The sequence below is a fragment of the Mycobacterium sp. NGS40 genome, from assembly GCF_059812735.1.
On the sequence record NZ_JCALDG010000021.1, the window covers coordinates 1 to 57,671 of the forward strand.

General features: G+C 66.7%; 52 protein-coding genes and 1 tRNA gene (1 of these 53 running past the window's edge). 38 read left to right on the top strand and 15 right to left on the bottom strand.

The features are described from left to right. From AC5Y5O_RS25310 to AC5Y5O_RS25320, 3 genes are all read left to right on the top strand, one after another. The coding region (locus AC5Y5O_RS25310) for an acyl carrier protein (protein ID WP_500027910.1) at positions 1 to 771 on the top strand (771 nt) is incomplete at its 5' end. After that, positions 771 to 3,845, top strand: coding sequence for a type I polyketide synthase (locus AC5Y5O_RS25315; protein WP_096287215.1), 3,075 nt, complete (start codon positions 771 to 773; stop codon positions 3,843 to 3,845). The genes AC5Y5O_RS25310 and AC5Y5O_RS25315, both read left to right, overlap by 1 nt. 147 nt (positions 3,846 to 3,992) lie before the next feature. Beyond that, entirely contained in the window at positions 3,993 to 5,063 is a 1,071-nt protein-coding gene (locus AC5Y5O_RS25320) for a type III polyketide synthase (RefSeq protein WP_500027911.1), read from the top strand. Here the strand turns inward: AC5Y5O_RS25320 and AC5Y5O_RS25325 are convergent. The 3 genes from AC5Y5O_RS25325 to AC5Y5O_RS25335 are packed head-to-tail and all read right to left on the bottom strand — an operon-like array spanning position 5,046 to position 8,536. Next, a complete protein-coding gene (locus tag AC5Y5O_RS25325; RefSeq protein WP_500027913.1) occupies positions 5,046 to 6,353 on the bottom strand; it encodes a cytochrome P450 in 1,308 nt (435 codons plus the stop codon). The two genes, AC5Y5O_RS25320 and AC5Y5O_RS25325, sit on opposite strands and share 18 nt — an antisense overlap. A gap of 5 nt (positions 6,354 to 6,358) precedes the next feature. Then, on the bottom strand, positions 6,359 to 8,140 hold the full coding sequence (locus tag AC5Y5O_RS25330) for an ABC-F family ATP-binding cassette domain-containing protein (protein WP_096287221.1): 1,782 nt from the start codon (positions 8,138 to 8,140) through the stop codon (positions 6,359 to 6,361). A 36-nt stretch (positions 8,141 to 8,176) separates the two neighbouring features. Further along, positions 8,177 to 8,536, bottom strand: a complete 360-nt coding sequence (locus AC5Y5O_RS25335; protein WP_096287223.1) for a YbaB/EbfC family nucleoid-associated protein — start codon at positions 8,534 to 8,536, stop codon at positions 8,177 to 8,179. A gap of 238 nt (positions 8,537 to 8,774) precedes the next feature. Here AC5Y5O_RS25335 and AC5Y5O_RS25340 point away from each other — a divergent pair, with 238 nt between their 5' ends. From AC5Y5O_RS25340 to AC5Y5O_RS25355, 4 genes are read left to right on the top strand one after another with little or no spacing between them, the layout of a single operon-like run. After that, positions 8,775 to 10,043 (top strand): EspA/EspE family type VII secretion system effector, encoded by a 1,269-nt coding sequence (locus AC5Y5O_RS25340; protein ID WP_133160847.1) that lies wholly within the window; start codon positions 8,775 to 8,777, stop codon positions 10,041 to 10,043. A gap of 51 nt (positions 10,044 to 10,094) precedes the next feature. Then, a complete protein-coding gene (locus AC5Y5O_RS25345; protein ID WP_096287227.1) occupies positions 10,095 to 10,427 on the top strand; it encodes a type VII secretion target in 333 nt (110 codons plus the stop codon). Between the two features lie 32 nt (positions 10,428 to 10,459). Next, positions 10,460 to 11,011: a secretion protein EspD gene (locus tag AC5Y5O_RS25350; RefSeq protein WP_096287229.1), complete on the top strand. Its 552-nt coding sequence runs from the start codon at positions 10,460 to 10,462 to the stop codon at positions 11,009 to 11,011. 59 nt (positions 11,012 to 11,070) lie between these two features. Beyond that, complete coding sequence (locus AC5Y5O_RS25355) at positions 11,071 to 11,385, top strand: hypothetical protein (RefSeq protein WP_096287231.1); 315 nt, start codon at positions 11,071 to 11,073, stop codon at positions 11,383 to 11,385. A gap of 1 nt (position 11,386) precedes the next feature. Here the strand turns inward: AC5Y5O_RS25355 and AC5Y5O_RS25360 are convergent, their stop codons facing one another. Both AC5Y5O_RS25360 and AC5Y5O_RS25365 read right to left on the bottom strand, forming a co-directional pair. After that, positions 11,387 to 13,258, bottom strand: coding sequence for a PPE domain-containing protein (locus tag AC5Y5O_RS25360; protein ID WP_500027917.1), 1,872 nt, complete (start codon positions 13,256 to 13,258; stop codon positions 11,387 to 11,389). A gap of 279 nt (positions 13,259 to 13,537) precedes the next feature. Further along, complete coding sequence (locus AC5Y5O_RS25365) at positions 13,538 to 15,892, bottom strand: EspK C-terminal domain-containing protein (RefSeq protein ID WP_500027919.1); 2,355 nt, start codon at positions 15,890 to 15,892, stop codon at positions 13,538 to 13,540. Positions 15,893 to 16,199: 307 nt separating this feature from the next. Here AC5Y5O_RS25365 and AC5Y5O_RS25370 point away from each other — a divergent pair, with 307 nt between their 5' ends. Next, the gene (locus AC5Y5O_RS25370) at positions 16,200 to 19,178 is read left to right on the top strand and encodes an acyl-CoA synthetase (RefSeq protein WP_243393979.1); all 2,979 of its coding nucleotides are present in this window, start codon (positions 16,200 to 16,202) and stop codon (positions 19,176 to 19,178) included. After that, positions 19,171 to 19,380 (top strand): Trm112 family protein, encoded by a 210-nt coding sequence (locus tag AC5Y5O_RS25375; RefSeq protein ID WP_096291082.1) that lies wholly within the window; start codon positions 19,171 to 19,173, stop codon positions 19,378 to 19,380. Before AC5Y5O_RS25370 ends, AC5Y5O_RS25375 begins: the two co-directional genes overlap by 8 nt. Here the strand turns inward: AC5Y5O_RS25375 and AC5Y5O_RS25380 are convergent. Next, positions 19,377 to 20,468, bottom strand: a complete 1,092-nt coding sequence (locus AC5Y5O_RS25380; protein ID WP_096287241.1) for a methyltransferase — start codon at positions 20,466 to 20,468, stop codon at positions 19,377 to 19,379. The two genes, AC5Y5O_RS25375 and AC5Y5O_RS25380, sit on opposite strands and share 4 nt — an antisense overlap. Positions 20,469 to 20,637: 169 nt before the next feature. On the opposite strand from AC5Y5O_RS25380, the gene AC5Y5O_RS25385 reads away from it, so the two are divergent. Next, positions 20,638 to 23,958 (top strand): LuxR C-terminal-related transcriptional regulator, encoded by a 3,321-nt coding sequence (locus AC5Y5O_RS25385; protein ID WP_500027922.1) that lies wholly within the window; start codon positions 20,638 to 20,640, stop codon positions 23,956 to 23,958. A gap of 45 nt (positions 23,959 to 24,003) precedes the next feature. Here AC5Y5O_RS25385 and AC5Y5O_RS25390 read toward each other — a convergent pair whose 3' ends face one another. The 4 genes from AC5Y5O_RS25390 to AC5Y5O_RS25405 are packed head-to-tail and all read right to left on the bottom strand — an operon-like array spanning position 24,004 to position 27,461. Further along, positions 24,004 to 24,624, bottom strand: a complete 621-nt coding sequence (locus AC5Y5O_RS25390) for a TetR/AcrR family transcriptional regulator (protein WP_096287244.1) — start codon at positions 24,622 to 24,624, stop codon at positions 24,004 to 24,006. A gap of 1 nt (position 24,625) precedes the next feature. Then, positions 24,626 to 25,444: an ABC transporter permease gene (locus AC5Y5O_RS25395; RefSeq protein WP_096287245.1), complete on the bottom strand. Its 819-nt coding sequence runs from the start codon at positions 25,442 to 25,444 to the stop codon at positions 24,626 to 24,628. Next, on the bottom strand, positions 25,378 to 26,142 hold the full coding sequence (locus AC5Y5O_RS25400; RefSeq protein ID WP_096291083.1) for an ABC transporter ATP-binding protein: 765 nt from the start codon (positions 26,140 to 26,142) through the stop codon (positions 25,378 to 25,380). The genes AC5Y5O_RS25395 and AC5Y5O_RS25400 overlap by 67 nt, the downstream gene beginning before the upstream one ends. A gap of 50 nt (positions 26,143 to 26,192) precedes the next feature. Then, positions 26,193 to 27,461, bottom strand: a complete 1,269-nt coding sequence (locus AC5Y5O_RS25405) for an ammonium transporter (RefSeq protein WP_096287247.1) — start codon at positions 27,459 to 27,461, stop codon at positions 26,193 to 26,195. Positions 27,462 to 27,529: 68 nt separating this feature from the next. Between AC5Y5O_RS25405 and AC5Y5O_RS25410 the strand changes: the two genes are divergently transcribed. The 14 genes from AC5Y5O_RS25410 to xerD all read left to right on the top strand — a co-directional run bounded on the left by AC5Y5O_RS25410 (position 27,530) and on the right by xerD (position 41,695). Further along, a complete protein-coding gene (locus tag AC5Y5O_RS25410) occupies positions 27,530 to 28,141 on the top strand; it encodes a DNA-3-methyladenine glycosylase (RefSeq protein WP_096287249.1) in 612 nt (203 codons plus the stop codon). Positions 28,142 to 28,152: 11 nt separating this feature from the next. Next, positions 28,153 to 29,418, top strand: coding sequence for a tyrosine--tRNA ligase (gene tyrS, locus AC5Y5O_RS25415; RefSeq protein WP_500027925.1), 1,266 nt, complete (start codon positions 28,153 to 28,155; stop codon positions 29,416 to 29,418). A gap of 197 nt (positions 29,419 to 29,615) precedes the next feature. Then, complete coding sequence (locus AC5Y5O_RS25420; protein ID WP_500027927.1) at positions 29,616 to 30,257, top strand: DUF732 domain-containing protein; 642 nt, start codon at positions 29,616 to 29,618, stop codon at positions 30,255 to 30,257. Positions 30,258 to 30,441: 184 nt separating this feature from the next. Next, positions 30,442 to 31,149: a tetratricopeptide repeat protein gene (locus tag AC5Y5O_RS25425; RefSeq protein WP_165796356.1), complete on the top strand. Its 708-nt coding sequence runs from the start codon at positions 30,442 to 30,444 to the stop codon at positions 31,147 to 31,149. Positions 31,150 to 31,168: 19 nt separating this feature from the next. Continuing rightward, complete coding sequence (locus tag AC5Y5O_RS25430) at positions 31,169 to 32,188, top strand: HAD-IIA family hydrolase (RefSeq protein ID WP_096287255.1); 1,020 nt, start codon at positions 31,169 to 31,171, stop codon at positions 32,186 to 32,188. A 23-nt stretch (positions 32,189 to 32,211) separates the two neighbouring features. Next, positions 32,212 to 32,397 (top strand): hypothetical protein, encoded by a 186-nt coding sequence (locus tag AC5Y5O_RS25435; RefSeq protein ID WP_096287257.1) that lies wholly within the window; start codon positions 32,212 to 32,214, stop codon positions 32,395 to 32,397. A gap of 9 nt (positions 32,398 to 32,406) precedes the next feature. Then, entirely contained in the window at positions 32,407 to 33,216 is an 810-nt protein-coding gene (locus tag AC5Y5O_RS25440; protein WP_500027928.1) for a TlyA family RNA methyltransferase, read from the top strand. Continuing rightward, positions 33,213 to 34,136 carry an NAD kinase gene (locus AC5Y5O_RS25445; protein ID WP_096287261.1) on the top strand — a complete coding sequence of 308 codons (924 nt, stop codon included), beginning with the start codon at positions 33,213 to 33,215 and terminating at the stop codon, positions 34,134 to 34,136. The genes AC5Y5O_RS25440 and AC5Y5O_RS25445 overlap by 4 nt, the downstream gene beginning before the upstream one ends. Before the next feature lie 24 nt (positions 34,137 to 34,160). Further along, the gene (gene recN / locus AC5Y5O_RS25450) at positions 34,161 to 35,906 is read left to right on the top strand and encodes a DNA repair protein RecN (protein WP_500027930.1); all 1,746 of its coding nucleotides are present in this window, start codon (positions 34,161 to 34,163) and stop codon (positions 35,904 to 35,906) included. 192 nt (positions 35,907 to 36,098) lie between these two features. Then, on the top strand, positions 36,099 to 37,280 hold the full coding sequence (gene steA / locus AC5Y5O_RS25455; protein ID WP_096287265.1) for a putative cytokinetic ring protein SteA: 1,182 nt from the start codon (positions 36,099 to 36,101) through the stop codon (positions 37,278 to 37,280). Positions 37,281 to 37,302: 22 nt separating this feature from the next. Beyond that, positions 37,303 to 38,247, top strand: coding sequence for a copper transporter (locus AC5Y5O_RS25460; RefSeq protein WP_500027932.1), 945 nt, complete (start codon positions 37,303 to 37,305; stop codon positions 38,245 to 38,247). Between the two features lie 136 nt (positions 38,248 to 38,383). Continuing rightward, positions 38,384 to 40,135, top strand: a complete 1,752-nt coding sequence (gene pyrG, locus AC5Y5O_RS25465) for a CTP synthase (RefSeq protein WP_096287269.1) — start codon at positions 38,384 to 38,386, stop codon at positions 40,133 to 40,135. After that, positions 40,128 to 40,754, top strand: a complete 627-nt coding sequence (locus AC5Y5O_RS25470) for an NUDIX domain-containing protein (protein ID WP_096287271.1) — start codon at positions 40,128 to 40,130, stop codon at positions 40,752 to 40,754. The genes pyrG and AC5Y5O_RS25470 overlap by 8 nt, the downstream gene beginning before the upstream one ends. After that, positions 40,751 to 41,695 carry a site-specific tyrosine recombinase XerD gene (gene xerD / locus AC5Y5O_RS25475; protein WP_096287273.1) on the top strand — a complete coding sequence of 315 codons (945 nt, stop codon included), beginning with the start codon at positions 40,751 to 40,753 and terminating at the stop codon, positions 41,693 to 41,695. The genes AC5Y5O_RS25470 and xerD overlap by 4 nt, the downstream gene beginning before the upstream one ends. A gap of 8 nt (positions 41,696 to 41,703) precedes the next feature. On the opposite strand, the gene AC5Y5O_RS25480 is transcribed toward xerD, so the two are convergent. Further along, positions 41,704 to 42,456, bottom strand: coding sequence for an O-methyltransferase (locus AC5Y5O_RS25480; protein ID WP_500027936.1), 753 nt, complete (start codon positions 42,454 to 42,456; stop codon positions 41,704 to 41,706). A 193-nt stretch (positions 42,457 to 42,649) separates the two neighbouring features. On the opposite strand from AC5Y5O_RS25480, the gene AC5Y5O_RS25485 reads away from it, so the two are divergent. The 10 genes from AC5Y5O_RS25485 (at position 42,650) to AC5Y5O_RS25530 (ending at position 50,656) form a co-directional block, all read left to right on the top strand. Next, positions 42,650 to 43,516 carry a ParA family protein gene (locus AC5Y5O_RS25485; protein WP_500027938.1) on the top strand — a complete coding sequence of 289 codons (867 nt, stop codon included), beginning with the start codon at positions 42,650 to 42,652 and terminating at the stop codon, positions 43,514 to 43,516. After that, positions 43,513 to 44,328, top strand: coding sequence for a segregation/condensation protein A (locus AC5Y5O_RS25490; RefSeq protein WP_500027940.1), 816 nt, complete (start codon positions 43,513 to 43,515; stop codon positions 44,326 to 44,328). Before AC5Y5O_RS25485 ends, AC5Y5O_RS25490 begins: the two co-directional genes overlap by 4 nt. After that, positions 44,329 to 45,033, top strand: coding sequence for an SMC-Scp complex subunit ScpB (scpB, locus tag AC5Y5O_RS25495; protein WP_500027942.1), 705 nt, complete (start codon positions 44,329 to 44,331; stop codon positions 45,031 to 45,033). It begins immediately after the preceding gene. Beyond that, entirely contained in the window at positions 45,033 to 45,776 is a 744-nt protein-coding gene (locus tag AC5Y5O_RS25500; protein ID WP_500027944.1) for a pseudouridine synthase, read from the top strand. The genes scpB and AC5Y5O_RS25500 overlap by 1 nt, the downstream gene beginning before the upstream one ends. Beyond that, entirely contained in the window at positions 45,773 to 46,465 is a 693-nt protein-coding gene (gene cmk / locus AC5Y5O_RS25505; RefSeq protein WP_243393889.1) for a (d)CMP kinase, read from the top strand. Before AC5Y5O_RS25500 ends, cmk begins: the two co-directional genes overlap by 4 nt. After that, positions 46,462 to 47,862 (top strand): ribosome biogenesis GTPase Der, encoded by a 1,401-nt coding sequence (der, locus tag AC5Y5O_RS25510; RefSeq protein WP_500027947.1) that lies wholly within the window; start codon positions 46,462 to 46,464, stop codon positions 47,860 to 47,862. Before cmk ends, der begins: the two co-directional genes overlap by 4 nt. Before the next feature lie 237 nt (positions 47,863 to 48,099). Next, positions 48,100 to 48,876, top strand: a complete 777-nt coding sequence (locus AC5Y5O_RS25515) for an SDR family NAD(P)-dependent oxidoreductase (RefSeq protein ID WP_500027949.1) — start codon at positions 48,100 to 48,102, stop codon at positions 48,874 to 48,876. Positions 48,877 to 48,892: 16 nt separating this feature from the next. After that, positions 48,893 to 49,717: a cyclase family protein gene (locus tag AC5Y5O_RS25520; RefSeq protein ID WP_500027951.1), complete on the top strand. Its 825-nt coding sequence runs from the start codon at positions 48,893 to 48,895 to the stop codon at positions 49,715 to 49,717. A 1-nt stretch (position 49,718) separates the two neighbouring features. Further along, positions 49,719 to 50,519, top strand: a complete 801-nt coding sequence (locus AC5Y5O_RS25525) for an IclR family transcriptional regulator (RefSeq protein WP_500027953.1) — start codon at positions 49,719 to 49,721, stop codon at positions 50,517 to 50,519. Positions 50,520 to 50,579: 60 nt separating this feature from the next. After that, positions 50,580 to 50,656 (top strand) — tRNA-Pro (locus tag AC5Y5O_RS25530). A gap of 96 nt (positions 50,657 to 50,752) precedes the next feature. On the opposite strand, the gene AC5Y5O_RS25535 is transcribed toward AC5Y5O_RS25530, so the two are convergent. After that, complete coding sequence (locus AC5Y5O_RS25535) at positions 50,753 to 51,955, bottom strand: tyrosine-type recombinase/integrase (RefSeq protein ID WP_096287291.1); 1,203 nt, start codon at positions 51,953 to 51,955, stop codon at positions 50,753 to 50,755. 9 nt (positions 51,956 to 51,964) lie between these two features. Further along, on the bottom strand, positions 51,965 to 52,693 hold the full coding sequence (locus AC5Y5O_RS25540; RefSeq protein WP_096287293.1) for a hypothetical protein: 729 nt from the start codon (positions 52,691 to 52,693) through the stop codon (positions 51,965 to 51,967). A 115-nt stretch (positions 52,694 to 52,808) separates the two neighbouring features. Here AC5Y5O_RS25540 and AC5Y5O_RS25545 point away from each other — a divergent pair, with 115 nt between their 5' ends. The 4 genes from AC5Y5O_RS25545 (at position 52,809) to AC5Y5O_RS25560 (ending at position 56,218) form a co-directional block, all read left to right on the top strand. Continuing rightward, positions 52,809 to 53,084 carry a helix-turn-helix domain-containing protein gene (locus tag AC5Y5O_RS25545; protein WP_096287295.1) on the top strand — a complete coding sequence of 92 codons (276 nt, stop codon included), beginning with the start codon at positions 52,809 to 52,811 and terminating at the stop codon, positions 53,082 to 53,084. 164 nt (positions 53,085 to 53,248) lie between these two features. Next, the gene (locus AC5Y5O_RS25550) at positions 53,249 to 53,431 is read left to right on the top strand and encodes a hypothetical protein (RefSeq protein WP_096287297.1); all 183 of its coding nucleotides are present in this window, start codon (positions 53,249 to 53,251) and stop codon (positions 53,429 to 53,431) included. Positions 53,432 to 53,547: 116 nt separating this feature from the next. Then, positions 53,548 to 53,817 (top strand): helix-turn-helix domain-containing protein, encoded by a 270-nt coding sequence (locus tag AC5Y5O_RS25555; RefSeq protein ID WP_165796357.1) that lies wholly within the window; start codon positions 53,548 to 53,550, stop codon positions 53,815 to 53,817. Then, on the top strand, positions 53,804 to 56,218 hold the full coding sequence (locus AC5Y5O_RS25560) for a DNA primase family protein (RefSeq protein WP_096287301.1): 2,415 nt from the start codon (positions 53,804 to 53,806) through the stop codon (positions 56,216 to 56,218). Before AC5Y5O_RS25555 ends, AC5Y5O_RS25560 begins: the two co-directional genes overlap by 14 nt. 735 nt (positions 56,219 to 56,953) lie before the next feature. Here the strand turns inward: AC5Y5O_RS25560 and AC5Y5O_RS25565 are convergent. Next, a complete protein-coding gene (locus AC5Y5O_RS25565; RefSeq protein WP_096287303.1) occupies positions 56,954 to 57,394 on the bottom strand; it encodes a hypothetical protein in 441 nt (146 codons plus the stop codon). Between the two features lie 47 nt (positions 57,395 to 57,441). Then, on the bottom strand, positions 57,442 to 57,671 hold the 3' portion of the coding sequence (locus AC5Y5O_RS25570) for an Rv0964c family protein (RefSeq protein WP_133160851.1). 838 nt of this gene lie beyond the right edge of the window; only the last 230 of its 1,068 coding nucleotides appear in the window; its start codon lies beyond the right edge, outside the window — the gene reads right to left on this strand; it ends in the stop codon at positions 57,442 to 57,444.

A 57,671-nucleotide genomic window follows, 5' to 3' on the forward strand; every position in this document is an offset into this window, starting at 1 on the left:
AGCGATCGCGATAAGGCCCGGATGAGCCGGGCCGGGTTGGCGCCGCTGTCCACCCCGCATGCGCTCCAGCTGTTCGACGAGGCCATGCTCGCCGACCGTCCGCTGCTGGTGGCCGCCCGCATCGACGCGGCCGGGCTGGGCTCGGGTGGCGCCGTCCCGCCGGTGCTGCGTGACCTGGTCAGGCGACCGGGTCGGCGACTGATCAGCGACGCCGACGCGGCGGTGTCGACATCGGGTCTGGCCACCCGGTTGCAGGGACTCAGTCCCGAGCAGCGTCACCACCAGTTGGTGGAACTGGTGTGCACCAACGCCGCCACCGTGCTGGGCAGGTCCAACGCCGACATCGAGGCTCAGCTGCCGTTCCAGGACCTCGGGTTCGACTCGCTGACGGCGGTGGAACTGCGCAACCGCATCAAAATGGCTACCGGACTTACCCTTTCACCGAGCCTGATCTTCGACTTTCCCACTCCCGCGGCGCTTGCCGAACACATCGACGGACAACTCGGCTCGGTGACCACGAGCGCGCACGCGGCCGCGCCGGACCAACTCGCTCGCTTCAATGACATCGCCCGCGAGTTGCAAACACTGGTCAACCAACCCAATTGGACGCCGGACGAAAAAAGCCGCTTGGCCGCCCGCATCCAGGCGATCGCCACCGAGCTGGCATCCCCACCACCGCTGACCAGCGAATCACACGTCATCGACGATGACATCACCACCGCCACCGAACGCGAACTCTTCGCGATCCTCGATGACGATCTCAGCCCCTGATGTCAGCCACTGACGTCGCAGTCATCGGCCTCGCCTGCAGGTTGCCCGGTGCCGCCACCCCGCGGGATTTTTGGCGGCTCGTTCGCGAGGGGTTGGAGGAGAATCGGCTACCCGGCGACATCGCCGAGTTCGACGCCGACTTCTTCAATCTGTCGCCCCGCGAGGCCAGTGCGATGGATCCGCGTCAGCGGGTGGCCCTCGAACTGGCCTGGGAACTGTTCGAGGACGCCTTTCTGGTACCCGAAACCCTGCGTGGCGAACAGGTTTCCGTCTACCTCGGGGCGATGACCGACGATTACGCCGTGCTGACGCTTCGCGACGGCGAGGACAACCTCGACCATTACTCCTTCGGCGGGGTCACGCGCGCCATGATCGCCAACCGGATCTCCTATGCGCTCGGCTTGCAGGGGACCAGCATGATCGTCGATTCCGGCCAGTCGTCCTCGCTGGTCGCGGTGCACCTGGCCTGCGAAAGCCTGCGCGCGGGCGAGTCTGCGCTGGCGATAGCCGGCGGGATCCACCTCAACCTGGCCGACGAAACCGCGATGCTGGAAACGGAATTCGGCGCGATGTCGACATCCGGCCACACCTACGCCTTCGACAGCCGCGCGGACGGCTACGTGCGGTCCGAGGGTGCCGGCGTGGTTCTGTTGAAGCCGCTGGCCGCCGCGCTGAGAGACGGAAACAGAATCCGCGCTGTCATCCGCGCCAGTGCGGTCGGCAATGCCGGCCACAGCTCCGCCGGCCAGACCGTGCCGTCGGTTCCCGGGCAAGCCGACGTCATCCGGCGGGCGCTCGCCCGGGCCGGCCTGGGCGCCGACGACATCGACTATGTCGAGGCGCACGGCACCGGAACGGAAGTCGGTGACCCGGTCGAGGCGCGGGCACTGGGTGAGATTTTCGCCGAGCGCCAGCAGAACCCGGTACGGGTGGGCTCGGTGAAGACCAACATCGGCCACACCGGCAGTGCCGCCGGAATCGCGGGCCTGCTCAAAGCGGTTCTGGTCGTCGAAAACGCGGTGATTCCGCCAAGTCTCAACTACGACCCAAGCGCTGTCGGCAATGACCTGAAAAGCTATGGGCTGCAAGTCAATACCGCACTGACGCCGTGGCCGAACGGGAACCGGCCGCGGCGGGTCGGTGTGTCGTCGTTCGGAATGGGCGGGACGAATGCGCATGTGATCGTCGAGCAGGCGCCCGCGCAGCCGGAAAGTGTTGTCGCCGAACCGCAACAAGTGACCCCGCTGCCCTGGGTGCTGTCGGCGCGCTCGGAGCAAGCCTTGATCAACCAGGCCGGGCGGTTGGCCGCCCACCTCGCCTCCGACGACGCCGCGACCGTGACGGACGTGGCGTGGTCGCTGGCGACCACGCGGACGGCCTTCGAACAGCGGGCGGTACTGGTGGGCAGCGATCGTCCAGCGCTCACCGCGGGCTTGACCCGGTTGGCCACCGGAGAGCGGGCCGCGATCACCGGCCGCGCTCGAGCAGCCAAGACCGCGTTCGTGTTTCCCGGCCAAGGTGCGCAATGGTTGGGGATGGGCCGCCAGCTCTACGACCGCTTTCCGGTCTTCGCCCGGGCATTCGACGAGGCCCTCGACGCGTTGAATGTCCACCTGCGTTCGGGGTTGCGCGACGTGATCTGGGGCGTCGACGCAGAGTTGTTGGCGAATACCGAGTATGCGCAGCCCGCGCTGTTCGCCATCGAGGTGGCGGCGGCGGGATTGCTGCAAAGCTGGGGAATCGAGCCGGATCTGGTGATGGGTCACTCGGTGGGGGAGATCACCGCTGCGCACATCGCCGGCGTGCTCACGCTCGACGACGCCGCACACCTCGTCGCGGCCCGGGGCCGCTTGATGGCGGCGCTGCCGGCCGGTGGCGTGATGATCGCGGTGGCCGCCAGCGAGGACGCCGCAACCCCGTTGCTCACCGACGGCGTGGCCATCGCGGCGGTCAATGCCCAGAACTCCGTGGTGCTGTCGGGCGCCGAAGCCCCGGTGGCCGCCGTGGCCGACCGGCTGGCGCAGCAGGGGGCGCGGGTACATCGCCTCGCGGTCTCGCATGCGTTTCATTCGGCGCTGATGGAGCCGATGATTGACGAATTCGCCCGCTTGATAGCTGACGTCAAAGCCGACGAACCGCGGATTGGCTTGGTGTCCAACGTGACTGGTGAGCTCGCCGGCGCCGACTACGGAACGGCAGAATACTGGGTTGAACACGCGCGCCGGCCGGTCCGCTTCGTCGACGGCGTTCGGTTGGCGGAATCGTTGGGGGCCAACACGTTTGTCGAGGTCGGCCCCGCCGCGGGCCTGAGCGCTGCGGTGGAGCAGTCGCTGAACACCGAGCACGCCGCCGCGGTGGCCACGCTGGTCAAGGAGCAGCCCGAAATTGACGCGCTCATGAGCGCGGCCGGGCGACTCTTCGTCAACGGCGCGGCGGTCGACTGGCCGTCGATCGTGGCCGGTCTGGGTGGACGGCGTATCGATCTGCCGACGTACGGCTTTGCCCGGCAACGGTTTTGGCTGGGGTCACGCGCGGACGCACCGGCGCTGCTAATCGACCGCGCGGCGGATCTGGCCGAGCAGTTGCGCGCGATGGCACCCGAGGACCAGCACCGTCAGCTGGTGGAACTGGTGCGCGCGCATGCGGCAACGGTGCTGGGGCACTCGAGCGCTCGCGACATCGACACCGAGCGCGCCTTTTCCGACATAGGCTTTGAATCGCTCACCGGCGTCGAACTCCGCAACCGTCTGAAAGCCGCCACCGGGTTGGCCTTGTCGCGCACGCTGATCTTCGATTTCCCCACCCCGTCGGCGTTGGCCGATCAGCTGCGTCGGCAACTGCTGCACGGCGAACGCGAAGCGTCCGACGACGAGAAGACGTGGGCGGCGCTGAGGAAAATTCCGTTGGGCGACCTTCGGCGAACGGGCTTGCTCGACAAGCTCTTGCTGCTCGCGGGCGACGCGGAAACCCCGCGTGCCGATCCCCAAGTCAACGAGGACGTCATCGACTTGTTGAGCACCGACGCGTTGATCGCTATGGCGTTGGAGTCCAATAAATCCGATGATGGTGAATGACGAAATCCCTGCTGGGGGGCCTGATTCCGCGCGACTCTCCCGGGCTGTATCCGACACATGTTGAATAGCCGTATCTTTGCGGCCCTGAACCAGACCGCATAAACTTCCGTGCAATGGGGAGGGAACCGTTTTAGGTAGAGGTCAGGTATGAGCGTCATCGCAGGTGTGTTCGGTGCAGTGCCGCCGCACCGTTACAGCCAGGGCGAGATCACCGACCAATTCGTCAAGTTCCCGGTCTTGCAGGAGCACGAAGCGATCGTCCGGCGTCTGCATGCCGGCGCGAAGGTCAACAGCCGCCATCTCGTGCTGCCTCTCGAGCAATACCTGTCCCTGACCGATTTCACCGAAACGAACGAAATCTTCATCGAAAATGCCGTCAACCTCGGCTGCGAGGCGCTACTGGGTGCTCTCGACGAGGCGGGACTGCAACCCCAGGATGTCGACATAATCGCCACCACGACCGTCACCGGCGTCGCGGTGCCGTCGTTGGACGCCCGCATCGCCGGGCGGATCGGCCTGCGCCCGGATGTGCGCAGGATTCCGCTCTTCGGCCTGGGCTGCGCGGGCGGCGCGGCAGGGGTGGCGTCCCTGCATAACTACCTGAGGGGCGCGCCGGACGGCGTCGCGGCCCTGGTGTCCGTCGAGCTGTGCTCGCTGACCTTTCCGACGGTCAAGCCGACCGTATCGGGGCTGGTCTCGACCGCGATGTTCGGCGACGGGGCGGCCGCCGTCGTGGCGGTCGGCGATCGTCGCGCCGACCAAGACGGGCAATTGCGCGCCAGCGGGCCCGACATCGTCGACTCCCGCAGTCGCCTCTACCCGGAATCACTGCACATCATGGCGTGGAACGTCGGCCCCGCCGGGCTGCAGCCGGTGTTCTCCCCGGAGCTCGCCACGATCATCGAGCGCCACCTGGCCGGCGACGTCGACCGGTTCCTCAGCGGGCACAGCCTGACCAGGGCCGACATCGAGGCGTGGGTGGCCCATCCCGGTGGACCCAAGGTGATCGACGCGATCGGCAAGAGCCTTGAGCTGCCTCCCGAGGCACTCGAGCTGACCTGGCGCTCACTGGGTGAGATCGCCAACCTCTCGTCGGCGTCGGTGCTGCACGTCCTGCGTGACACCATCGCCAAGCCGCCGGCCAGCGGCAGCCCGGGCCTGATCGTCGCGATGGGCCCGGGATTCTCCTCCGAGCTCGTGCTACTGCGCTGGCACTGAGTCGGCGATTTCGACGACCAGTCCCGGGGTGGGACTGAGCGCGGCGAGGTTGGCCGCACGGATTCGCTGAGCGGGCAATCGCAGCGTCGTCCGGGCCACCAGCCGGGCCAGCATGACCGTCATCTCGGTCGTCGCCATCACGGCCCCGATGCAGCGGTGCAGCCCGCCACTGAACGGAATGAACTCATGCGGTGCGGGCTTGCGGTACTCCGGCGCATCCGGGTCCCAGCGGGCCGGGCGAAACGCGCGTGGGTCCGGCCACACCTCGGGCAGCCGGTGGGTGACATAGGCGCTGAAGATCAGCAATCGGCCGGCCCGGATGCGGTGTCCGTCGAAGGCGAGGTCGCGCATCACCCGGCGGGCGGAGATCACGCCGGGGGAGTACAGCCGAAGCGTCTCCTGCACGACGCCGTGCAGGTAAGTCAGCGCGTCAAGGTCGGCGGCGGCGGGCGGCTCGTCGCCAAGTATCCGCCGGACCTCGTCGGCGGCGGTGTCCCAGGCGCCCGGCAGGGTCAGCAGCGTGTAGATCGCCCAGGCCAGCGCACCGCTGGTCGTCTCGTAGCCGGCGGTGATCAGCGAAATGATCGAGTCGCGAATCTCGTTGTTGCTCAACGAATATCCCTCGTCGTCGCGACCATTGATCAACATGGTCAGCATGTGGTCGTCGGGTCTGGGCGCGGTGCGGGCGTCGGCGATCAGGCTGTCGATGAAGTCGTTGAGGCGCTCGCGGGCAGCCATCGCGCGCCGCCATCCGCGGGAGTTGAGACGCCGCTGCAGCTCCACGACCTGGGGCAGCTGGTGGGTGAGGTCCAGTAGCGGCTGGAGTTGTTCACCGAGGAAGTCGGAGTGCATTGCCAGGCGTGGGCCGAACAGGCTCTCGGCGGTGCTGCGCCGCACCGCGAAGCGGCACTGCTGGTAGATGTCCAGCCGTTGCCCTGGCCGCCAGCCGTCGATCACCGCGTCGATGTTGGAGACCATGGTCTGCACGTAATCCTGGATCTGCCGGTGACGCAGCCCCGGGGCCACCACGCTGCGGCGACGGCGGTGATCGTCCCCGTCGCTGACGATCAGCGCGGTGGGCCCGTCGACCCAAGCGAGGCTCTGGAAGGTCTGCGCCCAACTGAACGCGTCCGCGTTGGCAAACACGAACTTGTTCGCCTCGGGGCCGAGCAGATAGGTGTAGCCGTGCCGGCCGACGCCGGAATTGATCACCGGGCCCCGCAGCCGGTACAGCGCGAGCAACCCTTCGCCGGGAAGGTAGCGAACCGGTCCGTGCGTCTGCTTCCTCATCGTGACTACTCGAGCACTTCCGAGAGCTCGAGCCACCGGCTCTCCAGCGTGGTGACTTCGTCTTCCAGGCCGCGCAGCTCGCCGGTCAGCCGGTGGATGCCGACGTGGTCGGACTGGTCATGGTCGGCGAGTTCGACGTGTTTGGCCGCGATCCGGTCGGCCAGCCGGGCGAGCTGGCGGTCCACCGACGCGAGCTCCTTTTCGGCGGCGCGACGCTGGGCGCCGGACATCGCCTCGGGTTCGGGTGTCGCGGGCGCCGATGGTGCAGCACCCCTCGATCGGGCGGCCAGGCGCAGGTACTCGTCGACGCCGCCCGGCAGGTGGCGCAGGCGGCCGTCGAGAATCGCGTACTGCTGGTCTGTGACGCGCTCCAGCAAATAGCGGTCGTGCGAGACGACAATCAGGGTGCCCGGCCAGGAGTCGAGCAGATCCTCGGTGGCGGTCAGCATGTCGGTGTCGACGTCGTTGGTGGGCTCGTCGAGCAGCAGGACGTTGGGCTCGGACAGCAACGTGAGCATCAGCTGCAGTCGCCGCCGCTGTCCGCCCGACAGCTCGCCGACGCGCGCCGAGAGCTGGCCGCGTTCGAACCCGAGCCGCTCCAGCAGCTGGGTGGGGGTTACCTCGCGGCCCTCGACCTCGTAGCCACCGCGCAGGCTGGTCAAGACGTCGGCGATCCGATCGTCGACATACTGGTTCAGCAGGTCGCCCTGTTGGTCGAGCACCGAGAGCGCAACGGTCTTGCCGCGCTTGACCCGCCCGGTGTCGGGCGTGACGGTGCCGGCGATCAACCCCAACAGCGTCGACTTGCCCGCTCCGTTGGCGCCGAGGATGCCGGTCCGTTCACCCGGGCCGATGCGCCATTCGACGTCGCGCAGCACCGGATGCCCTTGAAAAGGCGGGAACGAGACCGACACGTCCAGCAGATCGATCACGTCCTTACCGAGCCGGGCGGTGGCGAGCTTGGCCAGCTCGACGGTGTTTCGCAGCGGCGGCACGTCGGCGATCAGCTCGTTGGCGGCATCGATGCGGAATTTCGGCTTGGAGGTCCGCGCCGGCGGACCCCGGCGCAACCAGGCCAGCTCCTTGCGCATCAGGTTCTGCCGCTTGGCCTCCACCGCGGCAGCCTGCCGGTCCCGTTCGACGCGCTGCAACACGTACGCCGCGTAGCCGCCCTCGAAGGGTTCGACGATTCCGTCGTGCACCTCCCAGGTCGTGGTGGCGACCTCGTCGAGAAACCAGCGGTCGTGCGTCACGAGCAGTAGCCCGCCGGTGTTGCGCGCCCAGCGCTGTTGGAGGTGGCCGGCCAACCAGGTGATGCCTTCGATGTCGAGGTGGTTGGTGGGCTCGTCGAGGGCGATGACGTCCCACTCGCCGATCAGCAGCTCGGCCAGCTGCACCCGCCGCCGCTGCCCACCACTGAGCGTGGAAACCGTTGCATCCCAATCGATATCCGCTACCAGCCCACCGACAACGTCGCGGATGCGCGGATCGCCGGCCCACTGGTGCTCGGGCATCTCGCCCACCAGCGCCCAGCCGACGGTGTGTCCGGGGTCCAGAGTGTCGGCCTGGCTCAGCGCGCCGACCCGCAATCCGCTGCGCTGGGTGACCCGTCCGGAATTGGGCGTCAGCTGACCGCTCAGCAGGCGAAGCAGGCTGGACTTGCCGTCGCCGTTGCGACCGACGATGCCGATGCGCGCGCCGTCATTGACCCCGAGCGAGATCGAATCGAAGACGACTTGAGTCGGGTATTCCAGGTGAACGGCCTCGGCCCCCAGTAGGTGCGCCACCGGCCGACGCTAGCAAGGCGGGCCCGGACGCCGCGGCTAAGGCTGTTGTTGAAGATCCCCGAGCTGCTGCTGGAGAGCGCTGACGACCGCCGCGACGGTGTCTTGGAGCTGCTGCTCTTCGTCTTCGGAGGCCGCGATCGTGGCCGCCTGCGCCTTACGTAGGGCCTCGTTGAGGCGCTGCTGAACCGTTTCGGCGCCCATCCGCAGCAGACCGGGTTCGATCCGCAGGCCAGTGAGCCAGCGATCTCCGTTGACGGTTACCGTTACGGTCTCGGTTTCGTCTGTGGCAGTGAAGGTTCCGGTGCTCATGCGAAATGCGTCATCCTCGAAGGCCGAGACGAACCGCTGCAAATGCTGCAGCGCTTCGGTCACCTGCGGGTCGGTCTGGCCGGTCATCCGAAGTCCTCACTCGCGGCACACTTTCGCCGGAGCATACCGATTGTGTTCTCGGCCGGGCCGATCGTCGGTGTACAACGTTTTAATGCTGGGTGACCGAAGAAAGTTTCGCGCCCGGACCCCAGCGGCGGCGCTGTTAAGCTGACGCCCCACATGGCGTCACGCAATCGGCACCGGGCGTATGCCGACCAGAACGTGCTCGTTGACAGATCCGGCTGGTGTAAAGGGGCTGCGTCGAATGGTGAACTGGGCTAGCTTAACCAGTCTGGTTTTGAAACTTACGGCTAACTCCGCAGGCGCCTGGAAGAGTTACGCCCTGGATGGCGATATCGCCGGTATGAGCATCAGTATCGGCACGACATTTCAATTGGTTCTCCAGGAAGGGTTAAAGGCGCTCCCCGGTGACGGCATCAAAGATATGCTCGAACTGAAGCCGACACTCTACCTCGAGAACGCCGTCGCGCTGGTCAGCCTGTTGGAATGGTTCAACGGGTTCGGCAAACCCGACAAGGGGACAGTGCTGTCGGACGCGGCGAAACCGAATTTCGATGCGGCCCTGGCTAACTTGAAACTCGCGGCGCCTGATGACCTGCACTGGTCCGGCAAGGCGTCGCTCGCCTACGGGCAGTTGATCCACGAGTTGCAAGAGTGCATCAAGGCGGTGCAATCTACCGACAAGGACCTGCAAGGCTATCTGAAATCCGAAGCCGAGCTGGTTTTCAATGTGCGGCAGCAATTCGGATATACAAAAGCCGCACTCGCCGCGTGTATTCCGGTGGCCTGGGCGATCTACTTTTATGCCTTGGCTGCAGCCTCCGCCGAAAATGTCCTTTGGATCCCCCCGCTTACTCCTCAGATAATTGCTCTGCAAACTACCAAGAGATGGCAGATTGCATTCATCGTGGCCGCGCTCGGAGCCCTCGGGGTCGAGACGGGAATTCACATTGACAAAGTCGCGTCGAACGCTGCCGCGATGCAGGCCGCCGTGCCGGCGAAGTATGACGCCGCTCGCGGCGCCCTGACCATGCCGAATCCGTCGAATGCCGCCGGAGCCCACCAGGCGGTGTCGGCGGCAGGCGGGGGATCGATCGCCCCCGGCTTCCGCACGCCGTCCGCTGTCGGGGGCACCGCCTCGGGCGCCCCTTCGGGGCGGCACGCCGTGGCGACCGGCACGAGGGCGCGCGGAGATCTCCCGGCGAGGGAGCACGCGCAACCGGAAGCGCCGGGCGCAGTGCCGAGCGAGGCCGCTGCAACGGCTCCGCCCGCACCGGCGTTCACGTCGCCCGCCGTCTCGCACCCGGTGCCAACCGCGGTGTCGCAGCCCGCGAGACACCGCAAAGAGACTGGGGCGGCGGCCGGGCAGGCCACCGGCGGAGAGTCCGCGCCCGGGGTAGAGGTCGCCGATGTCGGAGCGGCTGCCGGTGCGGCGGGTGCCGAGCGTGCGCCGATCGACGTCGAGTCGGTCACCGCCGAGCAGGCACCGGATGCAAGCGCGACCAGTCGTTAGGGAACCAAACCTGTTGCAAGAGAAGCAGTTTCGTTCAAGGAGACCAGCGCTGTGGAAAATGTAATAGTCGATCCGACCTACATCGACAAGCTGCGCGACGCCCTTGCCGCCGTCCGTACCAGCGTTGACGCGGCCTTTGGGGCACCACGATCTGTGACAGGCGGATACCCCGACAAACTCATAGACAGCCACGGGCTTACCGCCCGCGCGGGCGCCAACGCCATGATGGCAGCGCTGGATGGGAACCGCGCCGCCGTGCAAGCGCGCCTCGCCGCATGCCTGACAGCGTGCGACCAAGCGCTGCAGGCGGCCAAGGCGATGTACGCGGCGACCGACGGGGCGCAGCGTGATGCGCTCGACCATCAGCTGGATGCCGGCAACTGACCGAGGTACACGACTCGAAGAAAGAGAATGCGATGCCCCGAGACGACGACGGCCAGGACGACGTTTCCGCCCTTGTCTTCTTCGATACCAACCAGCCCGGTGCTGACGACGACGGGACCGCGGACAGACAAGCCCTGACCTTCGACGCCGGCGGCGATGTCGATGCGCCCTCGGCTGTCGATGCGTTGCGAGCTCAGGGGACGACGAGTCAAGCCGTGGACGCGGAGCGAGAAGACGACGACGGGTCCGGCTTCCTGGCCAAGGTGACCAATCCCCCCGGAACGGTCTCGATCACCGCGCTGCCGGATGGCAGCGTCGTGCAGATCGACCTTTCTCCGAAGGTGACGAGCATGACGGAAGCAGCGCTCGTTGACGAAATACTTGCCATGGCCGAGCTGGCCCGGCAAAAAGGACTGGCCGGCCAGCAGGCGTTTGTCGTCGATGCGGTGCGGGCTCTGGGATTGGGTCCTGGCGACGGAGTGGACGACGAACTCATCGTCGGGGCCGCGGAATTGCCGACACCGGAACAGGCCGAGGCGGCACAAGCGCATCTGTTCGCCAGCCGCTACGTCAATACCGACTGATCGTTCGACACGGCGTTTCAGCCGCTCCGCGCTGTCAACACTGCAGACGAGGAGAGGACATGACGATGGTCTATCCCGGCGTCGGCCCCCAGGCCGAATCCGTCCCATGGCCCGCCGAACAAGCATTCCGTGCCGGTGCACGCGCGGAGCAGGCATTCCTGCGGGCCAGAGCGGCGCAGCGGTCCGCAGCAATAAGCTTGGACCACTCCGCGGCCAGTCAGGACCGAACGGCCAAGGCCTTCGAAGACGTGGCCGAACGCCAGCGCTGCGACCGTCAGCGTGACCGATATCTGGCCTACGCCGCCCGACACCGCGCGTTCGCGCAAGAGGATCGCGAGATGGCCTGCCGGCTACGCCAGACTGCCACCACCTGACTCACTTTGTGCCGTCGGCGGCTTCCGGCGGAGGCGCAACAGGTTCGACCCGGCGTGGCCGACGGCCAATGACACCTTCGGTCCACGGCCGTTCCTCGGTGTAGATGGCCGAGTCGTCGGGATCCACGCGTTTAGCTTTGCTGGCGTTCTGGTCCTGCGGAGGCATGCCGGGCATCGGGGGCATGCCACCGACCTTGGCGCCATGAGCTCCCGCGGCGGAGTCCGACGCCGAGCCGGGGACACGAGGCGTGAGCTCCGAGGCGGGCGCGGGCCGCGGGCCTCCCTGCGGGAGGCCCGGCCCCTGCACCGGAGCGTGCACCGGGGGTGCCAGCGGATGTTCCACTCGCGGCGGCGGGCCGGCGCCGGCGCCGGCGAGCGGTATGTTGACCCCGCCGCCCATCGTCCCGCCCGCCCCGGCCCCGTGCGTCACGTTGGGTACATGCCCGCCCGCGGGCAGCGGCGGCACCCACGGCACACCCGGCTTGGTACCGCCCGGGGGTACGGGAGGCGTCTTGGCCGCCATCCCTTTTGCCATGTTCGCGAACTGGTTTACCGTGCCCATCAATTTCGACACCGACGGGACCTTCGGCGTGCCGGCGCCGACCGACTTGGCCAGGGCGGCTTGCTGAGCGCCCATGGATTTGGCGAACGCCTGCTGCTGCTCCTTGGCCTTCTCGTGTGCCTCGTCGGCCATGTCTTGTGCCTGTTGTCGTGCCTTGCGCGCCTCTTCCTGCGCATCTTGTCGCGCCTTGCGCCCCTCTTCGAGTGCTTCCCGCCGCGCCCTGCGGGCCTCTTCTTCGGAATCCTGCCGTGCTTTACGCGCCTCTTCTCGAGCCTTCTCCGCCTCTTCCTTCTGCGCTTTCAGCATCGCTTGCATCGGCTGCATCGCCCGTTGCTGTTGCTTCTCCGCTAGCTCCTCCGCCTTCTGCTCGGGCGTCTTGAAGAGGTCCGCGTCGGCGCGGTCCGGTGGCATCGAAAGGTTGATGAGCGACCACGGCAATCCGGCCTGTTTGCGGTATTCGGCCCGCACGTCCTCGGACATTTTCTGCAGCCGCTTATAGGCCTCGTAGTCCCGGCTGGAGATCCTTTTCGCCAGCAGTTTGTTGTGTAGCGGCTCTACCTGTGCCGAAGTGGGGTGTTGAACGACGGCGACACAGTGTGCCGACGCGAGCGCCCGCGCCTGTTGGCCGAGTAACGCGCAGTTTGCTGCCATCTGGTTCAGCCAGACCCGGTGCTGCTCGAACTGCTTCTCGACCTGGGTAACGGCCGTGCCGCGCCATGATTCGAACGGCCGGAACCGAATCGCGGCGTCGCGCAATTTCCCTTCGTACATGCTCCAGCTGTCGGCAAATCGGAACAATGCCGTCGCGCGCGCATCACCCGCGTTGATTTGTTTCGCCGCGTCCCGCACCCGAAGAAATACGTTATCCGACTGTGCCACCAACAATTTCGATCCGTCCCCGATCCATGACGGGGTGGCGGGCGGGGGGACGAACGAGCCGACAGCGTCGGGTTGGAGCTGATATGTGGACGGTTGCCTCAGCGTGGCCGAGAAAGCCGGCATGGCCGATGCCACTTTGTTCGCGGCGTCCGCGTCGACCCCTTCGTATTTTTTGGCGGCTTCGACCAGCAACTGGGCCAGACGCCGCCACCGCTCTTCGCCCGCCTTGAGGGCCATCGCCACGTTGTCGGCGGATCGCTGCAGCACCGTGGCTGCATTCCGGACCATCGCCAGCTCGCACGGAGCCTTGGGCTGTTCATCGGGCCATTGCGGCAGGGCTTCGGCCAGCTGCTTGGCCCTGTCGATCAACTCCTGCGGCTCGACACTGAGCGTCGATTGCGGACGTTCCGGCGGCTTGACAACACTCGGCACGCGCGGTTGCTGGACGCTGATCGCCGGCAATCCGCGTGACGAAGGTGGGAGTTTCACCATCGCAATCCTGTTCTGCGGCTACCCATCCAGTAAGCACAGGGGGTGTCGCTATGAGCCGATCCGCATTACCGCCGGGGTGATTTGTCTTCCCGAGACAAACCCGACCTCTGGGAGCCTAAACGACAATCGACTTTTCGTCGTGAGATCACCGCAGTTTCGGCGATGAGTCAATCCTGTAGTCGCACTGGCGGATTGATTGAACAACCGGTGTAGAGAAAGTTAATCGGGGACCGCCGCCGCGGATTCGTCGTAAAAGTCGGCTGTTCGCCGGCGATAGGCCGGATCGTTAAGCGCGGCTGCGTGCAGTGCGGCGAGGTATTTCCAATACAGCCAATCGGCGATTGCCGAGCGCCGAGTCTCCGCGTCGACCCGACGGTGCGCCGCCTTGAGGGAAAGCTGTTCGGCCTGAGCCGCATAAGCGTGAAACGCCCGCAGGTGCGCATCCTCTCGGCCGGTGTCGGTGCTGAACATCGGCTCCATGACCTCGAACCAGAGCATGCCCTCTTCTTCGGCCGGAGGGCTGACTTCGACGGGGGCGGGCGGCAATCGGTCGCGCAAACTCTCGTCGGGGACTGCGGCCAGCCACTCGGCCGCCTGCGGATCCACCACCTCCAACCTGGACCGACCGATCATTTCCCCGCTGTCCGGAATGTCGTCCGGCTGCAGCAGGAACTTCTCCACCCCGGGTTCGGTATCGGCCAGCTGTTCTTCGGTCGCGATGACCGCCCGAAGCTGGTAGCCGTGGTGATTCGCCCAGCCCTGCACGGCGATCACCGGGTAGGTCGCCCAGCTCGCCCGGTCAGCCGCCGCGATCTCGTCGTCGGCGCTGGCCAGGAACACCGGTTCGGGCAAGCGAACCCCGTCCGGGATGTAGGCGATTCCATAGCTGTTCGCCAACACAATCGCACCGTCGGTCGTCACCGCGGTCACCCAGAAGAAACCGAGATCGCTCGCGCCGTCGTCTGAGTCGTTACCGTCGTCGCCGTCCTGAGCGTTCAACGCGGCGGCGATGCGCCGGGCCAGCAGCAGCGGATCCACGCCGTCGCGTCGCGACGCGTCGGTAGTGGCGGCCTGGGCGACGGCATCGCGTTCGGCCAGCGCCGCCGACACCGGGATCGATGCCATCACCGCATCGCGGCCGCGCGGCGCCGACGGCGCGGCGAGCGACGCGCTCGCCGGCTTGGATCCGGTATCGGTGCTCGGCTCGGCGGCGACGGGGGAGGTGGCCGGCGTCGACGGCTGTGCTGGCAGGCCCGGCGAAGCGGCGGCCGCCGGACCGGATCCGCCGCCGCCCGTCTCCGGCATCGCGGACGGCGCAGGAGCCTGCGGCATGGCCGGAGCTGCGTGTGAGATCGGTGAGGCCGTCGGACTCAGCGGCACGGCGGGCGCCGCCGGAGCCAGTGGCGCCACGTGCCCGCCGCCGGACCCGACCGGCATCGGGCGAGACTGCTGGCCCGGTGCCGACGGCGGCGGCGCCGTTGGGGGGTGTGCCGGCGCGGCGTGCGCTGCCGCGGGTCGGTGTGGCGCGACCGCCGGCTTCGGCGAGCCCGCAAGGGACTGCGGGATTCCCCGGCCACCCGCGCCGGTACCGGCTTGGGAAGCCGAAAACAACCCGCGACCGCCCGCTCCGGCACCCCGCTGCGGCACCGACGCCGGCCGATCCTTTTGCGCTGCTGGATCGGTCGCGGCTCGCGGATCGCCCGGTTGTTTCGCACCATCCGATGTTGCCGCACCCGGGCCGTTTTGCGTGCCCGGACCGGGCTCGACCGGCCCATCCGTCGTTCCCGGGCCATCGGCCGTATCCGCATCATTCGTCGTTCCCGGGCCACCGTCCGTCCCGGGAGCATCGTCGGTGCCCGGACCATCCGGGTCCAGCTGATCCCCGGGGTTTCCGGACGGGTCCTGATCCGCCGGTCCGTCGCCCGAATCGGTCGCGCCGTCGTAGGAGGCGGGTTTCACCGCGCCGTCCGCTGCTTCCGGATCGGCGACACCATCCCATGCCGCGGAGTTGAAAGGGTCGTCCGCCCCTTCGGCTGCGGGTGGCCACGCCATGGCATTGAACGACTCCTCGGCCGCTTCCGGATTCGGCGCGGAAGCCGGCCCGCCGCCGGCGATGCCCGGGTCGGATGTAGTCGGACCCCCAGCGCCCGGCGCCGTCGGGTGCGGCGATTGCTCCTGGGCCGGGGGTGGTGCAGAAGTAAGCTGCGCGCCGCCGACCGCTGCCTGCGGTGCGGGTGCGGACTGCGTGGCGTTGAGCTGTGGTTTAGCACCTTTGCTGTTGTCGCCGGTGAATTGCGCCCGGTCGAGTTGGTTGCCCAGCTTCTTGTCGGTCTCGGCGTACATGCGGGCCGCGGCGGCGATCTTTGATCCCGTCGCCGTGATGGCGGCTTGGGCGGCGGGTAACCCCTCAGTCACCGGGGCCTCGATCATCGGCATGGTCACGTTGATCGCTTCGGACACCGCATCCGCCCCGGTCGCGGTCAATGGCGGCGGCGGCTCCGGCAGCATCTGACTCTGTAATGTGGCGCCGGCGAGCTCGAGATGGAACGGGTCGACGATCAGGTGTTCAGGCATCGCCCAAACCCATTGCGTAGCAACGCATTCGATACCCCCCGACGCAGTACATCGGTTGCAACACGATCGCGAACCGGCCCGCAACAGCGAGCAAACACAACGCCGGGCCGTCGGGAGCTTAACAGTTACCCGACCCGCGGCTGGAGATGTTTCGACGGCGTTGGCCTGGCGGGCGTACAGGCGTAACCATGCAGCCTCTGACTTCGCCGCGCGAGCAAACAGCCTGACCAGAACCGCCAAGGACGGCGATGTGCCATGATGTCTCAGCTGTCGAGAGTGGGGAGCAGCGGTGGATCTGAACTTGTCGATGATCACGCGGCCGGTGGAACGACTGGTCGCGACGGCCCAGAACGGCCTGGAGGTCTTGCGGCTGGGGGGCCTCGAGACCGGCACCGTTGCGTCGCCGTCGCAGATCGTCGAAAGCGTGCCGATGTACAAGCTCCGGCGCTACTTTCCGCCCGACAATCGCCCCGGCCAGCGTCCGGTGGGCCCGCCGGTGCTGATGGTGCACCCGATGATGATGTCGGCGGACATGTGGGACGTGACCCGCGAAGACGGTGCGGTCGGCATCCTGCATTCGCACGGGCTGGACTGCTGGGTCATCGACTTCGGTTCACCCGACAAGGTCGAGGGCGGCATGCGCCGCAACCTGGCCGACCACATCGTCGCACTGAGCCAGGCGATCGACACGGTCCGCGACGCCACCGGCGCCGATGTGCACCTGGTCGGGTATTCGCAGGGCGGGATGTGGTGCTATCAGGTCGCCGCCTACCGCCGTTCGAAGGCGCTGGCCAGCATCGTGACCTTCGGCTCGCCGGTGGACACCCTGGCCGCGTTGCCGATGGGCATCCCGGCAAACTTCGCCCCACCCGTCGCCAACTTCATGGCCGATCACGTCTTCAGCCGCCTGGCCATCCCGGGTTGGATGGCGCGGGCCGGCTTCCAGATGCTGGATCCGCTCAAGACCGCCAAGGCCCGCGTCGACTTCGTGCGTCAGCTGCACGACCGCGAGGCGCTGCTGCCCCGCGAACAACAGCGCCGGTTCCTCGAGCGCGAGGGTTGGATCGCCTGGTCCGGTCCGGCGATCTCCGAGCTGCTCAAGCAATTCATCGCGCACAACCGGATGATGACCGGCGGGTTCGCTGTCAACGGACAAATGGTCACGCTCACCGACATCACCTGCCCGGTGCTGGCCTTCGTCGGTGAGGTCGACGACATCGGCCAGCCGGCGTCGGTGCGCGGTATCCGGCGCGCCGCACCCGACGCCGAGGTCTACGAAGCCCGTATCCGCACCGGTCATTTCGGCCTGGTCGTCGGATCCAAAGCGGCAGAACAGGGTTGGCCCACCGTCGCCGCGTGGATCGAGTGGCTCACCACCGGTGGCGACAAGCCCGACAACATCGACCTGATGGCCGATCAGCCCGAAGAGCACACCGACAGCGGCGTCGCGCTGAGTTCGCGGCTTACGCATGGCATCGGCGAGGCGTCGGAGGCGGCGATCGAGCTGGTGCGCGGCGCCACCGGCGCGGTGGTCGCGGCCAACAAATCCATGCGGACGCTGGCCGTCGAGACCGCGCGTACGCTACCCCGGCTGGCCCGGCTCGGGCAGATCAACGACCACACCCGAATCTCGTTGGGCCGCATCATCACCGAGCAGGCCCGCAACGCGCCGCGGGGCGAGTTCCTGCTGTTCGACGGTCGTGTGCACACCTACGAGGCGGTCGACCGCCGCATCAACAACGTTGTCCGGGGCCTGATTCAGGTCGGCGTCCGGCAGGGCGACCGGGTCGGCGTGCTGATGGAGACGCGACCCAGTGCGTTGGTCGCGATCGCCGCACTGTCCCGCCTCGGTGCCGTCGCGGTGGTGATGCGCCCCGACGCCGACCTGACCGCATCGGTGCGGCTCGGGCGGGTCGGCGAGATCATGACCGACCCCACCAACCTCGAGGCCTTACGCGACTGGCCGGGCCAGGTGTTGGTGCTCGGTGGTGGTGAGGCGCGCAACCTGCATCTGCCCGAGGACGGCTCGAAGCAAAACCAGGTCATCGACATGGAGCAGATCGACCCGGATGCCGTCGAGCTCCCCGCCTGGTATCGGCCCAACCCGGGATTGGCCCGGGATCTGGCGTTCATCGCATTCAGCGCGGTCGGCGGCGAGTTGGTGGCCAAGCAGATCACCAACTACCGGTGGGCGGTGTCGGCGTTCGGAACCGCTTCGGCGGCCGGCCTGGACCGCCGAGACACCGTCTACTGCCTGACGCCGCTGCACCACGAGTCCGCCCTGCTGGTCGCCCTGGGCGGCGCGGTTGTCGGCGGTACCCGCATCGCGTTGTCGCGCGGGCTGAACTCGGACCGGTTCGTCCACGAGATACGGCAGTACGGCGTCACCGTCGTGTCCTACACCTGGGCGATGCTGCGCGACATTGTCGACGACCCCGCCTTCGTGCTGCACGGTAATCATCCCGTCCGGCTGTTCATCGGCTCGGGTATGCCGACCGGATTGTGGGAGCGCGTCGTCGACGCGTTCGCGCCCGCGCACGTCGTCGAGTTCTTCGCCACCACGGACGGACAGGCGGTGCTGGCCAACGTGTCCGGCGCCAAGATCGGCTGTAAGGGCCGGCCGCTGCCGGGTGCCGGGCGAGCAGAACTTGCCGCCTACGACGCCGAACACGACCTGATCCTGGAAGACGAGCGAGGCTTCGTGCAGGTTGCCGACGTCAACCAGGTCGGGGTGCTGCTGGCGGCTTCCAACGGGCCGATCGATCCGACGGCGTCGGTCAAGCGCGGGGTTTTCGCGCCCGCCGACACCTGGATCTCCACGGAGTATCTGTTCCGCCGCGACGAGGACGGTGACTTCTGGCTGATGGGCCGGCGCGGCTCGGTGGTGCACACTGCCCGCGGGCTCGTCTATCCCGAGCCGGTCACCGACGCGCTCGGCCTGATCAACGGCGTGGACCTCGCGGTGACCTACAACGTGCCGTTCGGCAACCTGGAAGTGGCGGTGTCAGCGGTGACGTTGCTGCCCGGAGCCACCATCACCGCGGCGGATTTGACCGAAGCTTTCGCCGGCATGCCGCTCGGGCTGGGACCCGACATCGTTTGTGTGGTGCCGGAGATGACGTTGAGCGCGACCTACCGTCCCACCGTCAGCGCCCTGCGGGCGGCCGGGATTCCCAAATCCGGGCGGCATGCCTGGTATTTCGACACCGCCAGCTCGCAGTACCGCCGGTTGACTCCGGCGATACGGTCCGAACTGGCCGCCACGTATCGAGGTGACGATGCTTGACCAGACTCTGCTGAGCATTCTGGTGTGCCCGCAGGACCGCGGCCCGCTGCTGCTCGTGTCCCCAGAAGACGGCGACGAGCTGCTCTACAACCCACGGCTGCGCCGTGCTTACCGCATCGAGGACGGTATCCCGGTGCTGCTGATCGACGAGGCGCGCGACGTCGACGAGGACGAGCACGCCCGCCTCACCGAACGGGGCTAGCCGGCGGTGGCTTCCACGATGCTGAACGGCGAGGGTGTCGACACAATCTGAGTCATCTGAAATCCGCTCTGCTGCAACAAATCCCGATATTCATCCCGGGTGCGCTCCCGGCCCGCATTCATGACCAGCATCTCGAGATCCGTCCATTTGGCAAGAGCATCTCGATCGTGCGGGGGTATCACGCATTCGACCAGCAAGACGGTTGTTCCGGTGTGGGTTGCGGCGCGCAGGGTTTTGAGGATCTGCTGGGCTTGGTCGTCGGGCCAGTCGTGGATGATGTTCTTCAGCACGTAGAGGTCGCCGTCATCGGGGACCGCCTCGAAGAACGATCCCTCGATGATTCGCACGCGCTCTGCGACGCAGTGTCTGGACAGCAGTGGTTCGGCGCCGGCGACGACGTGCGGCAGGTCGAAAAGAATGCCGGTCGTCGTTGGGTTTTTGGCGAGGATGCCGGCCAGCAACCGGCCATGCCCGCCGGCAACGTCCACGATGGTGCGATAGCCGGCGAAGTCGTACGCGGCGATCACCGCATCAACGGCCATCTCGGAGACGTTCGTCATCGCCGCATCGAAGACCGCACTGAGTTCGGGGTGGCCCGAGAGCCATTCGAACCCGTCCATGCCACGTAACTTCGGAACGACCGCCTCGCCCGTGCGAACCGCATCGACGCAATGGCTCCAATGTTCCCGCATCTCCGGCGTGCCGACCATCCGGGCCATCCCAGCCACGGAATCGCGTGCGTCCCACCGCAGCGTGCCTGCGAGCGACGTCAGCCCGTACCGGCCGTCGCGGTGCCGGCAGAAGATGCCGCGGCCGATCAGGGCCCGCAGCAACCGGCCCAGCGCGTCCTGTTCGGCGCCGACCCTGGCGGCCAGCTGATCGAGTCCCAGGGGTCCCCCGTCCAGCGCATCGGCGATGCGGAGTTCGGCGGCGACGGCGATCGCCTGGGCCACCCAGGCCCCGGACACGAGTTCCGCCATCACCGCCGGTGCGGGGGCCAGGGACTGGTGAAGCCGCAGAAGCTGCTGACGAAACCGCTGTACTGCGTTGACCATCGGGACCGGCGGGACTCGGGTCGCGATTTTCATGGGGATTCCTCTCGGTGCATCGCTTTGCATTTCGGAACGACTATCCGGCGCCGTGCCGTCGACACCATCGGCCAGAACGCGGAAAAAATGCGGGTGGGGGTCGGAGAACCGCACGACGGCCACCGAAATCTGCGCGGTTTCGCGGATGTTATGGCGCTGGCGAACACTGATGCTGGCTAACATGAGCGAGATTGACCCACGCGCGGGGATACCACCGATGAACGAGAGCGACGTAGGGCTGACAGAGCTACCGACCGGCACGGTGACGCTGCTCCTCGCCGATATCGAGGGGTCGACGCGGCTCTGGGAAACGCAGCCTCACGAAATGGCGCAAGCTGTCGCGCGGCTCGACCGCGCACTCACCGAGCTTATTGCCGCCCATCGCGGTGTGCGCCCGGTTGAGCAGGGCGAAGGCGACAGTTTCGTCGTCGCGTTCGACCGCGCCACCGACGCGGTCGCATGCGCTCTCCAACTGCAGTTGGCGCCCCTGGCGCCGATCCGGCTGCGGATCGGTCTGCACACCGGCGAGGTCCAATTGCGGGACGAAAGCAACTACATCGGACCGACGATCAACAGAACCGCGCGGCTCCGCGACCTGGGGCATGGCGGACAGACCGTCCTGTCCGGCGCAACCGAAGAGATGGTGGCCGACCACTTGCCGCCCGACGCCTGGTTGCTCCCGCTGGGAAGCCACCAGCTGCGTGATCTTCGCCGCGCCGAGCGGGTGATCCAGCTGTGCCACCCCGACCTGCACAACCAGTTCCCACCCCTGCGCCTCCCGGCCGCGGTGTCGGTGGGGCTGCCACCTCAGCTGACCAGCTTCGTGGGCCGCCAGGACCAGATAGCGGAGCTGACGCGCATCATCGCGGAGAATCGACTCGTCACCCTGACCGGCCCCGGCGGCGCGGGCAAGACCCGCCTCGCCGTGCAGGTCGCCGGCCGGATCGCCACCGAATTCGGCGACGGCGCACACTACGTCGACCTGGCACCGATCACCGAATCCGACCTCGTCCCCGCCACGACCGCCCGCACACTCGGGTTGACCGACATTCCCGGGCGCTCCGCGGGTGACGCCATGCTGCGGTTCATCACCGACCGGCAGATGCTGCTGGTGTTGGACAACTGCGAACACCTGCTGGATGCGACCGCCGACCTCGTCGGCCATATCCTGCGGGCCTGCCCCGGTGTGACAGTGCTGACGACCAGCCGCGAGCCGATCGGCATGACCGGTGAAGTGATCTGGCGGGTGTCGTCCCTGTCGATCATCGATGAAGCGGTCGAGTTGTTTACCGACCGTGCGCGTCTCGTCAGGCCCGAATTCGTCATCACCCAGGACAACGCCGCCGCGGTCGAAGAGATCTGTCAACGCCTTGACGGCATGCCGCTGGCGATCGAACTCGCCGCGGCGCGAGTGCGGGCCCTGTCGGTCACCGACATCCTCACCAGCCTGCACGACCGGTTCCGCCTGCTGACCGGGGGGAACCGCACCGCGGTCCGGCGCCAGCAGACCCTGCGGGCATCGGTGGATTGGTCGCACGCGCTGCTCACCGACGTCGAACGTCTGATCTTCCAGCGGCTGGCGGTGTTTCGCGGCGGATTCCACCTCGATGCCGCCGAAGCCGTTGCCACCGACGATCAGGTGCAGCGCCACCAAGTGCTCGACGAGCTCACCCTGCTGGTGGACAAGTCGCTGGTGATTGCCGAAAACATCAGCGGCCGAACGCGATACCGGCTGCTCGAGACGGTTCGGCAGTACGCCTTGGAGAGGCTTGGCGAATCCGGTGAATCGGATGCGGTTCGCGCCCGGCACCGTGACCACTACACTCAGCTGGCCGTGGTTCTGGATCAGCCGAACTCCGCCGGCCGACGCGAGCATGTCGAACAGGCTGAGAGCGAAATCGACAACCTGCGAGCCGCATTCACCTGGAGTTGCGATACCGACGACGGCAACCGGGCGCTGCAACTCGCGTCCGCCCTGCAGCCCTTGTGGCTCACCCGCGGGCGCGTCCGGGAAGGCCTGTCGTGGATCAAGTCGGTGCTGTCCGACGGGTACTCGCCGCAGGACGGACTGGCGCCCGCCGTTTACGCGCGGGCGCTCGCGGACCACGCGGTGCTCGCCGCAGCGGTAGGTGATCCGATCGGCATGGAGGAACCTCAACGTGCCCTCGCGCTCGCGCGTGAGATCGGGGAGTCCGGCCCGCTGCTCCATGCGCTGGTCGCGTGCGGCTGCACCGCCGCTTTCAACCCAGAGATCTCCGGCCCTTACCTCGATGAGGCGGCAGGTCTGGCCCGCGAATCCGGCGACAAGTGGAGATTGAGTCAAATCCTCTGGTGGCAGAGCTATGCGGCGATATGCGGCGGTGATCCCACCGCCGCGCTCAGGGCAGGGGAGGAAGGTCGCGACCTCGCCAACGAGATCGGCGACGGGTTCCTCTCGCGAATGTGTCGATTCTGGGGTGTCGGAACGGCGTACGTCATGCGTGGGGAACTCGCGCGTGCTAAAGCCGAATTCCTGCAGATCATGGCGGAGGCCGAGGCCGAGCACGACTTGCTCATGCGGGAACTCTGCCACTGCCACCTGGGCCATACCCTGGCGTGGATGGGAGAGGCCGAAGCCGCCGTGGCGGCGGCGGCCGCCGCGGTCGAAGCCGCGTCCGAATTCGGTGATATGGCCGAAGGCATGGCGGGCGGCCCGTTGGCTCTCGCACAACTCGCGGCGGGCGACGTTGCGGCCGCGGTGCAGACCAGCGAGGTGGCGGCACGACGCATAAGCGCGCAGCAGGGACACACCGTGGTCAATGCCAACCCGATCGCCGATGTCCTGCTGGTGCGCGGTGACCTGCCTGCGGCCAGAGGGTGGGCCGACGCGGCGGTTGCGGTAACGGCGGGCTGCCACTTGATGATTGCGCTCAATACTCGCGCCCGCGTCGCGACCGCGCAGGGTCAGCCCGACCAAGCCGAGCGCGATGCCCGCGAAGCATTGGCCATCGCAGCCGCGCTCGGTGCCCACGTGGGCACCCCGGATGCCCTTGAGTGCCTTGCCGGGGTGGCCGGTGGCGCCGGCAGCCACCGTGAGGCGGCGCGCCTTTACGGCGCGGCTGACGCGGTCCGGCAAAACACCGGCGTGATGAGGTTCAAGGTCTACGACGACGCTTACGTCGCGGCGCGCGACGCGGTCCGGGAAGCTCTGGGGCACGCCGATTTCGAGAGCGCGTGGGCCGAGGGTGCGGCGCTGTCCGTCCAGGAAGCGATCGCGTATGCCCGTCGAGGGCACGGCGACCGTAGGCGGCCGACAACCGGTTGGGGTGCGCTGACCCCCACCGAGCATGACGTAGTGCGGCTCGTCAGCGAAGGGTTGGCCAACAACGAAATCGCCGCAAGGCTTTTCGTCTCGCCGCGCACGGTGCAGAGCCATCTCACCCACGTCTACAACAAGCTCGGCATCAGCTCGCGGGTGCAACTCGTGCAAGAGGCGGCCCGGCACCAGTAGGAATGGCGCCACGTCGGCAAGCCTGCCCTGCTGGAAATTTCCGCTTCAGTCCGGCAGATGCGGCAAATCCCCGGTGAGGTAACGCTGCAGGTTGGGCGCGATGGTGCGGGCGATCTGTTCGGCCGGCAGCGACGCGAACGGCTCGAGTTGAAATATGTAGCGTGCCATCACCACTCCCACCAGCTGAGAGGCGACGAACTGGATGCGGATGACGCCGCTGCCCGGCGGATCGTCGACGCGGGAACCCACTTCGACCGCGATGATGTCCTGGATGAACGTGCGGAACAGGTTAACCTCCGCGCCGGCCAGGACCGACCGCAACACCGCAATGAACCCGGTGCCCAGCTCGGAATCCCACAGCGGCAACAACATCGACGGCAGCCGGTAGCCGATCTCCTCGACCGGCACCTCGCGCAACGGACCGATGATGTCCATCGGGTCGATCGGGATGTGCACAGCCGCGGCGAATAGCTTTTCCTTGGTGCCGAAATAGTGATGCACGAGTGCCGAATCGACACCCGCCGCCGCGGCCACCGCGCGAATCGAAGTATTACGAATACCCTTGCTGGCGAACAACTCTCGGGCGCTGGTCAAGATGCGATCGCGGGTGTCGGAATTGCCGGCCGGGCGCCCGGGTCGTCTGCGCCCGGTCTTGGCGGCCGTCACGTTATGGCGTCCGTCGCCGCAGTGTCGCCGCGGCCAGGCACAGCGCCGCGAACGCCGAACCCGCCACCACGGCGATGTCGCGCACCGCGATGCCGGTCAGTTCGGTATGCGAATTGACTTGTTGCAGAGCTTCCAGCGCGTAGCTGGCCGGCATGACGTTGCTGATCCATTGCAGCCAGTCTGGCATCAGCGCTCGCGGGACGATGATGCCGGCCAGCAGCAGCTGCGGCACCATCACCAGCGGGATGAACTGCACGGCCTGAAACTCGGTGCGGGCGAACGCACTACACAGCAAGCCCAGGCCGACACCCAGCACCGCGTTGACGATCGCGATCACGAACACCCACACCCAGCTGCCCTTGGTATCGAAGCCGAGGAACCAGAACGACACGGTGCACGCCACGGTCGCCTGCGCCGCCGCGGCGATCGAGAAGGCGGTTCCGTAGGCGATCAGCAGGTCGAGCCGGCGCAGGGGAGTGGTCAGGATGCGCTCCAGCGTCCCCGAGGCCCGCTCGCGTTGCATGGTGATCGCGGTGATGATGAACATCACGAACAGCGGGAAAAGACCGAGCAGGATCAGGCAGGCATTGTTGAACGGCGCCGGCGTGCCGGGCGGGTGATGGGCATTGCGAAACATGAAGTACATCAACGTGATAACCAGAACCGGAACGGCCAGGATCATCGCGACACTGCGGTGATCGGCGGCCAACTGACGCAGTATCCGCGTCGTGGTGGCGGTGTATCCCTTGAGACCTAGCCGGCTTCGCGCATGATGGTGCGCTTGATGATGGACAGAAACGCGTCCTCCAGTGACGTGCATCCGGTGTCCCCTCGTAGTTGGGTCGGCGTGGTGTGGGCGAGCAGGTTCCCGTCGCGCATCAGCAATAGGTCCATGCAGCGGTCGGCCTCGTCCATCACGTGACTCGAGACCAGCAGGGTGGCGCCCGCACGGGCGAGGTCGTTGAACTGATCCCACAGGTCGGCGCGCAGCACCGGGTCGAGGCCGACCGTGGGCTCGTCGAGCACCAGCAGCTCGGGCTGGCATACCAGTGCGCAGGCTAGCGACACTCGGGTGCGCTGGCCACCGGAGAGGTTGGCGCAGAACGCGGTCCGGTGATCGGTCAGCCCGACCCGCTCGATCGCAGCGTCGGCGGCGCGGCTGTCGAAGCCGTAGAGCGACGCGAAGTAGCGAACGTTGTCGGCGACGCGCAGGTCGTTGTAGATGGTCGGGTCCTGTGGCAGGTAGCCGACCCGGCGGCGCAATCCGGCGGAGCCGGCGGGTTTGCCGAGCACGGTCACGGTTCCCGAAGTCACGATCTGCGTGCCGACGATGCTTCTGATCAGCGTGGTCTTGCCGCAGCCGGACGGGCCGAGCAGGCCGGTGATGCTGCCCTTCCTGATCTGCACCGAAAAGTCGTGCAGAGCTGGGCGTTTGCCGCGGATAACGCGCAGATGGTCGATGTCGATGGCGACTTCGCCGCCGGGGGTGATTAATTCATCACGAGATGAAATCATCATGTGATGAATATTCATCCTCGCGGTGAGGCTTGTCAAGGGATGGTCTGGAGTCAGCCGGGTGAGCCGGGGCGGCGCAACGGCAGATGACCGTGCACGCCCTCGGCGTAGGCGGTCTCGGCGTGCTGGGTGAAGTCGACGCCGGTCGTCTCTTCCTCGGGGCTGAGCCGGAAACCCATCATCCGCTCGATCACCTTCGCGAGGACGAACGTCACCGCGAACGCATAGACCGCGACGACGACGATCGCGAGCGTCTGCTTGCCGAGCTGGCCGAAGCCGCCCCCGTAGAACAGGCCCTGCGGGCCCGACGTCATGACGGCCGTGGCCAGCAGCCCGATCAGGAAGACCCCGACCACCCCGCCGACGAAGTGCACACCGACGACGTCGAGCGAATCGTCATAGTTGAAGCGCAATTTCGCCGTCACCGCGAATGCGCAGACTACGCCCGCGGCGAGGCCGACGGCCGCGGCGCCGAGCGTGTTGACGGTGCCGCACGACGGGGTGATCGCGACGAGGCCGGCCACCACACCGGACGCCGCACCGAACGTCGTGGGCCTGCCGTCGCGGATCTGCTCGACCGTCAGCCAGCCCAGCATGCCGAGGCAGCCGGCGACGAGCGTGTTGAGGAAGATGGCCGCGGCAGTTCCGTTGGCGGCCAACGCAGAACCGGCGTTGAACCCGAACCAGCCGAACCACAGCAGTCCGACACCGACAAAGAGCAGCGGCAGATTGTGCGGCCGCATGGCGTCTTTCTTGAAGCCGATGCGGGGTCCCAGCACCAGCGCCAGCGCCAGCGCCGAGGAACCCGAGACGATCTCGACGACCAGGCCACCCGCGTAATCCAGCACGCCGAGCTTGCCCAGCCAGCCGCCGGGGCCCCATACCCAGTGCGCGACAACCGAATACACGACAATCGCCCAGATCGGGACGAACACCATCCAGGCAGCGAAGCGGGCGCGGTCGGCGATCGCGCCACTGACCAGGGCCGCCGTGATGATCGCGAAGGTCAATTGGAACGTCGCATAGAGCAGTTCGGGAACCGTGCCGTGCAGGCTGTCGGGCGTGATGCCGAGCATCCCGAGATGACTGAGGTTGCCGATGAACCCGCCGGCGCCGTCTTCGGAGAACGCGAGCGTGTAGCCGAGCAGCAGCCAGGCCACCGTGACAAGCGGGATCGAGACGAAGCTCATCATCATCATGTTGAGCACCCCGGTGGTGCGGACCATCCCGCCGTAGAAGATCGCCAGGCCGGGGGTCATCAACAGGACCAGTGCGGTACTGGCCAGCAGCCACGCGGTGGCAGCGGGGTCGATTGCATGCATTGTTTTGGCTCCTTCGCCACGCGGCAACCGGGAGTTTGCCATGTTCGGGCTCTCGGTAGGTTCGGTGGGTGGGTGCACGCAAGCTGGTAGTCGACCCCGTCGCGGCCGCGCACCGGCTGCTCGGCGCCACCCTCACCGGCCGGGGCGTGCGCGCGATCGTCGTCGAGGTGGAGGCCTATGGCGGAGTTCCCGACGGGCCGTGGCCGGACGCGGCGGCACACTCCTACCGGGGACCCAGCGGCCGCAACGCCGTGATGTTCGGGCCGCCGGGGCGGCTGTACACCTACCTCAGTCACGGGATCCACACCTGCGCCAACGTCTCGTGCGGGCCCGACGGCACGGCCGCCGCGGTGCTGCTGCGCGCCGCCGTGATCGAGGACGGCGTCGACATCGCCCAGGGCCGCCGCGGCGAGGCCATCCGCACCACCGCGCTGGCCCGTGGTCCCGGCAATCTGTGCGCTGCGTTGGGAATTACGATGTCCGACAACGGAATTGATCTGTTCGACCCGGACTCCCCGGTGTCGCTGGCATTGAACCAAACCGACGGCGCGGTGGCGGGCCCGCGGGTGGGTGTCAGCCAGGCCGCCGACCGGCCGTGGCGGCTGTGGCTGGCCGGTCGACCGGAAGTCTCGGCGTACCGGCGAAGTCCGCGGGCACCTGCCCCCGGCGCCAGCGACTAGATTCTTACCCCATGATCCTCGACGAGCTGGGCTGGCGTGGACTGATCGCGCAGTCCACCGACCTCGACGCCCTGGCCGCCGAATCCCAGCGCGGACCGCTGACGGTGTACGCCGGCTTCGACCCGACGGCGCCGAGCCTGCACGCGGGACACCTGGTGCCGTTGCTGGCACTGCGGCGTTTTCAGCGCGCCGGGCACCGGCCGATCGTGCTCGCGGGCGGGGCGACCGGCATGATCGGCGACCCGCGTGAGGTCGGGGAACGCAGTCTCCACGAGGCCGGCACCGTCGCCGAATGGACCGAACGGATTCGCGGACAGCTGGAACGCTTCGTCGACTTCTCGGATTCGGGGGACTCACCGACCGGCGCGATCGTCGCCGACAACCTCGAGTGGACGTCCCGGATGTCGGCGATCGAGTTCCTGCGCGATCTCGGCAAGCACTTCTCGGTCAACGTGATGCTGGATCGCGACACCATCCGGCGGCGCCTTGCCGGCGACGGGATCTCCTACACCGAGTTCAGCTACATGCTCCTGCAGGCCAACGACTACGTCGAACTGCACCAGCGCCATGGTTGTGTGCTGCAGATCGGCGGCTCGGATCAATGGGGGAACATCATCGCCGGGGTTCGGCTGGTGCGCCAGAAGCTGGGCGCGACGGTGCACGCACTGACCGTCCCGCTGGTGACCGCCGCCGACGGCACCAAGTTCGGCAAATCCACCGGCGGCGGCAACTTGTGGCTGGACCCGCAGCTGACCAGTCCGTATGCCTGGTATCAGTACTTCGTCAATACCGCGGACGCCGACGTGATTCGCTACCTGCGGTGGTTCACCTTCCTGTCCGCCGAGGAGCTGGCCGAGCTGGAACAGGTGACTGCCGAACGTCCGCAACAACGTGCCGCCCAGCGGCGGCTGGCCACCGAACTCACCGTCCTGGTGCACGGCGAGGCGGCCACCGCGGCTGTCGAACACGCCAGCAAGGCGCTGTTCGGCCAGGGCGATTTGGACCGTCTCGACGAAGCGACGCTGGCCGCCGCGCTGCGCGAAACGTCGGTCGCCGAGCTGAAACCCGGCGACGGCATCGTCGACCTGTTGGTGGCCAGCGGCCTGTCGGCGAGCAAGGGCGCCGCGCGACGCACAATCGGCGAGGGCGGCGTCTCGGTCAACAACATTCGGGTCGACAGCGACGAATGGTCGCCGCAGGACTCGGATTTCCTCCACGGCCGGTGGCTGGTGCTGCGTCGCGGAAAGCGCAACATCGCCGGCATCGAGAAGGTCTAGAAGAAGTATTCAGCGGAGATCCCGTCAATCGGAGGGGAAGCCGATATGAGAGGAGGGGAGCCTCGTTTGGAAGGAGCGACGAGATCCCCGCTGTGAGAACTAGTTTTCCCGGATCGAACGCTCCCGGGTATCCGTCAACCGGTTGAATCGCGGGTGGAAATCCGGTGTCCCCCATTCGGGGGACACCACCGTCTGGCTTGAGCGCGTTTGTGGTTTCAAATCGCTTGGGCGACAACAGATTAGACAACAGATTAGGTGTACCGAGCTGGTCGTCGGTCGGCGGCGGGCCATCAGCGGCGGACCATATTGCACCCGAGATTGTCAAGACGTCAGAGCAAAACGCGGTGGTGTGCAAACCTTTACCTGGCCGTGCCCTAAACGTGACACTCGTTGGCCACTGTAGTCACAATGAATTTGCGCAGCCACCACACAATCGACGAGAGCGAGAGATGACGGCGCAATCAATGGCGTACCAGTGGACCTTGCGGGCCGGTGCCCAGGTCAAGGCCTTCGGGTTTATGGTCTTGACCGCGGCTTTGATCGTCGCGGCGGCATCGATGGCCGCCCCCATTCGCGCTGACATAGCGAGCAACGCCTTCCTGTCCAGGCTGACCAATGCCGGTATTGCCGTCACTGCGCCGGCCGCCACACTGGCGCAGGGGCAGTCGGTCTGCCCGATGCTGGTCCAGCCGGGTCGGTCGTTCGATTCGGTCGTCTCGGAAGTGTCCAGCGGCAACGGCATGACCGAGAAAAATGCGGGCATCTTCACGATCATCGCGATCGCGACCTTCTGTCCTTCGATGATCGCGCCGTTGGTTCCGGACCGGTTCAAGGCGTAGCGAGACCCACACCCGGGTGCCCGTATCCTTTTCGAGGAGACCGGAGCGATCGAGGTGAACGACACGAGTGGGCGACGACAGACAGCGTCACAACGGCGAACGACGCCCGCGCACGGGATCTGGGGGCGCACCGAAGCGGCGCACGGGCCGTGACGTTCCGTGGTCCGGACCGGGCCGCGCCCGCATGGCCCAGCCGCGCAACGCTGCGCAGGACCGCGATCGCCCGGCGGACAGCGGGCCCCCGATACCGCCCGACGTGGACGCCAAACAGCTGGCTCCCGAAATCCGCGGCGAACTGAGCACGTTGGACCGCGCGACCGCCGATGCGGTGGCACGCCACCTGGTCGCCGCCGGTGAGCTGATGGACGAAGACCCGGAAGCCGCCCTGAACCATGCCCGTGCCGCGCGCGCCAGGTCAAGCAGGATCGCCGCCATCCGCGAAGCGGTCGGCATCGCCGCATACCGCACCGGCGACTGGGCCCAGGCGCTGTCCGAACTGCGTGCCGCCCGCCGGATGGGCAGTAAGTCCTCGCTGCTGGCGTTGATCGCGGATTGTGAACGCGGCCTTGGCCGGCCGGAGCGGGCGATCGAACTGGGCCGCGGGGAAGAGGCGGCCCAGCTGTCCGGCGACGACGCCGACGAGCTGCGCATCGTGATCGCGGGTGCCCGCTCCGATCTCGGCCAACTCGAACAGGCGCTGACGCTGTTGTCCACGCCGCAACTGGACCCGAGCCGCTCCGGCGCCACGGCCGCCCGGCTGTTCTACGCCTACGCCGACACCCTGCTGGCGCTCGGCCGCAATGACGAAGCGCTGCAATGGTTTTTGCACTCCGCGGCCGCCGACGTCGACGGCGTGACCGACGCCGAAGACCGGGTCAGCGAGCTGGGCTGACGATGCTGGGTTCGATCAAATGAAAAGCATTGCGCAGGAATATGATTGCCTGCTCATCGATCTGGACGGGACGGTGTTCCGCGGCCACAGTGCCACCGACGGCGCGGTGCAGACGCTCGACGAGGTCAGTAGCCGCAAGCTGTTCGTCACCAACAACGCATCCCGCAGCGCCGACGAAGTAGCGACCCACCTGCGTGACCTCGGCTTCACCGCCACCGGCGACGACGTCGTCACCAGCGCCCAAAGTGCCGCACGACTGCTTTCCGTTGAGCTGCCGCCGGATTCGCCCGTGCTGATCGTCGGTACCGACTCGCTGGCCAACGAGATCTCCGCGGTCGGGCTGCGTCCGGTACGCCGCTTCGACGACGACCCGGTCGCGGTCGTGCAAGGACTGTCGATGACGATCGGCTGGCCCGATCTGGCCGAGGCCGCACTCGCCATTCGGGCCGGCGCGCTGTGGGTGGCGGCCAATATCGACGCCACGCTGCCCACCGAGCGTGGTCTGCTGCCCGGCAACGGATCTCTGGTGGCCGCGCTGCGGGCGGCGACGGGGGCCGAACCCAGGGTGGCCGGAAAGCCCGCCCCGACACTGCTCGACGATGCGGTCGCCCGCGGCGACTACCGTGCGCCGCTGGTGATCGGCGACCGCCTCGACACCGACATCGAGGGCGCCAATGCCGCGAGGTTCCCGAGCCTGATGGTGCTGACCGGGGTGAGCAGCGCGCGCGACGCGGTGTACGCGAGCGCCGAGCAGCGGCCCACCTACATCGGCCGCGACCTGCGCGCCCTGCACCAGGGCAGCAACCTGCTCGCGGTCGGGCCGCAGCCCGGCTGGGCGATCGACGTCGCCGACGGTGCGGTGACGGTCACCGGCAAGGGGCCCGGTGAAGCAGACGACGGGGACGGTTTGTCGATCGTGCGGGCCGTCGCCGGCGCGGTGTGGGGCGGCGATTTTGACGGGCGGCCGGCGCGCATCCGGCCCGGCGACGACCGCGCGCGCGACGCGCTCGAGCGCTGGTCTCTCGTGCACGGGGACTAGCGGATGGCTACCGTAGAACCGCAATGAATATCGATCCCGAACAGATTCGCGCCGACATCGACAACCTGCTGGCGCAGCTGCCCGACCTGGCCGACCCGGAAAACCGGGAGACCGGGCCGTCTCTCGCCGAGCTCGAAGACATCGCACGCCGGCTATCGCAGGCTCATGACGTGCTGCTGGCCGCGCTGGAGTCGGCGGAGAAGGGCTGAGGTGCGGGCATGGCACGACGCGCCCGCGTTGACGCCGAGCTGGTGCGCCGCGGACTCGCACGATCCCGTCAGCAGGCCGCCGAGTTGATCGGCGCCGGCAAGGTCAGCATTAACGGCATGCCCGCGGTCAAGCCCGGCACGGCCGTCGCGGCGACCGCGGCCCTGACCGTCGCCGACGACGGCGAGCGCCGGTGGGTGTCGCGCGGCGCACACAAGCTGATCGGCGCGCTCGACGTGTTCGGAATCCCGGTCGCGGGCCGCCGCTGCCTGGACGCCGGCGCGTCGACCGGCGGCTTCACCGAGGTCCTGCTGGACCGTGGCGCCGCCGAGGTGGTGGCCGCCGACGTGGGCTACGGCCAGCTGGCCTGGTCGCTGCGCTCGGACTCGCGGGTGATCGTCGTCGAGCGGACCAACGTGCGCGACCTGTCGCCCGAGGCGATCGGCGGGCGTGTCGACCTCGTGGTGGCTGACCTGTCGTTTATCTCCCTGTCCACCGTGTTGCCCGCGCTGGCTGGTTGCGCCAACCCCGGCGCGGATATCGTTCCCATGGTGAAGCCGCAGTTTGAGGTCGGGAAGGGCCAGGTCGGTGCCGGCGGGGTCGTCCACGACCCCGCGATGCGCGCCGACTCGGTGCTGGCCGTCGCGGGACGTGCCGGCGAGCTGGGCTGGCACACCGTCGACGTCACGGCCAGTCCGCTGCCGGGACCATCGGGCAATGTCGAATACTTCCTGTGGTTGCGCGCCGACACCGAGCGGGCGCTGACCGCCGACGGTCTCGTCGACGCGGTGCGGCGCGCGATAGCGCAGGGCCCGCAATGACCGGCGAACGCACCATCCTGCTGGTCGTGCACACCGGACGCGACGAGGCCACCGAGACCGCGCGGCGTGTTCAGAAAGTGCTGAGCGACAACGGAATTGCGCTTCGCGTCTTGTCGGCCGAGGCCGTCGATCGGGGACCGCTGCCGCTGTCTCCCGACGACGTACGGGCGATGGGCGTCGAGATCGAGGTGGTCGACGCCGAGCCCGACGCCGCGGAAGGCTGCGAATTGGTGCTGGTGCTCGGCGGCGACGGAACCTTCCTGCGCGCCGCGGAATTCGCGCGCAATGCCGGCATTCCGGTGCTGGGCGTCAACCTGGGCCGCATCGGATTCCTGGCCGAGGCCGAAGCCGAAGCGATCGACCGGGTGCTCGAACATGTGGTCGCGCAGGACTACCGGGTGGAGGAGCGTCTGACGCTCGACATCGCGGTACGCCATCGCGGCAAGGTGATCGACCAGGGCTGGGCGCTCAACGAGGCCAGCCTGGAGAAGGGCCCGCGGCTGGGTGTGCTCGGCGTGGTCGTCGAAATCGAGGGACGGCCGGTGTCGACTTTCGGCTGCGACGGCGTCCTGGTGTCGACGCCGACCGGGTCGACCGCCTACGCCTTCTCCGCCGGCGGCCCGGTGCTGTGGCCGGACCTCGAGGCGATCCTGGTGGTACCCAACAACGCTCACGCACTGTTCGGGCGGCCGATGGTCACCAGCCCGGATGCCGCGATCGCGATCGAGATCGAGGCGAGCGGCAACGACGCCCTGGTGTTCTGCGACGGCCGTCGCGAAATGGTGCTGCCCGCGGGTGGCCGCCTCGAGGTGAAACGCTGTGGCACCGCGGTGAAGTGGGCACGGCTGGACAGCGCGCCGTTCACCGACCGTCTGGTGCGCAAGTTCCGCCTGCCCGTGACCGGTTGGCGCGGAAAGTAACGGCGCCGCAGCGGTGCTGACACCATGCTGACCGAAATCCGCATCGAGTCGCTGGGTGCGATCAGCTCTGCCGTCGGGGAGTTCGACCGCGGCCTGACCGTTCTGACCGGTGAGACCGGCACCGGCAAGACGATGGTGGTGACCGGGCTTCATCTGCTCGGCGGCGCCCGCGCCGACGCCAACCGGGTGCGTTCGGGTGCCGAACGCGCGGTGGTCGAAGGCAGGTTCACCACAACCGATCTCGATGACGCCGCGATCGCGCAGCTGGATGAGATGCTGGACGCGTCCGGCGGGGAGCGCGACGAGGACGGCAGCGTAATCGCGCTGCGTTCGGTCAGCCGTGACGGGCCGTCGCGCGCTTATCTTGGCGGTCGCAGCGTGCCCGCGAAATCGTTGGGGGACTTCACTACCGGGCTACTGACCCTGCACGGCCAGAATGACCAGCTGCGGTTGATGCGGCCCGAGGAGCAACGCGGCGCGCTGGACCGGTTCGCGAAGACCGGCACCGCGCTGGAGCGCTACCGCAAAGTGCGCGACGCCTGGCTCACGGCGCGGCGCGACCTGTTCGACCGGCGCAACCGCATGCGCGAACTCGCGCTGGAAGCCGACCGGCTGAGCTTCGCGCTCAACGAGATCGATGCCGTGGACCCGCAGCCCGGCGAGGACGACGCCCTGGTCGCCGATATCGTGCGACTGTCCGAGCTGGACACCCTGCGCGAGGCCGCGGCCACCGCCCGCGAAGCGCTCTCGGCCGAGGATCTGTCGGGTGGTAGCGCGGCCGACACCCTCGGACGGGCAAGGGCCGCACTGGAATCCACCGACGACGCCAAGCTGCATGCGTTGGCCGAGCAGGTGCGCGAGGCGCAGACCGTGGTCGCCGACGCGGCCCAGGAGCTCGGCGGCTACCTGGAAGAGCTGCCGGTCGATGCCAGCGCGCTGGAGTCCAGGCTGGCCCGCCAGGCCGAGTTGCGGACACTGACCCGCAAGTACGCCGCGGACGTCGACGGCGTGCTGGCCTGGGCGGCCGAATCTCGCGACCGGCTTGCCCAACTCGACGTGTCCGAAGAAGGGCTGGCGGCGCTGGAACGCCGAGCCGAGGAGCTAGCCGGTGAATTGGCAGAAACCGCAATAGATCTCAGTAAGGCCCGGCGTAAGGCCGCGAAGAAACTGGCCAAGGAGGTGACCGCCGAACTGTCCGGGCTGGCGATGGCCGATGCCGAATTCGCCATCGAGGTGAGCACCGATATCGCGACCGAGAAGGACGACCCGGCCGCCCTCACGCTGCCGTCCGGCGAGCTGGCCCGCGCGGGCGGCGACGGCATCGACCAGGTCGAGTTCGGCTTCGCCGCGCACCGTGGCATGACGGTGCTGCCGCTGGCCAAGAGCGCCTCGGGCGGTGAGCTGTCCCGGGTGATGCTGGCCTTGGAAGTGGTGCTGGCCGCTTCGGCGGCGGGCACCACGATGGTGTTCGACGAGGTGGACGCCGGCGTCGGTGGGCGGGCGGCCGTCCAGATCGGGCGGCGGCTGGCGCGGCTGGCACGCACTCACCAGGTCATCGTGGTGACCCATCTGCCGCAGGTCGCGGCGTACGCCGACGTGCACCTGGTGGTGCATCCGGCCGGGCCGCGGGGAACCAGTGTGGTGCGGCGGGTCACCGACGACGAGCGGGTCGCCGAGCTGGCGCGGATGCTGGCCGGTCTCGGCGAATCCGACAGCGGCCGCGCGCACGCCCGGGAGCTGCTCGCCGGCGCCCAAAACGACGAGATCTGACGGCCCCCTAGTGAGGCCGCCGAGTGTGGGCCCTACGTACGAAACCGGCCCAGTGATCGTCCGTAGGCCACACTCTCGGCGACGCAAAGTCAACTACGAGCCTGATACAGATGTGACACGATGTAACTTCTGGGGCTAATGTTACGGCGCGCCTCCACCCCTGAGCCGCCGATCGCGGACAGAATCGCCCCCATGAAGATGTCAGGGCTGCTCACACGTAATGCTTCCCGGCCGGGTCTGACCGGCACCGCACGGGTGGACCGCAACATCGACCGCCTGCTGCGCCGGGTCTGCCCGGGAGACATCGTGGTTCTCGACGTCCTGGACCTGGACCGCATCACCGCCGAGGCGCTGGTCGAGGCCGACATCGCCGCCGTCGTCAACGCATCGCCGTCGGTCTCCGGCCGTTACCCGAACATGGGCCCGGAGGTGTTGGTCAACAACGGCGTCACGCTGATCGATGAGACCGGGCCGGACATCTTCAAGAAGGTCAAGGACGGCGCCAAGATCCGGCTGTACGAGGGCGGGGTGTACGCCGGCGAGCGTCGGCTGATCCGCGGCACCGAGCGCACCGACCACGACATCGCCGACCTGATGCGCGAGGCCAAGAGCGGCCTGGCCGCCCACCTGGAGGCGTTCGCGGGCAACACAATCGAGTTCATCAAGAGCGAGAGCCCGCTGCTGATCGACGGCATCGGCATTCCCGACGTGGACATCGACATGCGCCGCCGCCACGTGGTGATCGTCGCCGACGAGGACAGCGCCGCCGACGACCTACGCTCGCTGAAGCCGTTCATCAAGGAGTACCAGCCGGTCCTGATCGGCGTCGGCCACGGCGCCGACGTGCTGCGCAAGGCGGGCTATCGCCCGCAGCTGATCGTCGGCGACCCGGAGCAGATCAGCACCGAAGCACTCAAGTGTGGCGCCCACGTCGTGCTGCCGGCCGATGCCGACGGCCACGCGCCCGGGCTGGAGCGCATCCAGGACCTCGGGGTCGGGGCGATGACCTTCCCCGCCGCGGGTTCGGCCGTCGACCTGGCCCTGCTGCTGGCCGACCACCACGGCGCGGCGCTGCTGGTGACGGCCGGCCACACCGCCAACATCGAGACGTTCTTCGACCGGACGCGCACTCAGAGCAACCCGTCGACGTTTTTGACCAGGCTTCGAGTCGGGGAGAAGGTGGTCGACGCGAAGGCTGTCGCCACCCTCTACCGCAACCACATCTCGGGCGGTGCGATCGCGCTGCTGGCACTGACGATGCTGATCGCCGTCATCGTCGCGCTGTGGGTGTCGCGCACCGACGGCGTGGTGCTGCACTGGGTCACCGACTACTGGAATCACTTCTCTTTGTGGATTCAGCACCTGATCACGTAGTCCGTTCTAAGGGGGTGCGCTCATGATCTCGTTACGCCAACATGCCTTCTCGCTGGCCGCGGTCTTCCTCGCGCTGGCCGTCGGCGTCGTGCTGGGCTCGGGCTTTCTGTCCGACACCCTGCTGTCCAGCCTGCGCGACGAGAAGCGCGACCTCTACTCGCAGATCAACGGCCTCAACGACCAGAAGAATGTCCTCAACGAAAAGCTCAGCGCGGCAAACAATTTCGACAACCAGTTGATGAGCCGAATCGTGCACGACGGGCTGGCCGGCAAATCCGTCGTCGTCTTCCGCACTCCGGACGCCAAGGACGACGACGTCGCCGCCGTCTCCAAGATCGCCGGCCAGGCCGGTGGGACCGTCACGGGGACAGTGGCACTGACGCAGGAGTTCGTCGACGCCAACTCGGCCGAAAAACTGCGGACCGTGGTGAACTCGTCGGTGCTGCCCGCCGGCCAGCAACTCAGCACCAAACTCGTCGACCAGGGATCCCAAGCCGGTGACCTGTTGGGTATTGCCCTGCTGATCAACGCCAACCCGGCGGTCCCGCCGGTCGATGAGACGCAGCGCGACACCGTGCTGGCAGCCCTGCGCGAGACCGGATTCGTCACCTATCAGCCCGGCGACCACATGGCGGGGGCGAACGCCGCGCTGATTGTCACCGGTGGCGCGCTGCCGCAGGACGCGGGCAATCAGGGAGTCAGCGTGGCCCGCTTCGCCGCGGCGCTGGCGCCGCACGGCTCCGGCACGCTGCTGGCCGGGCGAGACGGATCGTCGACGGGCGGTGCCGCGGTCGCGGTGGCACGCGCCGACGCCGGCATCAACTCCGCGATCAGCACCGTCGACGACGTCGACGTCGCGCCGGGCCGGATCACCGCGATCCTCGGGCTGCATGACCTGCTCAACGGCGGCCATGTCGGGCAGTACGGCACCGGCCACGGCGCCACCTCGATCACCGTCCCGCAGTAGCTGCTGTCCGGTTGCCGGGCGTGTTAGCCGCGCCCTGGGGTCGCTGGTGTTAGGGTGGATTTCCGTGGGTCGGCAGGCCCAGCTTCTTAAAAGCTAGACGAAAACGACGCCCTGCCCGTCTTCACGGAGGTCGCCTGTGCGTAAGCACCCGCAAACCGCCACCAAGCATCTCTTCGTCAGCGGTGGGGTTGCTTCCTCGCTCGGCAAGGGGTTGACCGCGAGTAGCCTTGGCCAGCTGCTGACCGCCCGCGGATTACATGTGACGATGCAAAAGCTCGACCCGTATCTCAACGTGGACCCAGGCACGATGAACCCCTTCCAGCACGGCGAGGTGTTCGTCACCGAGGACGGCGCCGAGACCGACCTCGACGTCGGCCACTACGAGCGGTTCCTCGATCGCAACCTGTCCGGATCGGCGAATGTCACTACCGGGCAAGTGTATTCAACCGTCATAGCCAAGGAGCGGCGCGGCGAGTACCTGGGCGACACCGTCCAGGTGATCCCGCACATCACCGACGAGATCAAACGGCGCATCCTGGCGATGGCCGAGCCCGACGACAACGGGCGCCGCCCGGACGTCGTCATCACCGAGATCGGCGGCACGGTCGGCGACATCGAATCGCAGCCCTTCCTCGAGGCGGCCCGTCAGGTCCGCCATGACGTCGGCCGCGAGAACGTCTTCTTCCTCCACGTGTCGCTGGTGCCCTACCTGGCGCCGTCCGGCGAGCTCAAGACCAAGCCGACCCAGCACTCGGTGGCCGCGTTGCGCAGCATCGGTATCACCCCGGACGCGCTGATCCTGCGCAGCGACCGTCCCGTTCCCGAACCGTTGAAGAACAAGATCGCGCTGATGTGTGACGTCGACATCGACGGCGTCATCTCCACGCCCGACGCGCCATCGATCTACGACATCCCCAAGGTGCTGCACCGCGAGGAGCTCGACGCCTACGTGGTGCGCCGGCTCAACCTGCCCTTCCGCGACGTCGACTGGACCGAATGGGACGACCTGCTCCGCCGGGTGCACGAGCCGCATGAAACCGTCCGGATTGCCTTGGTGGGCAAGTACGTTGACCTCTCCGATGCGTACCTCTCGGTGGCCGAGGCGTTGCGGGCCGGCGGCTTCAAACACCACGCCAAGGTCGAGATGCTGTGGGTGCCCTCCGACGACTGCGAAAGCGCCGCGGGTGCCGCCTCAGCGCTGGCCGACGTGCACGGCGTGCTGATCCCCGGCGGATTCGGCATTCGCGGCATCGAGGGCAAGATCGGCGCGATTCGCTACGCACGGTCGCGCGGGTTGCCGGTATTCGGGTTATGTCTCGGGTTGCAGTGCATCGTGATCGAAGCCGCCCGCTCGGTCGGCCTAACCGAGGCCAACTCGGCCGAATTCGAACCGTCCACACCGGATCCCGTGATCTCGACGATGGCCGATCAGGAGCACATCGTGGCGGGCAAAGCCGACCTCGGCGGCACCATGCGCTTGGGGGCATACCCCGCGGTGCTCGAGCCGGATTCGATTGTGGCGCAGGCATATGGGGCTACCCAGGTGTCCGAGCGGCACCGGCACCGCTACGAGGTGAACAATGCCTACCGCGACAAGATCGCCGAAAGCGGCCTGCGGTTCTCCGGCACCTCACCCGACGGCCACCTGGTGGAATTCGTCGAATACCCGTCGGACATTCACCCGTTCGTCGTCGGCACGCAGGCCCATCCCGAACTGAAGAGCCGGCCCACCCGGCCGCACCCACTGTTCGTCGCATTCGTCGGCGCGGCCATCGACTACAAAGAAGGTGAGCTGCTTCCGGTGGAGATCCCCGAGCACACGTCCAATGGCAACCAGCATCGAGACAGCGCCGAGCGGTCGATACCTGAACCCGCCACCCGTGGCTGACCACGTCTTCGAGACGGCGTCGAGCGAAACGCTCTACACCGGAAAGATTTTCACCCTGCGCCGCGACGAGGTGCGGATGCCCGGCGGCAACACCGCGGCGCGCGAGGTCGTGGAGCACTACGGCGCCGTCGCCGTCGTGCCGATGCGCGACGATCACAGCATCGCGATGGTCTATCAGTACCGGCACACCTTCGGCCGGCGGTTGTGGGAGCTACCGGCGGGCCTGCTCGACGCCGAGGGCGAAGCGCCCCACCTCACCGCGGCTCGCGAACTCGAGGAGGAAGTCGGTCTGCACGCCGACACTTGGCAGGTACTCGTCGACATCGACACCGCGCCCGGATACAGCGACGAATCGGTACGGGTCTTCCTGGCCACCGGCCTCAGCGATATCGGCCGTCCCGAAGCGCACGACGAAGAAGCCGACATGCAGATGCGCTGGGTCCCGATCGAGGAGGCGCTGCGGCTCGTCTTCAGCGGCGAGATCGTCAATTCCATTGCCGTATCCGGGATTCTGGCCGCACACGCCGTGACGACAGGGTTGGCCCAGCCGCGTCCGGTGGACATCCCGTGGCCGGACAAGCCCACGACATTCGCCGCTCGAAAAGCGGCCGCGCAATGACGACCGCGCTGACGCTCGAGTCGCAGATGCAAGGCTATCTCGACCATCTGACGATCGAGCGGGGAGTAGCGGCCAACACGCTCAGTTCTTACCGGCGCGACCTCCGCCGCTATTCAAAGCACCTGGAAGAACGTGGAATTCACGATCTGGCCAAGGTCGGTGAGGACGACGTCAGCGAATTCCTGGTCGCACTGCGCCGCGGTGATCCCGAGTCGGGAGTGGTGGGTTTGTCGGCGGTGTCGGCCGCACGGGCATTGATCGCGGTGCGCGGACTGCATCGCTTCGCCGCCGCCGAGGGGCTGGCCGAACTGGACGTGGCGCGCGCGGTGCGGCCGCCGACCCCGGGCCGCCGGTTGCCCAAAAGCCTGACCATCGACGAAGTGCTGGCGCTGCTGGAAGGCGCGGGCGGGGAGAGCCCGTCCGACGGTCCGCTGACGCTGCGCAACCGGGCGCTGCTGGAGCTGTTGTACTCCACCGGATCACGCATCTCCGAAGCTGTCGGACTCGACGTCGACGACATCGATACCCAGGCCAGATCGGTGCTGCTGCGCGGCAAGGGCGGTAAGCAGCGACTGGTGCCCATCGGGCGTCCCGCCGTCCACGCGCTGGATGCCTACCTGGTGCGTGGACGCTCGGAGCTGGCCCGCCGGGGCCGCGGCACGGCCGCGATATTCCTCAATGCCCGCGGCGGACGGCTGTCGCGGCAAAGCGCATGGCAGGTGTTGCAGGACGCCGCCGAGCGCGCCGGCATCACTTCGGGGGTGTCGCCGCACATGCTGCGGCACTCGTTCGCCACGCATCTGCTGGAGGGCGGGGCCGACGTGCGCGTCGTACAGGAGCTGCTCGGCCATGCCTCCGTCACGACCACGCAGATCTACACGTTGGTCACCGTGCACGCGCTGCGCGAAGTGTGGGCCGGAGCCCACCCGCGCGCGACGTAACCGCCAATTCAGCGCAGGTACTCGGACTCCAGCACCAGGTCGGACACCATCGACTGATATTCCAGGTGGGCCTTGTGCTCCACGGTGTTCCACATCTTGCCCTGCTGCTGGCGCATGTACTCGCGGTACTTCGGCGCGCCGGGCACCCGGACGTTGTCGGCGACCGCGATCGAGCCCTTATGCAGCCAGCCCCGGTCCATGATGCTCAGCAGATCGGCGAGGTAGGCGTTCTTGTCGTGGTCGAGGAACAGGAAATCGAGTCCGGCAGAAGCGAATCCGTGCTCGCTGGCAAGCGCGTCGAGCGTGCGCCCGCCGTCACCGATGGTGCCGACGATGCACGTCACCCGATCGGCGACACCGGCGTGCGCCCAGATCCGCCGGGCGTTGGCGGCGTTGGCCTCCGCGAGCTCGACGGAAAACACCTTGGCGTTCGGCGCGGCCCGGGCGATCCGCAGTGCGCCGTAGCCGCAGTAGGTGCCCAACTCCAGGGCGAGCGCGGGATCGGCCCGGCGCACCGCCGCGTCGAGCAGCAGGCCCTTCTCGTCGCCGACATTGATCAGCATCGACTTCTCGTAGGCGAATTTGTCGATGGTGGCCAGCACGTCGTCGATGTCGCCGGCGCGGGCGTTGGCGACGACGTAGTCGACCGCGGCCGCCTCGCGTCCGTCGCCGATCTGGCCCGTCGTGGTGATGTTGCGCGCTCCGGCGGCCATCCGCCATACCGACCACCGCAGCAGGGGTATCCGTCGTTTGAGGTCCATGGGCCCCACCCTAGCCCCGGCAAGCATGGGCCGAATGTGGCTGGTGTGACTGAAGTTAACTCTGAAAGCCCCGGCGGAGGCCAGTCGCGAAATCCGCACATTTTCCCTGGTTACCTCGCCTGCGGGTCGCCCGGTTTACGTGCGCCTACCCGTTAGACTTTCCGACGATGTTCACCTCCGCAACACCCCGGGCATGACGACCGAGCACCCGGACAGCGCCGTCGAGATCGGCTTGACGGGGCGTCCGCAGCGGGCGATCCCGGAGCCGCAGCCGCGCACCTCGCACGGCCCGGCCAAGGTCATTGCGATGTGCAACCAGAAGGGTGGCGTCGGGAAAACCACGTCGACGATCAACCTGGGAGCCGCGCTCGCCGAGTACGGCCGGCGGGTGTTGCTGGTGGACATGGATCCGCAGGGCGCGCTGTCCGCGGGTCTCGGCGTCCCGCACTACGATCTGGAAAAGACCATTCACAACGTGCTGGTGGAGCCGCGGGTGTCGATCGAAGACGTGCTGCTGTCCACCCGGGTCAAGTACCTGGACCTGGTGCCCAGCAACATCGACCTGTCGGCGGCCGAGATTCAGCTGGTCAACGAGGTGGGCCGGGAGCAGACGCTGGGCCGGGCGCTGCATCCGGTGCTGGACCGCTACGACTATGTCCTGATCGACTGCCAGCCGTCGCTGGGCCTGCTCACCGTCAACGCGCTGGCCTGCTCCGACGGCGTGGTCATTCCGACCGAGTGCGAGTACTTCTCGCTGCGCGGCCTGGCGCTGCTCACCGATACCGTGGACAAGGTGCGTGACCGGCTCAACCCGAAGCTCGAGATCAGCGGCATTCTGCTGACCCGGTACGACCCGCGCACGGTCAACGCCCGCGAGGTGATGGCCCGTGTCGTCGAACGCTTCGGTGACCTGGTGTTCGACACCGTGATCACCCGGACCGTGCGTTTCCCGGAGACCAGCGTGGCGGGCGAACCCATCACCACCTGGGCGCCGAAGTCGGCGGGCGCCATCGCCTATCGCGCGTTGGCCCGCGAGTTCATTGACCGATTCGGCGCGTGAACGACACAGCGAATGGTGAGGCGGCAGCGCAGAACGGCTCCTCCACCGGTTTCCAGGTCCGCCTCACCAACTTCGAGGGGCCGTTCGACCTGCTGCTGCAGCTGATCTTCGCGCACCGCCTCGACGTGACCGAAGTGGCGCTGCACCAGGTCACAGACGACTTCATCGCCTACACCCGCGAGATCGGCGCCCAGCTGGACCTGGAGGAGACCACCGCGTTCCTCGTGGTCGCCGCGACCCTGCTGGATCTCAAGGCCGCGCGGTTGCTGCCGGCCGGGCAGATCGACGACGAGGAAGACCTCGCCCTACTCGAGGTGCGCGACTTGCTGTTCGCCCGGTTGCTGCAGTACCGCGCGTTCAAGCACGTCGCGGTGATGTTCGCCGAGCTGGAAGCCACCGCCCTGCGCAGCTACCCACGCGCGGTGTCACTGGAGGAGCGGTTCACCGAACTGCTGCCGGAAGTGATGATCGGGGTGGACGCCGAGCGTTTCGCCCAGATCGCCGCGGTCGCGTTCAGCCCGCGGCCGGTGCCGACGGTCTCGATCGGCCACCTGCACGAGCTCAAGGTCTCGGTGCCCGAGCAGGCCCAGAAACTGCTGTCGATGCTCGAAGCCCGGGGCAGTGGTCAATGGGCGACGTTTTCCGAGTTGGTCGCCGACTGTGAGGTGCCGATGGAGGTGGTCGGACGCTTCCTGGCGCTGCTCGAGCTGTATCGGTCCCGGGCGGTAGCATTCGACCAGTCGGAGCCGCTTGGCGTGCTCCAGATTTCGTGGACCGGGGAGCGCCCGACCACCGAAATACGGGACGAATAAATGACTGAAGAATTGCCCGACCTCGATCTCGGCGCGGGTATCGAAGGCATCCCCGACATCGCCGAAGCAGCGCCGCTCGACGACGAGGAGCTGCGCGGCGTGCTGGAGGCGCTGTTGCTGGTGGTGGACACCCCGGTCGCCGAGGAGGCGCTGGGCGCCGCCACCGGGCAACCCGTCTACCGGATAGCCGCGAAGCTGCAGCTCATGGCCGAGGAGCTCGCGCACCGCGACAGCGGCATCGATCTGCGTAAGACCGGCGAAGGGTGGCGGATGTACACCCGCGCCAAGTACGCGTCCTACGTCGAGAAGCTGCTGCTGGACGGCGCGCGCTCGAAGCTCACCCGGGCCGCGCTGGAGACCCTGGCCGTGGTGGCCTACCGCCAGCCTGTGACGCGTGCGCGGGTCAGCGCGGTGCGCGGTGTCAACGTCGACGCCGTCATCCGAACCCTGTTGGCGCGCGGTCTGATCACCGAAGCCGGCGTTGACGAGGACAGCGGCGCGGCCACCTTCGCGACCACCGAGCTGTTCCTGGAGCGGCTGGGGCTGGAGTCGCTGACCGACCTGCCCGATATCGCACCGCTGCTTCCCGACGTCGACACGATCGAGGACCTGAGCGAATCCCTGGACAGCGAGCCACGTTTCATCAAACTGTCGGGTGGTCAGACGCCCGAACAGTCGCTGTCGTTCGACGTGGACCAGGATTGATGGCCGAAGACCAGGGGATCCGGCTGCAAAAAGTGTTGTCCCAGGCCGGAATTGCGTCGCGCCGGGCCGCCGAGAAGTTGATCATCGACGGCCGCGTCGAAGTGGACGGGCAGGTGGTGACCGAGCTGGGCACCCGCGTCGATCCCGATGCCTCGGTGATCCGCGTGGACGGCGCCAGGATCGCCCTGGACGAATCCCAGGTGTATCTGGCGCTGAACAAGCCGCGCGGGATGCACTCGACGATGTCCGACGATCGTGGCCGGCCGTGCATCGGTGACCTGGTCGAGCGGCGAGTGCGAGGCAACAAGAAGCTCTTTCACGTGGGACGGCTGGACGCCGACACCGAGGGGCTGATCCTGCTGACCAACGACGGCGAGCTGGCGCACCGATTGATGCATCCCTCTCATGAAGTCCCCAAGACGTATCTGGCGACGGTCGCCGGCACGGTGCCGCGCGGGCTGGGCAAGCAGTTGCGGGCCGGCATCGAGTTGGAGGACGGCCCGGCGCGTGTCGACGACTTCGCGGTGGTGGACGTCATTCCGGGAAAGACGTTGGTGCGCTTGACATTGCACGAGGGACGGAATCGGATTGTGCGCCGGATGCTGGCGGCGGTGGGTTTCCCGGTGGAGGCGCTGGTACGCACCGAGATCGGTGGGATCGCGCTGGGCAAGCAGCGGCCGGGCAGCATCCGGGCATTGAGCCAGGGCGAGATCGGCCAACTGTACAAAGCGGTGGGCCTGTGAGTGGAACGAGCGGCGTCGTGGTAGCGATCGACGGCCCGGCGGGAACCGGAAAGTCCTCGGTGTCAAAGGGATTGGCGGAGGCGTTGCGGGCGCGTTATCTGGACACCGGCGGGATGTACCGGATGGTGACGCTGGCCGTGTTACGCGCCGGGGTCGACCCGGCCGATGCCGACGCGGTCGCGCGGGTCGCCGATACGGTGCGAATGTCGATCGACTACCACCCCGAAGGTGATCGTTATTTCCTTGACGGAGAAGATGTCTCGGCCGAGATTCGTGGCGACCGGGTGACTGGCGCGGTGTCGGCGGTGTCGTCGGTTGCCGCCGTTCGGGCCCGGCTGGTCGCCCTGCAGCGCGAGATGGCACATGGGCCGGGCAATGTCGTTGTCGAGGGGCGCGACATCGGGACGGTGGTATTGCCGGACGCGCCGGTGAAGATCTATCTGACCGCATCGGCCGAGACCCGCGCCCGTCGGCGCAATGACCAGAACGTCGCCGCGGGTTTGGCCGACGATTACGACGGGGTCCTGGCCGATGTGCGCCGCCGGGATCATCTGGACTCTACCCGCGCGCTGTCGCCGTTGCGACCGGCGGCGGACGCGGTGATCGTCGATACCAGCGACATGACCGAGGCGCAGGTAATCGATCACCTGCTGGAGTTGGTCAAGCAGCGAAGTGAGGCAGTGCGGTGAGCCAGGACGGCACGTGGTCCGACGAAAGTGATTGGGACGTCGTCGATTCCGATTCGGGAGACTTCGACGAGCCCGGTCCCGCGCCGGTGGTGGCCATTGTCGGCCGGCCCAACGTCGGCAAGTCGACATTGGTCAACCGGATCCTGGGCCGGCGCGAAGCGGTGGTGCAGGACATTCCCGGCGTTACCCGCGACCGGGTGTCCTACGACGCGCTGTGGACCGGTCGCCGGTTCGTCGTGCAGGACACCGGGGGATGGGAGCCCGACGCCAAGGGTCTGCAGCAGCTGGTGGCCGAACAGGCGTCGGTGGCGATGCGTACCGCCGACGCGATCATTCTGGTGGTCGACGCCACGGTCGGTGCCACCAGCGCCGACGAGGCCGCCGCCCGCATCCTGCTGCGCTCCGGCAAGCCGGTTTTCTTGGCCGCCAACAAGGTTGACAGCGAGAAGGTCGAATCGGACGCGGCCGCGCTGTGGTCGCTGGGTCTGGGCGAGCCCCATGCGGTCTCCGCGATCCACGGCCGCGGTGTGGCCGATCTACTCGACGAGGTGTTGGCCGCATTGCCCGCCGTGTCCGAGGCGGCCCCGGCGGCCGGCGGCCCACGCCGGGTGGCGCTGGTCGGCAAGCCCAATGTCGGCAAGAGCTCGCTGCTGAACAAGCTGGCCGGTGACGAGCGCTCGGTCGTGCACGACGTCGCGGGAACCACGGTCGATCCGGTGGACTCATTGATTGAATTGGGCGGCAAGATCTGGCGTTTCGTCGACACCGCGGGGCTGCGCCGCAAGGTCGGTCAGGCCAGTGGGCACGAGTTCTACGCGTCGGTGCGCACTCACTCGGCCATCGATTCCGCCGAGGTGGTGCTCGTGCTGATCGACGCGTCGCAGCCGCTGACCGAACAGGACCAGCGCGTGCTGAGCATGGTGATCGAGGCCGGCCGGGCGCTGGTGCTGGCCTTCAACAAATGGGATCTGGTCGACGAGGATCGCCGCGAGCTGCTGGACCGCGAAATCGACCGTGAGCTGGCGCAGCTGCAGTGGGCGGAGCGGGTCAACATCTCCGCCAAGACGGGACGGGCCGTGCAGAAGCTGGTGCCGGCGATGGAGACCGCGCTGGCGTCGTGGGACGCCCGGATCCCGACCGGTCCGCTGAACAGCTGGCTCAAGGAAGTCGTCGCGGCCACGCCGCCTCCGGTGCGCGGCGGCAAGCAGCCCCGCATCTTGTTCGCCACCCAGGCCGCTGCCCGGCCGCCGACGTTCGTCCTGTTCACCACCGGCTTCCTCGAAGCCGGCTACCGACGCTTCCTGGAGCGGCGGCTGCGCGAGACGTTCGGGTTCGCCGGCAGCCCGATCCGTATCAATGTGCGGGTCCGCGAAAAGCGCACTGCCAAGCGCCGCTAAGCCTCGGGGCGCTGTATGCCCCTTCCCATCGCGTCGGGTGCGCGTCCGGGGCGCCCTGAGCGCACACTCGCCACCCTGACCGCACCGTCAACGACGTGTCGGGCACTAGATCCCACAATGCGGTCGATGATGTCTTGTATCACAGGATTCAACGTTGACTTTCGCCATGCCTTCGCATTAACGTGCTCTTGTATAGCGGGATATAATGCCCATACTGCGGGATTTGATGGAGGCATCGTGAATGCGTCGCGATTCAGCGTGCAGGACAAGTCGATCCTGATCACCGGCGCGACCGGCTCCTTGGGCAGTGCGGCGACCCGTGCTCTCGCTGAAGCGGGGGCCAAGCTGACGCTGACCGGCGGCAACACCGAGCGTCTGGCCGAGCTCGCTGCCGAGACGGGCCGGCACGACCTGGCGGTGGTGGTGCGTCGCCCGGACGCCCCGGCCGACGCCCAGGCAATGGTCGACGCGGCGGTGGCCAAGCACGGCCGGCTCGATGGCGTCCTGGTCGCCTCGGGCATGAACCACGTCCAGCCCATCACCGAGATGGCTGTCGACGACTTCGACGACGTGATGAAGGCCAACGCGCGAGGCGCTTGGCTGGTGTGCCAGGCGGCCGGCCGGGTGCTGCTGCGCCAGGGCGGGGGAGGCAGCGTGGTGCTGGTTTCCTCGGTGCGCGGCAGCCTCGGTCATCCCGCCGGCTACAGCGCCTACTGCCCCTCGAAAGCGGCCACCGACCTGCTGGCCAAGTCGTTGGCCGCCGAGTGGGGCCCACAAGGAATACGGGTAAACGCCCTGGCGCCAACGGTTTTCCGCTCCGAGTTGACCGAGTGGATGTATGCCGACGACGAGAAGGGGCGATCGACCCGCGAGGCGATGTTCGCCCGAATCCCGTTGCGCCGCTTCGCTGAACCGGAGGACTTCGTCGGCGCACTGATCTATTTGCTCAGCGACGCGTCGAGTTTCTACACCGGCCAGGTGATGTATCTGGACGGCGGCTACACCGCATGCTGATACGAAAGAAACCGTCGTGACCGTAGCCTGGCCTCTTGGCGAAGCCGAATCGAAGCTGGAGTTCTACGACCTGTCACACCCGTGGGGTCATGGCGTCCCGGCGTGGCCCTATTTCGAGGACGTCAAGATCGAACGACTGCACAACATGGCCAGAAGCCGCGTCCTCACCCAAAAGATCACCACGGTAATGCATTCCGGCACACACATCGACGCGCCGGGCCACGTGATCGAAGGCACGCCGCTGCTCGACGAGATTCCACTGAGCGCGTTCTTCGGCACCGGGGTCGTCGTGTCGATCCCCAAAAAGAAGTGGGAGGTCGTCACGGCCGAGGACCTAGAAAAGGCCACGCCGCAGATCCGGCCCGGCGACATCGTCATCGTCAACACCGGCTGGCACCATACCTACGCCGACAGCGCCGAGTACTACGCCTACTCGCCGGGGTTCTACAAGGAAGCCGGGGAGTGGTTCGCGGCTAGGGGTGTCAAGGCCGTCGGTACGGACACCCAAGCGCTCGACCATCCGATGGCCACCGCGATCGCCCCGCACGGACCCGCCGAGCACACCGGTGGCCTATTGCCCTGGGCGGTAAAGGAATACGAGGAGCAGACCGGCCGCAAGGTGCTCGACGATTTTCCGGAATGGGAGCCCTGCCACCGCGCGATTCTGTCCGAGGGCATCTACGGCTTCGAGAACGTGGGCGGCGACCTGGACAAGGTCACCGGAAAACGCGTCACCTTTGCGGCGTTCCCGTGGCGCTGGGTCGGCGGCGACGGCTGTATCGTGCGGCTGGTGGCGATCATCGACCCGACCGGTAGCTACCGCATCGAGACCGGGGCCTGACATGAGCGTCGACGCAGAAGAGGTGCGCGGCAGCGGAATTCAGGTCATCGCCCGCGCGGCCGAGATGCTGCGGCTGCTGCAGGCGCATCCGGGCGGGCTGAACCAGGCCGAGATCGGCGAGCGGCTGGGCATGGCGCGCTCGACCGTGAGCCGGATCCTCAATGCGCTCGACGACGAGGGCCTGGTGGCCTCGCGTGCGGCGCGGGGCCGCTATCGGCTGGGGCCCGAGATCGCCCGCATGGCCACCACCGTGCGCCGCAGCGTCGTGTTCGACGTGCACCCGTTCATCGAGGAGCTGTCCCGGGAACTGGAGGAGACCGTCGACCTGTCGATCCTGGACGGCGACCGTGCGACGTTCGTCGATCAGGTGGTCTCGCCGCACCGGCTGCGCGCGATCAGCGCGGTGGGCGAGTCGTTTCCGCTGCACTGCTGCGCCAACGGCAAGGCGCTGCTGGCCAATCTGTCGGCCGAGGAGCAAGCCCGTGCGCTGCCGAGTCGGCTCGCCAAGCTGACTGTGAACACGATCACGACGCCGGCGGCGTTGCGCAAGGAGCTGCAACGCGTCAAAACCGAAGGCGTGGCGTATGACCGCGAAGAACAGAGCGAAGGGATCTGCGCGGTGGGTGCGGTACTGAAGAACGTGGGCGACGAGATGGTCGCGGTCAGTGTGCCCGTTCCCTCCCAGCGGTTCTACCGCCGCGAAGCCGAGCTCGCCCGGGCGCTGCGGGACTGGGTGCGGAAGGTCGAGGCTTGGTTCGAGGAGGCGGGCGACCAGGGGACTCGCAGGTCAACCACGCAATAGCGGGTTGAGGCCCCGGCTACGGTAGGCTTTCGACCTGCTGCCGGTGGAGACATCGGCACACGGGCTGTGGCGCAGTTTGGTAGCGCACTTGACTGGGGGTCAAGTGGTCGCAGGTTCAAATCCTGTCAGCCCGACCAGAGTTCATGCAGATGAGAGGCGGTTTTGGAGAAATCCGGAGCCGCTTTTTCATACCCCATGGGGGTGTGGATAGCAACGCGGATAGCAACGGTTGCTCAGTCCGGCAGACCAAGCTGATCGGCCAGACCCGCCACTGCCGCGCGCGCCGTGTCGTCGCTGGTGTGCCCGTAGATGTCCCCGGTGATCGCGATGGAGGAGTGGCCGAGCAGGTCGGCCACCGCCTTGATGTGCACCTTGGACTCCAGCCAGATCACGGCGGCACTATGGCGCAGCGTATGGACGCCGATGTCGGACATGCCTGCCTTCTGAGCCGCGATTTGGACAGTCCGCAGGATATTGCGCGGGTCTACCGGCGTTCCGAACTCGGTGGCGAACACCAGCTCGTTTTCCTGCCACTGGTCGCCCGCCGCTACCCGTTCGGCGTTCTGGTCGGCGCGGTGTGTCCGCAGCATGGTGACCAGGGGAAGGGCGATCGGTACGGTCCGCCGCGAGCGGTCCGTCTTCGGCTCGGTGATGATCAGCTTGCCGCCGACCCGTCCGAGGGTGCCCCGGACAACCATCATCCCAGCGTCGAGGTCGACATCGGACCAGTGCAGGGCCAGCGCCTCGCCACGCCGCAACCCGGTGGTGGCGATGAGGACCAGCACATTCCGGTAGCGCAGGCCATTGGCGCACAGCATGAGCTTGCTCACGTCGACCGCGCTGGCATGCCTGGCCTCCCTGCGGGCGACGCCCGGACGCTTCACGGCGGCAACCGGGTTCTTGGCCAGCAGGCCGTCCCGGACAGCACCGTCTAGTCCGGCCCGCAGAACTGTGTAGGTCTGCCTGATCGTCGCGTCGGACAGTGCCCGGACCGGCTCAGAGGTGAGGTTCTGCTGCGTGCGCTTGCCCGGTTTGGTCTTTGCACGCATCGCCAGTATCAGCGCCTCGATGTCGCTGGGTCTCAGCTTGTCGAGCCGGATCGCCCCGAACGGCTCAGGCTCGAGGTGTCGGCGGCACAGGTTGGCATACAGCTCGCGGGTGGACTCCTTGCGGTCTGAGGCGGCCAGTGTGGTGGCCCGCCAGTGCGCCAGCCAATTGGCCACGGTGCGCTTGGAGTCCTTGACCGCCACGCCATTGTCGAGCCGTTCGCGTGCTTGTCTCATTTTGTCGCGCACGTCGGCACGGGTCTTCCCGTAAACCACGTGCCGCTTGAGCTGCCCTGCGTCGTCGGTGTGGCTGACGGCACCGATGTAGCCGGTGTGCCGCCCGTTGCGCATCCGCTTGTAGATGCTGCCCTCGCCGTTCGCATTAGCCATGTTCTGCCTCTACGCCTTCTTCTGGCCTTGCTTCGTTGGCGGTAGATAGCCCGCTTTGCGCGCCTTGTCGACGTATGTCGAAGCCATCCGATTCGCCACACCAAAGTGTTTGCTCACGGCCTTGGTTGGCCCACTGCGGAAATTCGCTCGGTACACCTCGGCCACCAATCTCAGATGGCTGTCAGTGATCATGCGGCGCTCCCGCGGGAGTCGTTGCCGCTCGGTGAACTTGGCGGCCACGCGCCTAGCCTTCTCGGACTCCCGCTTTGCCTGCTTCAGCAGCGCAACGCTTTCGTCGACGTAATCGGCGTAATCGGCCTCCGATTCCGGGTCCTTCGACTGGCGAATTTGCTCGATCTGCACGCCGACATTGCCGCCCCGGCATGGGTGATCGGTGGTCAGGGTGCTCGACACCAGATCTCTCACCAACTTGGCTAGGTCGATTTGACGCAAGTGCTTCTGACGGATCTCGCTCTGATGAGGTTGCGACGTCCAGGCCAATTCGACGATCTGCGGCGCACCGTCTCGAAGCTCGACTCGAATGCGCATGTCTGGATCGGCACCGCCTGAGGTAGTGAGTTCGATCCATGTCGGCACCTTGTAAGCCTCAATGGTCTCGGACGTCTCTGACACGCGCCTGAGGGTCTCGCGGTCGTCCGCTGACAAGGTGATCAGGCATTCGTGCCCCTCATGACGGAATTGGACATGGATGTCACCGAGCTCGGTTCGGCCAGCCACTCAAAACCTCCCGGAAAGCACGCACTGGGATGTTGCAGACTCTGCATATATCCCTGCAGTCTTGCGATAACCGCCAGCGTACAGGCGGAGACGAACGATCGGAGGCAGGCGGGATATGCAAACCGTCAAGCGGCTCGTGTCAATCCCCGAAGCGCGCCAGATACTGGGTGGCATCGGCCACACCACGCTTTACGAGCTGATCAAGAAGGGTGAGATCAACAAGGTGAATATCGGCCGTCGGGGATTCGTAACGTCGGAATCCCTTGAGGCTTATATGGATCGGCTCAGCGCAGACCCCAGGGGCACTGATGCCGCGTGCAAGACCAGAACGTCTGCTATCGGAGACGCCGCGCCACAATCGAATATAGGCGGCGGTGATGGCGGCGCATGACAAAACCAAAGACAAGCCGCCGTCGGCGAGGGCGCGGGTCCCGAGATCTCCGGCCAACAACAGCATCCGACTGCCGACTCCGGGGCCACCGGCCCCGGCGAGCAGGCGCGCGCAATCGGGACTTCGATGTTCTCTTTGAGCGTCTCGGCCAGGACTACGACGATGTGCTCGTCAACTTCGAGTACAACGACGAGCCCGCGGTCGTCGCAATCGTGGCGTTGCCGGTGTGGGCCCGGTGGTGGGACTCGGCCTTCAAGACCTGGCGCATCCATCCCGGCTATGCCGACCGGCTTGCGGCTTGCCTGCGGAGCCGCGGCTACGTCGTTGTCGAGCATGGTGATCGATGATGATGTCGGGCGGAATCGCAACGACCGAGCCCGGTGAGCCATCGGGCGTATCCGGTGATGCACGAGCGTTTCTCGTCTATTTCCAGTGTATTTTGCTCCCTCTCGTCCGAGAAGAGATGAGCGGGGAAGTCCTGCTCGGCTTCGGTCGCCGCAGACCGGCTGGGGGCAAGATGATTGATGACGAGCAGGCCGAGGTGCTTACCACCCGGGATCTAGAAAAGATGCTCAAGGTCCCGCGCAAGACTCAGATGGACCTGCGGGCCCGCGGCGGTTTCATCCCACACTTCTTTGTGGGACACAAGGTGTTCTACCGCAAAGAGGCTGTCCTGCAGTGGATTCGGGAACAAGAGTCCACTGCGACGAGGGGTCCCGATGGCCGCTCCTAACGTGACAATGCTCCGAGCTGAGCAGTCCGCCGACAGCCACGAGGATGCTGATAGCACAAGCGATATCAGCGGGGGCCTGGTTGGTGACGGTGCCGAGCGGGCCGACGTCCGGCTGTTTCTCGACTCCGTGTTCGGTAGCGATACCGGGATAGTGGTCTTTGCGCTGGGAATCAATCCTCGCCGCAATCCCAATAGTGGCAAGTACGAGCACGGCTCTTGGAGTGAGCGCAATGGGGAGAAGATCGTGTTCGGGTGGCCGGAGGAGGCTGAGCAGATCTGCGACGCGATCGACCAGTACGCCCACCGGGGTGATCTCTACGTCGTTCCGTATCTGAGGCGTAGTCGGGCGCGCCGTAAGGGTGACGCGGTGATCCTGCGGCTGGTGCACACCGACGGGGATAAGGGACTCGATCAGGAGAAGATCGACCGGCTCGCCGATCTCGGCGCATTTGTGATCGGCTCGGGGTCACCAGGCAATGGGCATGTATATGTACCGCTGAATGAGGAAGTGAGCCAGGTTGCGCATATTGCATTGTGCAGGGGGCTCATTGAGTATCTGGACGGCGACAAGGCCAAGCACAGCGACAACGACTTGTTGAGGCCGGTGGGTGGCTACAACTTCAAGTCCACCGTCTTCGAGGGCTTGCCTGCTCGTCAGGTGCAATGGCTGATCAAGCCGAACGGGACGCGGGTGGATCCGCACACTCTTGCCGCTCTGCTCGGGGTGGACCTCGCCGCCGCCGAGGAGAGGGCCAAGACGAACGGCCGAGCCAACAAGGAGAAGGCCAGGATCACCGGGACGGCACGAGTGATTTCTCAGCACCATGCCGAGGATCCCAAACCGATCGATTTGGAGAGATATCCGAAGGTGGGGGAGGCGCTGGCGGAAGTGAGCGAGCCACCTGACCGCTCCCGGGACCTGCACCGTGTGGTGCGTGCGGTCTACGACGCGAATCTGACCGAGGCCCATGCAGTATGGGCGGTGCAGCAGCGCGACGATCTGGCCGATCGCCTCAGCGAACACCCCGATGACGTGGCCCGTAGCTGGTCGAAGATTGACGTTGAGCAGCGATTGGCGCATACCGACAAAGGCAACGCCACCCAGCTGGTCGCCGAGTATTCGCCGGGCATCCGCTACGTGCCCGAGATCGGAAAGTGGATGCACTGGAACGGGGTGCTTTGGCATTTCGACCCTGATACCGGGACGATCGACACCGCGGCCGGTCAAATTGCCACCGAATTGCCGGGGGCCACCAAGAGAGACCGCAGCCACCGCAAGCGGTCGTTGTCGGCCGCGGGCATCGGCGCGATGGTGCGGCTAGCTCGTTCGGATCCGGCGATGCGGTGCAGCCGTGACCGACTCGATGCCAGCGGTTGGCAGCTCAACACCCTCAGCGGGATCGTGAACCTGCGCACCGGGGAGATCTGCGATCATCATCCTGATGCCTGGCACACCAAGATCACCGGTGTGGGCTATGACCCCGAGGGCGATTGCCCGCGGTGGACGGAGTTTTTGAGAACCACTTTTGAGGGCGATGAGGAATTGATCGCCTATGTACAAGGCTTGTGCGGGTATGCCGCCATCGGCAAGGTGCTGGCCAATATCCTTCCGTTCTTCTGGGGAGCCGGGCAAAACGGGAAGACGGTATTGCTTGAGGTAATTTCGAGGGTGCTGGGTGATTACGCCATCGCGGCACCGGCCAACTTCCTGCTGGCGGGCCGCGATAAGCACGAGACCGAAATTGCCCGGCTGGCCGGAGCTCGTTTTGTGGTGTGCTCGGAGATCAATCAAGGTACCCGTTTCGATGAGGCCAAGGTCAAAGTACTGACCGGCGGTGACACACTCACCGGCCGCTTCATGCACGGCAATTTCTTCGATTTTTCTCCATCGCACATGTTGATCCTGGTTGGAAACCATCAACCCGCGGTCGGTGCCGGTGGGTATGCGTTTTGGCGTCGGGTCCGCCTTGTGCCATTCACGCACCAGGTCCCCGAGGACAAGAGAAACAAACACCTCGCCGACGAACTTGTCGCGGCCGAGGGCCCGGCGATCTTGGGCTGGATCGCGAGGGGTGCCGCCACAGTGGCCTCCGATGAGTTGGTCACCCCCGAGCGCGTGATGACGGCCACGGAGGAATACGAAGAGTCGGAGGACCGCACAAAGCAATTCCTCGATGACTGCACGACCCGGGGCACCGGTGAGGATCGAGAGTTGGTCGGTGACGTGTACCAGCGCTACATCGAGTGGTGCCATGCCAACCGGTTCAAGGACCCGCTGGAAAGCCGTGTCTTCGCCCGGGAGATTTATTCCAGGGGATATCAGAAGGCCAAGTCGAACGGCAAGCGCTACATCCACGGCCTTAAGCTCACCCGGCAAACCTGGGACCGGCAGCAGCAATGAGAGCACATAGCAAAGGGTCATATCCGGTCGCCTATATGTCCCTTTGGATTCCCTGCCGAGATTCCGCAAGGGTCGTGCAGTGTCATCGAGGGACAAACTGTAGGGACATCTGATTGTGCTCTTTTACCAGATCAAAGTCCCCAAGGGTCGTGTAGGGTCATCAATTCCCACCTTGCAAAAGGTACAAAAGAAACTCCTTCAGACTATTAACGAAGAGTTACTGCGGAACCAATAGCGAAATGTTGTTTAATGACCCTGCTTGGTAAGCAGCAAACACGGGGCGGATCCTCGTTGTGTGCTCCACCCCGCCCCCCGGCTGGATCGTTCGATATGGCCGTGCGTCTTTAGTGGCGCAACGCATTAAAGCGGAAGTCAAGTACTGGCTTAGTTCGCGGCAAATAAACCACCTGGCGAACGGCACGCTTCGGAGCGCGGTTAGCAGTCGATAGATCAGCCCGTTGTGTTCGCGACCAGGCGTTTTACCCCATAACACCCCAGAGATCGTCAAATTTTTGTCAAAGATATGGATTTAAGTGACGCAAAAGTCGCCCGATTTGACCTGAACTCGACGAGTGTGACGACCCGAGAGAACCGATCCCTACTGCGCATCGCCGATGCCGATGTCCTCCTCAGTGATCCCGGTGTTCGTCGCCGATGTTCATGGAGACCTGAGTCGGCGTCTTGCTCATCCTCATCGTGCTACGGGATCCGCATATCCCACGACCGTCGGCCGATTCAGCTCGCGCATCGTCGTTGGAGCTCAGCATGAACGTCCTTGAGCTTCTCCGCGTTTTGCGTGAAATCGGTGCCGAATTGCCTGTCGGAAGGAGTCGGGCCCACTGAGGTCGGTGATACCGACTGGCTCTCGGCCACCCAGCGCTTCCATTGCTCGAACAGGTCGCGGTTGATCGCCACCATCGCATCCGCCTCGGACCGTAGACCCGGTGAGCTGATCCGGCCCGCGTAGGACTGCAATTCGTTAATCATGTTCCGATAAGCGACTTCCGTCTTGCTGTTGTTGGCGTCGGGTTCCTGCGCCGCTGTCCGGGCCGAGGCGAGCTGGGACTCGTAGTAGCTCCACATGGCCCGCGCCGTCGCGCAATCGGCCGCCTTGCCTCCGGCCGGTCGGACCAGTAGCCAGACCGAGGCGACCATCAACACCGTGAAGATTCCCACCGCGGCGAATCGCAGTGCCCGACGGGAAGAGTGCCTCGTGGCTGCGGTCAATGCGGAGCCGTCATCACGGGAACGGTTGGTGTCGGTAATTTGCCGTTCACGATCGGAATGGAGCCACCGCAGCCGTCCGGTAGGTAGAACGTCTTACCCGGGTACATCGCGGACGTATTCATGATCTCGCCCAGCGAGACCGGCTTCCACGGCATCGCCATCGGGTAGCCGGTGATACCGCCTAAGCTGCCTGTGCCTTGCAGGACCTTCGTGGTCTCCATCTCGT

Coding starts and splice junctions, on each gene's coding strand:
- AC5Y5O_RS25335 (WP_096287223.1), bottom strand. CDS start 8,536: ATGACCGGCCAGACCGACCCGCAGGTGACCGAAGCGCTGCAGCATTTG.
- AC5Y5O_RS25315 (WP_096287215.1), top strand. CDS start 771: ATGTCAGCCACTGACGTCGCAGTCATCGGCCTCGCCTGCAGGTTGCCC.
- AC5Y5O_RS25445 (WP_096287261.1), top strand. CDS start 33,213: ATGACCGGCGAACGCACCATCCTGCTGGTCGTGCACACCGGACGCGAC.
- recN (WP_500027930.1), top strand. CDS start 34,161: ATGCTGACCGAAATCCGCATCGAGTCGCTGGGTGCGATCAGCTCTGCC.
- AC5Y5O_RS25385 (WP_500027922.1), top strand. CDS start 20,638: ATGCTGGCTAACATGAGCGAGATTGACCCACGCGCGGGGATACCACCG.
- AC5Y5O_RS25365 (WP_500027919.1), bottom strand. CDS start 15,892: ATGCCTGAACACCTGATCGTCGACCCGTTCCATCTCGAGCTCGCCGGC.
- AC5Y5O_RS25400 (WP_096291083.1), bottom strand. CDS start 26,142: ATGATGATTTCATCTCGTGATGAATTAATCACCCCCGGCGGCGAAGTC.
- AC5Y5O_RS25405 (WP_096287247.1), bottom strand. CDS start 27,461: ATGCATGCAATCGACCCCGCTGCCACCGCGTGGCTGCTGGCCAGTACC.
- AC5Y5O_RS25325 (WP_500027913.1), bottom strand. CDS start 6,353: ATGAGGAAGCAGACGCACGGACCGGTTCGCTACCTTCCCGGCGAAGGG.
- AC5Y5O_RS25480 (WP_500027936.1), bottom strand. CDS start 42,456: ATGGACCTCAAACGACGGATACCCCTGCTGCGGTGGTCGGTATGGCGG.
- AC5Y5O_RS25545 (WP_096287295.1), top strand. CDS start 52,809: ATGCAAACCGTCAAGCGGCTCGTGTCAATCCCCGAAGCGCGCCAGATA.
- AC5Y5O_RS25425 (WP_165796356.1), top strand. CDS start 30,442: ATGGCCCAGCCGCGCAACGCTGCGCAGGACCGCGATCGCCCGGCGGAC.
- AC5Y5O_RS25460 (WP_500027932.1), top strand. CDS start 37,303: ATGATCTCGTTACGCCAACATGCCTTCTCGCTGGCCGCGGTCTTCCTC.
- scpB (WP_500027942.1), top strand. CDS start 44,329: ATGACTGAAGAATTGCCCGACCTCGATCTCGGCGCGGGTATCGAAGGC.
- AC5Y5O_RS25440 (WP_500027928.1), top strand. CDS start 32,407: ATGGCACGACGCGCCCGCGTTGACGCCGAGCTGGTGCGCCGCGGACTC.
- AC5Y5O_RS25355 (WP_096287231.1), top strand. CDS start 11,071: ATGACGATGGTCTATCCCGGCGTCGGCCCCCAGGCCGAATCCGTCCCA.
- AC5Y5O_RS25370 (WP_243393979.1), top strand. CDS start 16,200: ATGATCACGCGGCCGGTGGAACGACTGGTCGCGACGGCCCAGAACGGC.
- AC5Y5O_RS25500 (WP_500027944.1), top strand. CDS start 45,033: ATGGCCGAAGACCAGGGGATCCGGCTGCAAAAAGTGTTGTCCCAGGCC.
- AC5Y5O_RS25340 (WP_133160847.1), top strand. CDS start 8,775: ATGGTGAACTGGGCTAGCTTAACCAGTCTGGTTTTGAAACTTACGGCT.
- AC5Y5O_RS25560 (WP_096287301.1), top strand. CDS start 53,804: ATGGCCGCTCCTAACGTGACAATGCTCCGAGCTGAGCAGTCCGCCGAC.
- AC5Y5O_RS25525 (WP_500027953.1), top strand. CDS start 49,719: ATGAGCGTCGACGCAGAAGAGGTGCGCGGCAGCGGAATTCAGGTCATC.
- AC5Y5O_RS25320 (WP_500027911.1), top strand. CDS start 3,993: ATGAGCGTCATCGCAGGTGTGTTCGGTGCAGTGCCGCCGCACCGTTAC.
- AC5Y5O_RS25430 (WP_096287255.1), top strand. CDS start 31,169: ATGAAAAGCATTGCGCAGGAATATGATTGCCTGCTCATCGATCTGGAC.
- AC5Y5O_RS25435 (WP_096287257.1), top strand. CDS start 32,212: ATGAATATCGATCCCGAACAGATTCGCGCCGACATCGACAACCTGCTG.
- AC5Y5O_RS25555 (WP_165796357.1), top strand. CDS start 53,548: ATGAGCGGGGAAGTCCTGCTCGGCTTCGGTCGCCGCAGACCGGCTGGG.
- AC5Y5O_RS25485 (WP_500027938.1), top strand. CDS start 42,650: ATGACGACCGAGCACCCGGACAGCGCCGTCGAGATCGGCTTGACGGGG.
- AC5Y5O_RS25395 (WP_096287245.1), bottom strand. CDS start 25,444: ATGCACGTCACTGGAGGACGCGTTTCTGTCCATCATCAAGCGCACCAT.
- AC5Y5O_RS25350 (WP_096287229.1), top strand. CDS start 10,460: ATGCCCCGAGACGACGACGGCCAGGACGACGTTTCCGCCCTTGTCTTC.
- tyrS (WP_500027925.1), top strand. CDS start 28,153: ATGATCCTCGACGAGCTGGGCTGGCGTGGACTGATCGCGCAGTCCACC.
- AC5Y5O_RS25380 (WP_096287241.1), bottom strand. CDS start 20,468: ATGAAAATCGCGACCCGAGTCCCGCCGGTCCCGATGGTCAACGCAGTA.
- steA (WP_096287265.1), top strand. CDS start 36,099: ATGAAGATGTCAGGGCTGCTCACACGTAATGCTTCCCGGCCGGGTCTG.
- xerD (WP_096287273.1), top strand. CDS start 40,751: ATGACGACCGCGCTGACGCTCGAGTCGCAGATGCAAGGCTATCTCGAC.
- AC5Y5O_RS25375 (WP_096291082.1), top strand. CDS start 19,171: ATGCTTGACCAGACTCTGCTGAGCATTCTGGTGTGCCCGCAGGACCGC.
- AC5Y5O_RS25535 (WP_096287291.1), bottom strand. CDS start 51,955: ATGGCTAATGCGAACGGCGAGGGCAGCATCTACAAGCGGATGCGCAAC.